The sequence below is a fragment of the Zhongshania aliphaticivorans genome, assembly GCF_902705875.1.
In the GTDB taxonomy this organism is placed as follows: domain Bacteria; phylum Pseudomonadota; class Gammaproteobacteria; order Pseudomonadales; family Spongiibacteraceae; genus Spongiibacter; species Spongiibacter aliphaticivorans_A.
In genome coordinates this window covers 346,029-403,699 of the sequence record NZ_CACSIK010000001.1, presented here as the reverse complement: position 1 = coordinate 403,699, position 57,671 = coordinate 346,029, and the positions used below count along the sequence as shown (strand labels likewise).

Sequence of the window (57,671 nt, the reverse complement as noted above, 5' to 3'; positions counted from 1 at the left end):
TAGCACTGTAAATAAAATGCCTCCCAGCCCTATGAGGGCTAATTTTTTCCCGCCCTTTCTTTTTGAAAACAGCCCCCAACCAATTGAAACAATACCAAATACCACTCCAACCATAGGAATAAAAGACATCCCCCCAAGGACAAATGGGAAACTTCCTAACCTTTCTTTTTCGTCACTCATTGAATATTTCACTCTTCTTTTCAAATATCTCGAATACCGCGCCCTTTATCGACAACTTCCTGGGCTACTTCGAGTCTAAATTCTGGGGAGTATGTGGGTCTGATTCTTTTAGACATAAATGGCACCTAGTTAATGACGGTGAGTTTATCACCTCTAATTAGGTGGCCAAATTTAGTGTGCCACTACACGCCATCTGATATACAGAAGGATGCATTTTCAGGAATTGAAAAAGGTTTACTACCAAGCTGCATACATCCCGTAAGGCTAGCAAGTATCAACAAGACCAGAGTACGTAGGCTTTTGATTTTAAACGACATCTTATTCATATCAACATCTACCTATATCGCTCCGACCTCTTCAGAAATTCTTGCTCACTTTGCAGTCTCTCCTGGAAGTATAGGGGTCATATATGTTTACCTTTTTTATTCATTTGGCTTTTTGAATATACCTCGATAAATCCAATAGGCACAAACGATAGATATAGAAACTAACAATATTCCTGCTGGCTTGTGCCACTCGCCAAAACATACCGTTCCGTTATTAGTCGAGATGCATTCTTGGAACCACAACCGGATTCCCGTGCCCCCCATAAAAACAGTAATAATAAAAGGTAGAGCTAGCTCGATCTTAGATGACTTGTTTTCCATTACCTTAACCATTCTGCCGGTTCGATTCCTGTGAATGTTCCAAAAAACCAACCGGCAGATGCTGCCCCCCCTGCGGGGACTCCGGGTAACATTCCGTCAAAGGAAGCCAACCCCAACCTCAACCTCAACCTCAACCTCAACCTCAACCTCAACCATTGTTGGATTTGCCATTACAGAGTTATAGATAACCCAGCTAGAACTAATAGCACCAACGGGGCCCAAAGCAGACAATGTTGCCTTCCCGATATTCGCGAGACTTTTATCGACAGCAAGATCATATGCAAGCCTATTCGGACTATCGGCAGGTACGCTTGCTATGTTCATAGAACATTCGCCAGTCATGCATGGGGGGCGACTTCCATCCCGGAAGTAATTCGCCGCGTTAGGCCGACTCATGTCGGAGTATCTACCGCCAAACCAAGCGCTAATTCTTTTACCTAGCCTGTAAAGCGAATCATACTCCTCCCGATCCATTTTCCTACCTCTTTCCAAATACCCCGCCCGCTGCTGATTAAACAAGTTTACGAATGCAGCAGTCACTGCCCCATTAGCGAACTTCCCACCGCTTAGTTCGCTGGCTGTACCACCGATAATTGCAGCAGCAGTCACCTGACCGATGTCTAATCCTTCGAACCCAATGCCGGTTGTCGGCAAGAACGGAGATGCGAGTTTCGAAAACCCTGCTGAAGCAAAGCCGTGTCCAAACTTGCCGCCTTGCAGTACAGACATGACGCCCCAACGGCTCCCTGAGTTGCCATGAGTGCAGCAAAACCTCCAGCATTGAGATAGGCACCTCCGCCAATACCGATACTGCCACCAGTCGTTGCCCAATCCGCTCCAGAATACCCTTGAGCTACGGCCTAGAATGCAGCCGCCGAAACACCTGCAATCACTCCAGCTTGCAGGGCATCTGCAGTTGACGCCCCATTTCCACTGGCAATTGCAGCTGTTCCAGCCCCAACACAAGCAGCGTAAGCAGCTCCACAGTAGATTGAGGCAACACCAACGACCATCTGTGCCAATTGTGGATTAACGTGGTCAAGACCGAGGAAATCGTCAAATACTTCGTTCAAAAAATCATAACCGCTGGGGTCAGTACCGACCAGTGGATTGTTCTTCCCGTAACTTCATCACAACTTCCCTATAGCGACGTGCAAGTTACATTTCCAGGCGCAAAAGTGTATACGCTAACGCCTCGCTGATTATCACGTGAATGCAAACAAATCCACGCCAATCGACTGCAAACGCCTGAAATTATTTCATTAAATCATCATAAATCAACTAACTCACGAAGCTCCTTCTTCGCCAAGTTATAAATCTTACTTCGTAAATAATTCATGTCCTTATTCAAGGCTGACTCAGAACCGCATCCGATAGTATGGCCGTTCAATTCCGAGATCATCAAATCATTGAGAGAGCCAGCCCCACCATAGAGACCAATAATTTTTTCTAGGTATTGCCTACGATTATCCAGAACGCTCTCGCTTGAGACATATTTAAATTTTTCTCCCCATTTTTTCTCGCCAACTGACTCTAATAGCGCATGCAATTCATCCAAATAAATATTTAGCATTACTTTATCCAACTTGTATCAATACCCGAGATGTAAATTTAACTTCCCCCACCCCATTAGCTCTCCAAACCCCACCCAATGCGCCACCGCAAAGCCTTCAAATATAGTAGTGCCTGATGGGATTAGTAGTTACTCAGATATTTTAGGCCTTACGCCAATTGGGCAATAGCGCAAAGCTTAAGAAGCTGAACAGCTGTGAACCAAATGCTGATAGATAGACGGTGAGTATTTCGTTCTAGCATATCTCAACTGCCGCTCCCATTTCGTCCAAGCCCGATACAATTTTCTTTAGAATAACGTCCCTATCGCCCTAAAGACCACTTAGTATAATTAAGCTATTTCTGTATAAACCGACTATTGGTGCGAATTCCACTTCGGCAACGGCCCTATTATTTCCATGAATATACTCGACGTGGAATCTATCTATAACTTGCACTATATACCCAGAGGTGTGACGCACTTTCTGAGGACTTATTTTTGTAAACACACTAAAAACTTCCGTCAGAACATTTACTATATCCGGGTTTGCTTAGAGAGCCGAAAACTCAATTGTATTAAAAATGCCTTCAAACCTTGCTCCCTCTACAAATCAAACAGCAGTCCTGAAGCCTCTTCCGCAAACCTTTGCGATAAGCGTGTCCAGATATCGGTAGCCTGATCCGTTGTCAAGGAACTGTCTGGCCCAAAAAGACTTTGCCCATCTAACCATTTCCCTCCCTGCGCCATCTCCAGCGTAGAAAGTCCGTTTAATACAGCAAACGATTCTGCTTTATCTCGATTCCCCAGCCCAGAATAGAAAACCGCCGAGCTCCTTCTCCATCCCTTGGAATTGTTGATTCCCAGTGAAGATTGCCAGCGGGTCGTTACAACAGTCTTACAAATTCAATTTTGTTTTGCTCCTTAGCCAAATTAGATTACCCTAGGCTAGACTCATATCCCCACAGATATAATCCTAGACAATCAATTTCGGCAAATTGCCCCTCTGTATAATACATAAAACACACGGAATCCCCATGCCCTTACTGCCTCTCACTCAACTAGTATGCCCCCTCGACCAGAAGGTATTACTACAAACTGGAAATACGTGGCGATGTGAGAACAACCATTGTTTTGATATTGCCAAGCAAGGCCATGTCAATCTTCTACCTGTGCAAAACAAAAAATCTAAAGACCCAGGTGATAGCAAGGAAATGATTGCAGCACGCCGGGATTTTTTAAACAGTGGTGTTTATAACCCCATTGCCGAAGCACTGGCCAACACGGTAAACGCTCTTTGTGGCGACCAAGATCAACTCGCGATTTTAGATGCCGGCTGCGGTGAGGGGTATTACCTTAATTCCGTATGCGATGCCTTACTAACAAAAGATATCCAGCTTCAAGCAACCGGCTTAGATATTTCAAAATGGGCAGTACGCAGTTGTAAAATCCGCAATCCTAAACTCAATGGCTTGGTCGCCAGCAACCGCCAAATTCCGCTACCAGACCAAAGCCAAGATATTGTGTTATGTACTTTTGGCTTTCCGGTTTACAGCGAATTTAAGCGGGTACTAAAACCTGGCGGCCATATTGTCATGGCCGATCCAGGAACTGAGCACCTGATTGAATTACGCAGTGCTATTTACGACGATGTACGCCGCAGCCCGCCAGCAGATATAAGCCCAGCACTTGACGATAACTGGCAGCTAAGCGTGAGCCAAAAAGTGCAATTTACAAGCCCAGTCATTAATGCCATGCAATGTGAGCAATTACTGGTGATGACTCCTCATTTATATCGCGCCAGCAAAGAAGGCCGTGACCGCGCCGCCCAGCTACATGACATTACTATTACGGGGGATGTACTTATTCGTGTTATCAGCCAGAGCAATTGTTAACACTACAATCCAATTGGCGCTGTTCACTTGAATACTCAAAGGACTAACCCTAGCCAATCTATAACTTACCTAGCTACTTCAAGCTTGTTATAAGTAGGCAAACTTTTGCCGATATGCCCTTGGTGTTAACCCCGTTTTTCTGAGAAACAAACGATTAAAAGAACTTGCGTCAACATAGCCAACTCGCTGCATCACTAGCTCCGCAGACAAGCCGGTGCTCTCCAATAATTTTTTTGCTGCCTCAATACGCAAACTTTGCAGGTAGCTATTTGGGGTATCTCCCACTGCCGCTTTAAATCGGCGCATTAAGGTTCTAGTGCTTACATGACATTGTTGGGCTAATGCTTCTAAAGAAAAGGGTTCCGCTAAATTTTTCTCAAGCCTATCTTGCACAGACAACACCAAAGCATCATTGTGATCAGGCTGCTGCGGCAAAATAAGGTAGGGGGTTTGTTGGGTCATATTAGTATCAACTAATAGTGTCTTGGCACAGAGCGAGGCCATCGCTTTACCCATAAAACGATCCACCAGCAATAAACCAGAAAGCACTTCGGCGCCATTAGCACCACCCGTAATTAAGCGCTCATTTTCAACAACCAGCTGACCCGCACTGAGAGAAATTGACGGATAACGCTGACTAAACTGGGTGGCTAGCCACCAACTTGTCGTGGCGCTTAACCCGTCCAACAAACCTGTTTCAGCAACCACAAAGCTACTTGTGCAATGGGCGCTGATGATACACCCGTTAGCATATTGGCGACGCAGCCAATCAATTACTCCTCGCAAAGCGAGTAATTTGGCACTAAACGCTTTGCCCCCCGGATAATTCATTGCAGGAACAATAACGATACTTCCAGGTTCCACGTCTTTTAAAGCACCATCTACCGCAACTCGTAGACCAGAGGCAGTCTTTACCGGATCACCATGCTCAGAAAGCACTTCCCATTCAAACCCTCCCTCTGAGCGCTGATACTGTTCACGCCAGTGGGAGTTGGCCACCGTAAACAAATCTTGAGGATTTGCTAGGCTGCCGGCGTAACAATTTTCATAGGCTATGGTGTATACCTTAGGCATTACAAACTCTTAGCAACTTCTGGTATTTGTCATTATCAGCACAAATAATGTCAATGTCGACACTTTAATAAGCAAGGCCAAATACTTAAAGTAATAAGCAATCAAACCCACTATAAAGAGAAGCACAGCCATGGCACTACCCGAGCTATTAGAAAATAAATTGCAATTGCCCGCCGTTGCCGCCCCCATGTTTCTAGCTTCAGGCCCTGAACTTGTCATAGAAACCTGCAAAGCTGGCATGGTAGGGACATTCCCAGCACTTAATCAGCGTACTAGCGATGGCTTTGAAGACTGGTTAAATACCATCAACAGTGCATTGAGTGAATTTGAAGCCAGTACCGGTAAAAAGGCTGCACCGTTTGCGGTTAACTTAATAGTACATAAAACCAACCCGCGTTTAGAAGCTGACTTAGCACTGTGCGTAAAGCATAAAGTTCCGATCATCATTACATCTTTAGGCGCTGTTAAATCTGTCATTGATGCTGTTCATGGTTACGGTGGCGTGGTATTTCACGACGTTATTAACGCCCGTCACGCACGTAAAGCAGCCGATGCCGGCGTTGATGGTCTGATTGCTGTATGTGCCGGCGCCGGTGGCCATGCAGGCACCACCAACCCCTTCGCTTTAGTAGCCGAAATAAGAGCCTTTTTCGACAAAACCTTGCTTCTCGCCGGCGCAATTTCAAAAGGCAGTGACATCGCTGCAGCGCAAGTTATGGGCGCTGACCTTGCCTATATGGGGACTCGCTTCATAAACACTCAAGAAAGCCTTGTTCAAGAAGATTACAAATCGATGATTGCTAGCTCCCAGTCTAGCGATATTATCTATACACCCAATATATCTGGTGTTTATGCCAACTTCCTTAAACCCAGTATTGAGCAAGCCGGGCTAGATCCCAATAATCTCGCTCCCAAAACGGATATCGATTTTGGTCAGGAGTTAGAAGTAGACGCAGATAATAAAGCGGGAGAAAAAGCCGGTGGCGCATGGAAACAAATTTGGTCTGCCGGCCAAGGTGTTGGGGCTATCGACAATATTCCCACTACGGCTGAACTGGTTTCTACATTAATTGAAGAGTACCACGCCGCTTTAGCCAAACATAAATAAGGGGTAAATAGCCTACGGCGTTAACTAGACAAAATACGCCGTGGGCCTTTTCTCACTTCCAGCAAGGACAAATAAGCACCAGACCTAACTTGGAGTAAAATAAGCCTAACCACCAACCACAACCTCTATTTCAAGGTGTTTTGTGGATAGCAGGGAGTTACTCACAAGGCAAACTTGCTCTGCCTTCTTAAGTAACTTTTCGGCCTTAGGGCGCAGACTTTCTTCTGCCACTATCAATGTCACCTTCGTCACAATATCTGTAAACAGCATATTTCTCTCAACCTTATTGAGAACGCCGTCTGTCGTGCACTCAATATGTAACCAGTCCAACTTTGCTATACCAGCAACAGTCCGAAAGGATAAGACATAACAATTAGCCACTGCGGCCAATAACAACTCTTCAGGTGACCATTTATCACCGGGACCATCAAATTGACTCGGAGGTGCCACCAATAAGGTGGGCAAATGTGGCGCAGTGGTCTCTAGTTCATTTTCTTTTTCTGCATTGACGGAGACTGAATACTGATGTGGCAGACTTTCCATAACACGACCCTCTCACACTGAAAATTTATCATTTAAATATTAGACATAACTGACAATCGCAGCCGTTACTTTCTACAGTTATCGTAACACCTCAGCTATAGCTGCTCTTTGACACAAATCAACTAATATTTGACATACCCAAGCAAACACACTGCAAATAAGGCAAGTTAATTACCAAACCCAAGATAGTTTCTATGCTGATACATTTTCTACATCAATTAGGCAAATTTATTGTTTTCCAAACAAGATTACCCAGCATATTCAGTCTATAGTTAGACCTATAGGAACAGCGCAACCTATAAGGTCGTTGTACTATTGTCTTTAATAAATAAGCAGTAATAAAAAATGCCAGTATTCTCAAAAAACATCATTGCCGTAGCCATTTTAAGCAGCTTAGCTGCCTGCAGCAGTGTGGACACAATCAGCACAGCATCTATTAATATTGCCCCACCAAAAAGCAGTCAAATTGAGGCATTGTTAAGCACCGAGCAAAACAAGAACCCTATTGACATCAGTCTTTATCCTGAAGAAAACATTCTTGAACTAAATGAGCAAATGCGTCAATTTGTGCACGAACATGTTCCTGCCGCCTTATCCCCACGGTCACGGCTAACTTATTTATTAGATAGTATGGTAAGGCCCTCTCAGCTAGGCCTAAAATACGATCCCGGTATTACCCTCAACGCTGCCGATACCTTTTTACAACGCACAGGTAACTGCCTGTCTCTTACTTCGTTATTTATTGCATTAGCTCGTGAGGCAAACCTCAACGTTTACTACAACGAAGTAACGATACCCCCTAGCTGGGACATGATCACCGACAATAGCATGGTGTTTTACAAACATATCAATGCCGTTGTTGATTTTGGCAATGACGATAAAGAAGTTGTCGATCTAAGTGTCGACAATTACGAATATCACTATCCACAGCACCTTGTTTCAGAGCAAGAAGCGGCAGCACAGTTTTATAACAATCGTGGTGCCGAATTTATGAATACAGGCAATAACGACAAAGCGCTTCTCTATTTTCAGCGGGCGCTTTATTTCGATCCGAGAGCCAGCCATATTTGGGGAAACCTTGGCACCCTTTTACGACGTAAAGAGCGTAACGTCGACGCCGAAACCGCTTATCGTCAGGCGCTAACGCTAAACCCTAGCGACCAGGTGGCAATGAGTAGTTTAAGCCGTCTATATAGAGAGCAAGGGCAAAAAGATAAAGCGCGAACACTAGAAAAAATTACCGAACGCTTCCGTAAAAAGAACCCCTTCTGGCTATATAGCCGCGCTAAGGCCGAATACGAAACTGGCGACTTTGACAAAGCACTTGATCTCATACAACAAGCAATTCGCTTAGACAAAAAGGAATACCGTTTCTATCGGTTTGCCTCTTTAATTTATTTTAGACAAGGAAAGTTAGTACGCGCACAACAGTTTTCTGACAAGGCAAGTAGATTGAAATTACAATCAAATTAAGCAATAAAAAAGGCGCCTCACGGCGCCCTATTCAGTAAATCCTTTTACTTATTACCTATAAAACTAATCCATTAATACTTCCAGCTTAAGTTAAGGCCAATACTTCTGCCCACGTCTTGCTCAAGAATTTTTACATTAGTTCCACTACTGTTCTGCTGTTCAAATTCACGACTAGAATCTAATAGATTCGAGACCTTCACTTTCAACGACAAAGTTTCAGTAGGGTAATAATTATAAATCACATCCAAAGAACCAAATGGCTGTTCAAATGCATCATCGTTACCCGACGTACCGGCAAAAAAGATACGTTCACTAGACACATTGTATAGTAGAGAAGCACTATGCTTTTCATCTGGCGAATCGTAGCCTAGAGAAGCATTAACCACGTATTTAGAATGCCCCGTCAAACGACGTTCAGTATTGGTGACTTCATTATTAGTTGTGATGGTTATTTCAGAATCACTCACCGTCACATTACCGGACAAGAACAAACCTGCTGGCAAGGTTTTTAAACCTTCAAATTCAATACCGTATATCTCACCGCTATCGCCATTTAGGTATGTTAGTACCGTGTCATCATCTGAACCTGCGCCTTCAACCTGTTCAATCGGCAACTCTAAATCTTTATAGAACAACGAAACTGTGAAGTTATCGCCGCCCTCATAATAGAATTCACCGCGCAAATCAAAGTTGCGTATCTGTGTAGATTCCAAAGCCGGATTACCAAATACACGCACACTTAACTCAGGGTCAATATAAGCGACATCTGCCAATTCACGAAGATCAGGACGCACAACAGTTTCACTCACACTAAAGCGAACTTGAAACTCTTCAGATGCTAAAAAGTTATAGCCTGAATAAGTAAGCGCAAAGCTTGAGTAAATATCGTCATTCTGAATAGCAAATGTTTGATCAGGGTCTTGCAATTGCTGAGCCAGCTGCTGATTAAATACACCTGTAAAATCAAGCAAGTTAACCGGCAGTACCGCTTGTTGATATTCTTCCCAGCGTGCACCTACCGTGACTCGCCATTCTTCAGTCATCCGGAAATCAAGACCACCAAAAAATGCGCCAATCTTTTGACCAGCAACGTAACTTTCGTTACCAAAACCGGTACCAAGAGTAATATCAAAGGTATTATTTAAGTCATTAATTCGGTCATCTGAGAATACAGACTGCGGCGTTCCCACAGTTGCATTCGTACCAACATTGACTGTGTAGCCTAAGTATTCACGGGACTTTTCTGAGTTCCACCAACCACCAGAGACGACAAGCTCACGACCATCAATATCAATGGGAAGCTCCGCTCGCCCACCCCAGCTTTCTACGTTATCTTCTAAAGACAAAAAGGCAAACTGTCCTGAAGACGCAGATTGAGAAATAAAGGGGGTTTCTGGGTCAGTCGTACGATCAATTGTACCAACAAAACTAGCACCACTTGGTACTTCCGTCGTTGCTTGTGCATCCGAGTAAAACCAATCTAGACTCAGCATCTCTAACGCAGAAAGAGGCGAGAACTCACCAAGACGATGACTACCTGATATCTGCGTCAATTCAAGCTCACGCTCTTCCTTGCGAGTTACATAATCAACATCAGGGCGATCATCAGACACCTGGTTGTTATTACTATAACCTTCTGTATAACGCGCTTCGTCTTGATGATTTTTAATAAGGTAATGACTTAGCTGAACAGAGTTATCATCGGCATATTCTGCCCCCAGCACCACAGCAATAGTCTTACGCTCTTCATAAACCGTACGCTGAGATTCTGAAAAACTCGTCTCGGGGCTACCAATACTGCGCTTAGTTTGATCCTTATTACGATACTCATCATCGTAAGCCGCACTAACTGATGCGCCCAGCACTAAAGCATCGCTTACATCCCAAGCATTGCCAAGATCGACTTTTAGATCACGGTCACGATCCAAACTATCTTGACTCATAGCCACTTTGCGGTTTAAAGACAGTATTAAGTTACGTTGGATTTGCTCGGCTTCGTCACGAGTAATGGCGTTACCTTCAGCAACTTCAATGTCATAAATATTACTTGAGGTTAAGTCACCTTTATAGCGGCCAATTGCATCTTTAATCGCCTGCGGCATTGAACCTGAATTATCTAAATGGGCTAAACCATCTTTACTCTCGGTATTCATTCCCTTACCGATACTAACCGAGGCAACAGGCCCAGAAGGTACACTACGGGTACGAATATCAATAGCACCGCCGCCAAAATTAGCAGGCAACTCTGGCCCCCATGATTTTTGAACTTTTAGCGATTCAACGATACTAGAAGGAAATAAATCAAGAGGAATAACACTACGTGCTAAGTCTGGTGAAGGCACTGCCGCCCCGTTAACAGTAACGTTACTGTAACGCTCACCTAAACCACGTATGTATATAAACTTATTATCAACCAGTGTCACACCAGTAACACGACGTAAAGCCGCGCCGATGGTGCTATCACCAGCTCTAGAAATGGCTTCAAAGCCAAGAAAATCTGCAGAGTAAGGTAATTCTAACCGCTCATCATCAAGAGAGGCTGCAACGCTTTGTAGGCGTCCAACTACTACAACCTCTTCCAACGAAGATGGCGAGAACTGCTCACTTTGCTCCGGCACTGCCTCTTGAGCTATAGCATTCGACACCATCCCAGTGGTCGCCAATGCTACAGCTAAAGAAAGCTGCTTCCGCGCAAATTGTTTAGTTAGCATAATCATGATCCTAAGTGCTCAGGAAAATGCCCTCTCGAATGGAGGGCGTTCTAGCGCTTTCTATTCTTGCGGGCCTTATCTAATTTAGTTAGGCCCGCGCCCTTTCGGGGGATAGTGAAGTTACTTAGGGAACTAGTGGAGCGCTTAGGCCTACAGTCCAACCAGACAACCAATCATCACCAGCATTCGCACCGCCAATGTAAGTAGGATTTTCAAAGTAAGCATCGATTGCTGAAACATCAGTCAACTGTGTAGCTTGGTCAAAGATCACTGTACCTGCTGCATCAGTCAGGCTTTCTTCAACTAGGTAACCACGTGTACCCACACCGCCAACAATCAAGCTTGTAGAAGGAACATCCGCACCAGTTAGAACAACGTTATTCTCATTGCCATTTACCGGAGTATCTGCATTTTCACCGCCACCTGATAACCAGCTTTCAAGATCAAAACTATCCGTTGCATTACTTGTTTTAAGTGCTTCCCCACAGGCAATTACATTACTGCTTGCTTTGCTCACTTCGGTTTTGGCCGCTTCAATTGTTTCTGGACCTTCGGTGTTATCTAGCTCAAAACACTCATTACTTTCCATGTCAACTGCGTTAGACGTTACGACAGAGTTGTACATTTGGAAAAATGCACCTTCACGGAACAATACGCCTTCAGAATCACCCTTAGAAGTAGCGTTTGTTCCATTGTTAGAGTCAACACCAGTAGTAATACATGTCATGTTTGAAATGATCATATTCGTAGTTGGTGTAATACCGTCACCACGACCTTCACCAGTGTTATCTGCTTCGATACAACGGTTAGAGCCAGAAGTATGAACAACAACAGCATACTGAATCATGCCGTTATAACCTTCAGAGTAATCGATTGAATCGTCACCCACGTTTACCGCAACTAAATGATCAGCATTTACCGCACCACCAAAGAATTCAAAACCATCATCTTTAGTTGTGTAAGCCTGTAAGTAGCTTAAAGTAGTACCGCTACCTACACCGTTAAAGGTGAAACCATTTAGCTCGCTGCCATCGACAACTTCAAATCCAGCGTATTTAACAACTACGTATTCCATAACACCTGAGCTTTCAGCGTTGTTATTGCCGCCGTAACTGCCAGGCTGACCTTCTGAAACTTGGTTACAGTTATGAACGTTATTGGCTGTTGCGTCGAAGTCGCTAACTGCGCCATTACCTGAACCCGTTGCTGTACCGTCATGACACTTGTTACTCATGCCATTACCGTTCATTTGGAAACCACCCCAAAGACCGCGATCATCTTCAGTTGCAGTGCCATCGATGTCTTCATCAGCTGTAAAGATGATTGGTGCACCAGATGTACCGTTTGCAAATATTTGTGAGCCACGCGCTATACGGATATAACTATCAGGGCGTTTAAACACCATAGTCACACCAGCTTCGATGTTCATTTTAGTGCCTTCACCTTCCTGAGGAATACGTGTACCCGCCAATGCGTCTTGGGCATCTACGTCTTCACCAATGAAAAGGCTGTCAGCAAATTCGTGCACACCTGAGATAGCGGCAAAAGTCACTTCATCTGCAGTAATTGGGTTAGTTGAACTAACAAAGCTAGCAGCGTAGAAACAATCAGCTCCAACAACTTGGCCCTGGAAAGTTGAGCCATTTTCCACGTAAGAAGCACATGGATTTGAAACACCGCCGCCACTATTGCTGTTATCTACGCTATTATCTTGGCTATTATCAACAGTAGTTGGGCTTAGGTTAATATCACCACCGCCACATGCTGCTAATAGTAACGCTGATGACATTGCTGTCAGTGCAAAAAGCTTTTTCATAAGGACTATCTCCGAAACCAACTCTAAGGATTTTCTAGGATTGAATTTATGAAGGGTATGGTAGGGTGACTTGGTGACAGCTATATGAACGCTATGTTTCAGAATTGTTACAGTTGCAACAGATAAACCAACTTGGATTTACTGGAAATACCCGACGATATTCCACACAAAATGCAGACTTCAGCCATTGCGCTTGAATTAGCAACGCCTCAACAAATCCGCAGGCAAAAAAATACCGCTAACGAGAGCGGTATTTAATTTCAACGACACGCTATCCAGAATAACTAGCCAAACGGATGTCGCAACACAATGGTTTCAACGCGATCTGGGCCGGTAGAGATGATATCAATTGGCACGCCGACTATTTCTTCAATCCGACGGATATAAGCGCGTGCATTTTCAGGCAGCTCATCTAGGGATTTAGCACCGAAGGTTGATTCCGACCAGCCAGCCATATCTTCATAGATTGGCGTGATGGTGTCGTAATCTTCACAGTCGAAGGGAGCCGCAATAGATTCGCCTGCAGCATTTTTGTAATCAACACAAATACGCACCGTGTCCAAACCATCTAACACGTCTAACTTGGTTAAGCACAAGCCCGTCACACTATTAATACGAACAGCTTGGCGTAAACCAATACCGTCGAACCAACCGCAGCGACGAGGACGACCCGTAGTCGCGCCAAATTCATGGCCTTTTTTGGCCAAGTAGGCACCGGTGTCATCAAACAACTCAGTTGGAAACGGGCCGCTGCCAACACGAGTTGTATACGCCTTGGTAATACCTAGCACGTAATCAAGATATAGCGGACCAAAACCACTGCCCGTAGCTGTGCCGCCAGCAGTAGTATTTGATGACGTTACAAAGGGATAGGTGCCATGATCAATATCCAGCAAAGAGCCCTGCGCCCCTTCAAACAGAATATTCGCGCCCTCTTCACGGTACTTATGCAGGGCGCTGGTCACATCCGTTACCATAGAGCGCATTTCTTCTGCCATTCGCAGTGCGTCATCCAGTGTCTTTTGGTAATCAACCGCGTCAACTTTATAATAAGAGGTCAGCATAAAGTTGTGATACTCCATCACTTCTTTAAGCTTTGTCGCAAAACGCTCGGCGTTGTACAAGTCACCCAAACGCAAACCGCGACGCGCAACTTTATCTTCGTAAGCAGGACCAATACCACGCCCCGTGGTACCAATCTTTGCCTCTCCACGCGCCAATTCACGCGCTTGATCCAAGGCTATATGGTAGGGAAGGATTAAAGGACAAGCAGGGCTCAAGCGTAAACGCTCGCGCACTGGAACCCCTTTTTCTTCTAGCTGACCCATTTCTTTTAGTAAGGCATCTGGTGCTAGCACCACGCCATTACCAATTAAGCAGGTCACGCCTTCGCGCAATATGCCCGATGGAATAAGGTGTAATACGGTTTTTTCACCACCGATAACTAAAGTATGGCCCGCATTGTGTCCGCCTTGAAAGCGAGCAACCGCATTTGCCTGATCGGTAAGTAAATCGACGATCTTGCCTTTGCCTTCGTCGCCCCACTGAGTGCCTAGCACCACTACATTCTTGCTCATATCCGCTTCTCTGGATAAAGGTTAATACACTGACTCACAACCACCGAGCCGAATTAATTCAGCGATACTACACACCACTGTTCTTTCTCTTTACGAATTACCCGGTCACATGCCGCATCGGCGTCTTGCCCCGGTAAGCCGCAAATCACCTTCTCACCAGACTCACGCAATGACTGAACAAACTGCCACTGCGCTGAACCTGGGTCATAAGGCGCAAATATCGCCGCCGCTTCTGTCACTGGCGGTAGCAAACCCAATAGGGCTTTTAAATCTATACTGAAACCCGTAGCCGGACGCGCTCGGCCAAAAACCTCGCCAATATCATCGTAGCGACCACCGGATGCCAGCGCCTGACCGTGTTCACGTACCAGCGCCGAAAACACCACACCTGTGTGGTAGTGGTAGCCTCGCAATTCAGCAAGGTCAAAATAAAACTGTAAATCAGGAATACGCTGCGCCAATGCGTCAGTTAATTGTTCCAGACTGGCAATGGCGTTAATAGCCTCGGGAATGTCAGCAAAAGCCTCCCGTCCCTTTACCAGCACATCTGCATCACCGTGTAGCTCATTAAGCGCTAAAAGATGCACAGCGACTTTGTCTTCCACAGATAATGCCGCAACAAATTCTAAGAGCTCGGTTTTGGCTTTACGCTGCAGAATATCGAAATACGTTGATTCTTGCTCGGCATTTAACCCTGCCGCCTTTATAACCGCGCGGTAAACTCCCACGTGGCCGGTATCGAGTGTGATGCCATTAAGACCCGCCACACGTAGGGTTTCTAGCATCAAACAAATAATTTCTAAGTCACTGGCTGGACTATTATCACCGTAGAGTTCCGCACCCAATTGAATAGGTGAGCGCGACGCCAAAGGCTTTTTCGGCTTGCTGTGTAAAACACTACCGGCATAACATAAGCGGACAGGGCCTTCACGACCCAGACTATGGGCATCTATTCGTGCAGCCTGAGGGGTAATATCCGCCCGCAGCCCCATCATTCGACCCGTTAACTGATCAGTCACCCTAAAGGTTAACAAATCAATATCACTACCCAAGCCCACCAGTAACGATTCGGTGTATTCCAACATAGGCGGAATCACCAGCTCATAGCCCCAGCGCTTATAAAGGTCTAAAAGTTGCCGACGCAATGCTTCCACTTGAGCCGCTTGCGCGGGCAAAAGCTCTTCAACACCGTCCGGAAGTAACCAACGATCTACCGAAGTCATACGTGATTTTTGCTCTCTTGATCAGCTATCAGACTTTATCGCAGCAAACTCAACAAAATGAGGCCCGATAACATACTTATTAAACCGGCAATACGAACGTGTCGACTGTTCATATCTGCCATCCGGTATGCCAACACCCGCCAGCGATCTGGGCTCAGAAATGGCAATAAACCTTCTATAATAAGTACCAGACTGAGAGCCACTGACAGTTCCTGCCACATGCACTTTGCCTGCCACAAACATAAAAAATCCGCGCTGCCCAAAGACGTTTCGGTCTCGGATCAGCCCGGATGTGTGAATGATATCATACTCCCCGCATAGCGAGGAGTATGAGGACAACTTATCGCTTATCCGCACCCTGTTTTAAGTAGCGGAAAAACTCCCCCTCACTGTCAACCACCAGCAAGTCACCTTTGTTGTTAAATGACGTACGGTATGCCTCTAAGCTGCGAACAAAGGAATAAAACTCAGGATCAGCACTGTATGCAGATGCATAGGTTCGCGCAGCGAGCGCATCCCCCTCACCGCGCAAGACCTCTGCGTCACGGTAAGCATTTGCACCAATAACCGTACGCTGACGATCTGCCGTTGCACGAATTTTTTCTGCCAACTCACGACCTGTCGAACGGTGCTCACGGGCTTCGCGCTCACGCTCAGACTTCATACGATCAAACACAGACTGACTTACCTGCGACGGTAAATCGATACGCTTAACCCGCACATCAACCAACTGAATACCAAATTCGCTGGTCGTAATGCTGTTGAGGTCGCGTGTTAAATCGGTCATTAATAAATCGCGCTCACCCGACACAACTTCGTGGAAGGTGCGTTCACCAAATTTATTACGTAAACCGGTATTAATACGCTGCGCCAACAAGCCTTCGGCACGCACTTCTTCACCATTGGTTGCGGTGTAGAACTTCTGGGTATCAATAACTCGCCACTTTGCGTAAAAATCCACATCCAGAGGCTTTTTCTCAATGGTTAAAAAACGCTGTGTTGGTGCATCCAAGGTCAAAATACGACGCTCAAATTTACGCACCATATGCACAAATGGCGTTTTAACATGTAGCCCAACGCTAATATCAGGATCGACAATCTCACCAAATTTCAGCAGGACAGCGCGCTCTGTTTCTTTCACGATATAAAGGGAGTTAAACGCAAGTACAAGTGCACCCAATAATACAATGACTAAGGTAAATGAACGATTTCCCATCTTAACGGCCCTCCCTACGGGTGGTCTGCGTATCGCGACGCAATTGCTCAACCACTTTGTCGGTTAAGGTGCGAATATCTATTTCTTCCTGAGAACCTGAACGAGTCGCAGTCGATTTATCAATCAACTTATCCAACGGCAGGTACATCATATTATTACCGCCGTCGACATCGACCATCACCTTGGTTGCATCGGAATACACAGTTTCCAAAGTATCAATATAAAGACGCTCGCGGGTAACGGCTGGTGCTTTGCGATACTCAGCATAAAGGTTAGCAAAACGTTGCGCTTCACCTTCTGCTCGTGCAACCACCTGCTCTTTGTATGCTTGCGCTTCTTCTAATTGACGCTGAGCAGCACCGCGCGCTTCAGGAATAATACCGTTGGCGTAGGCTTCGGCTTCATTCTTTAAACGCTCGCGATCTTCTTTTGCTCGGGTTACGTCATCAAACGCATCCTGAACTTGAGACGGCGCTTGCGCATCTTCTATATTCACCTTAGCAACCAAGATACCGCTTTGATAAGTATCCAGATATGCCTGCAAACGCTGCTGGGTATCAACGGCGATTTGCTCCCGACCTTCGGTAATAACTTGATCCATCTTTGAGCTACCAACAACATGGCGCAACGCACTTTCTAAGGCATGCTCCAAGCTCAACTCAGGGCTTTTAACTTTAAGTAAAAAGTTAGCAGGATCAGCAACGGTGTATTGCACCGACAAGGCGATATCAACAATGTTTTCGTCTTCAGTTAACATCTGGCCGCGGCTAGCTACGCCACGCACCTTAGTAACGTTGATTTTGTTAACTTCATCCATCAGTGGCGGGCTCCAGCGCAAACCCGGCATCACTGTTTCATGGTAAACACCCAGCCGCAATACCACTGCGCGCTCTTGCTGATCAACCTGATAGAATCCAAACAGACCCCACACTGCAATCGCGAGAACACCAATAATAACCAGCGTACTTGCACCAATTTTTATATCACCACCATTATTTCCGCCTGGCTTTTTACCCCCACCGAAAATACTGTTGAGCTTTTCTTGAAGCTTTTTAAGTGCTTCATCCAAATCTGGCGGCCCCTGGTTTTTACCACCCCAAGGATCATTGTCTTTGCCGCCACCCGGCTCATTCCAGGCCATAGCCCTCTCCTATATTATCGTATTGTTTCGCTTTTAAATTATCACGACCATCTTTAGCCATCGCATAGAAGCAGCGATCCAACGACGTATTGTCCGGCGGGCAGTCTAGCAGAATTCTTCCTGCGTGCTAACCGGACGCGTTGAGTGTAATGATGCTTCGCTCACCGATTCATTTGACAAAAAACGCTGCCAATCTGATTCTAGTAAACGCAGCTGTAAACATTGTGAACCATCATCGTTTAACTCTTCCTTCAATACCGCCCCAAGGCCGTATAACAAAGCGCGTAATCGGCCCTGTCCTGCACTTAGGGTAATTGAAGTTTCGCAAACCTCACTGCCCAAAATCTCACTTAAGGCTTGGTAAAACAGCGCCAAGCCACTGGCATCTCGAGCAGACAACCAGACTCTAGTCGGCACGCCCTGCTCATTGCGCTCAATACGCGGCTCAACATCAATTAAATCCGTTTTGTTGTACACCTCAAGCAAAGGTATATCTGCAGCGCCAATTTCAGCCAGCACACCTAGTACTTGTTTGATATTGTCATGCCGTTCAGGATCGGCACAGTCCACCACGTGCACCAACAAATCGGCCATCACGGCCTCTTCAAGCGTTGCCCGAAAGGCCTCTACCAGTTTATGGGGGAGGTGACGGATAAAACCAACCGTATCAGCCAAAATAACGGGACCAACATCCCCAACTTGAATTCGTCTAACCGTGGGATCTAATGTTGCAAACAGCTGATCCGCGGCATACACCTCAGAGGTAGTCAGTACATTAAACAGCGTAGACTTACCGGCATTGGTATAACCCACCAAGGACAAAGCCGGTATCTCTGCGCGTCGCCGCGCCCGTCGCGCCTGCTCACGCTGCTTGCGCACTTTTTGAAGTCGCGCCTGAATAGAGGTGATACGCGCACGCAGTAAACGTCGGTCAGTCTCTAGCTGGCTTTCACCCGGCCCACGCAAGCCAATCCCACCTTTTTGACGCTCAAGGTGGGTCCAGCCTCGTACAAGGCGGGTAGACATATGCTGGAGCTGAGCGAGTTCAACCTGCAACTTACCCTCATGGGTATTTGCACGCTGAGCAAAGATATCTAGAATTAAGCCCGTGCGATCGAGCACGCGACATTGAAGCTCGCGCTCAATATTACGTTCTTGACTCGGGGAAAGGGCGTGATTAAACAGCACTAGCTCGCCTTCATTAGCGAGCAATGCTTGACGAATCTCTTCGAGTTTACCCGTACCAACAAATAAGCGAGCGTCAGGACGCTGCCGCGAACCCGTGATGAAGGCAACAGGGTCACCCCCTGCGGAGGTCACCAATTGCACAAATTCGTTGGAATCTTCGCGCTCGTCCTCACTGTGAAAATCCAGATGGACGAGAATTGCACGCTCACCGGAATTAGGTCTTTCAAATAGCAAGGACGAACCTCAATTCAAAGAAGTGCGTTATTATTCGTCTTCTTGATCTTCGTCGTCTTCAGGCGGATGCGCCATCGGTAAACGAACAACACGAGACGGAACAACGGTAGAAATAGCGTGCTTGTACACCATTTGGCTAACCGTATTTTTCAACAAAACAACAAACTGGTCGAATGACTCAATTTGTCCCTGTAATTTAATCCCGTTAACCAAGTAAATGGATACTGGAATACGCTCCTTACGAAGAATATTCAAGTAAGGGTCTTGTAAGCTATGCCCTTTTGACATGGTGTAGCCTCCTGTTATGTGCCCAAATCGGGCGTTGATAAAGCCTATCAATAAAAGTAGCAATATGGATCACGAACCTGCGAATAAGTTCACAATCAGACTGGGTAAATAAGAGTATACCGTAAGTTATTGATTTACGGCAGCGCCGAAGTGCTCCAAGACCTTATTTAGCTGAAATTCTGTTGTTTCGCCAGAATTTAACCAAATTAAATCCTCCCACCCCCGCAACCAAGTGAGTTGACGCTTGGCTAATTGGCGGGTAGCAATCAACGCACGCTCAAAAGCGGCAGCTTCATCGTACTCACCCTCTAAATATTCCCATACCTGACGATAGCCCACAGCACGGATAGACGGCAAGTCAGCATGAAGATCAGCCCGCGCTTTTAAACCGGCAACTTCATCAATAAAACCGGCTGCAAACATCTGCCTCAACCGCTGTTCTATTCGTGCATGTAATATCGAGCGATCAGGCGGTGCAATCGCAAATTGGTAAACTTTATACGGCAGCACCTGAGTTGATTGCCGCGCCTGCCACTCTGTCATTGTGACGCCGCTTAGGCGATAGACCTCAAGAGCACGGGATACACGCTGAGAGTGATTGGGATGAATACGCTCTGCAGATTGCGGATCGACCGCCGCCAAGGCAGCGTGCACTGCAGGCCATCCCTGCTCTGCCGCCAAGGCGCTGATCTCAGCGCGAGTCTTAGCATCGGCTGCCGGCATTTCTGCCAAGCCTTCCATCAGCGCTTTAAAATACAACATCGTGCCCCCGACCAGCAGAGGGATACGACCTGCCGCCGCGCTCTTGGCCATCGCCGCCAGCGCGTCTCGTCTAAATTGCGCTGCAGAATAAGGCTCTGCAGGGTCACAAATATCAATTAATTGATGAGGGTAACGCGCCAAGGTTTGAGCGTCCGGCTTGGCGCTGCCGATATCCAAACCGCGATAAACCAAGGCAGAATCCACGCTAATTAAATCACAGGGTAAGCGTTCACTTAAGGCCAGCGCCAGATCAGTCTTGCCCGCTGCTGTTGGCCCCATCAAAAAAATAGCTGGGGGAAATACAGAATCGAGATTATCGGCCACGTAAAAACCACTTATCCAGCTCAGCCATACCGACTTGCACCCAAGTTGGCCGCCCGTGGTTACACTGGCCACTGCGCTCAGTTGCCTCCATGTCCCGCAGCAAGCTGTTCATTTCGGGCAGGGTAAGGCGTCGGTTAGCACGCACAGAGCCGTGGCAGGCCATTGTCGATAGAATTTCATTAATATGAGCGCGAATCCGGTCACTGCTGCCAAACTCAAGCAAATCTGACAGCACATCTCTCACCAATTGATCCACCGAGGTTTCAGCCAAAATAGTGGGTAATTCACGAACAATAATCGACTCTGCCGCCGCCCGCTCAATACCCATACCCAACTCAGAGAACACCTCAGTATGCTGCTCGGCGCAATCCGCCTCGCGCTCGCTAACCGCCAAGTTCATGGGTACCAATAAGGGCTGACTGCGAATGCCTTCACCATCGCGGGCATTTTTCATTCGCTCATAGGTGATGCGCTCATGCGCTGCGTGCATATCTACCAACACCAATCCCTGCTGATTTTCGGCAAGAATATACACCCCTTTTAACTGCGCTAAGGCATAACCCAAGGGCGGGGCATCACGCTCACCACCCTCACCTCCAGCAACATCGGAAGCCGTCTGCAAACGCTGATATCCCGCCTGCTGATCAGCCACATTGGAAAAAGACGGCTGTGGCGCTCGATATTGGGATTGAAACCCCTCCACACCATTTGAGCTAGGCGCATAATCCAGTGGTGCGCTATTGCCCTGACTCGAACCCGCACCGCTACCTGCCAGCGCCATTGCCGACTGCGCTTCTGGCATTGCTATCATTGGCTCATTACTGCGCTGCGGCATCGACGCATTCTGCGGCACAGTGTCTGGCCTGACGTCAGCCAACACCTTGTGCAAGGTACGAAAAATAAAATCATGCACGGTGCGCCCATCGCGGAAACGCACCTCGTGTTTAGTGGGGTGTACATTGACATCTACCGACGAGGGCGCCAATTCAAGATACAACACAAAAGCAGGGTGGCGCCCGTGAAACAACACATCGCGGTAGGCTTGACGTACGGCATGAACAACTAGGCGGTCGCGCACATAACGACCATTCACGTAAAAATGTTGCAAATCTGCCTGACTGCGAGAAAAGCTTGGCAGCGCCACCCAACCCCACAAGCGCAAACCCATCGCCTCGCGATCAATAAATAATGCCTGCTCCATAAAGGCGGGGCCACACACAGCGGCCAAACGACGCTCTTGCTCTAACTGATTATCTGCCGGTTTGAGACTGTGAATAGCGCGGCCATTGTGGCGCAAAGAAAATCCAACATCGTAACGACTCAAAGCCTGACGCTTAACCACATCATCTAAATGATTAAACTCAGTTTTTTCAGTGCGTAAAAATTTTCGCCTAGCGGGGGTATTAAAAAATAAATCACGCACCTCCACCGTTGTTCCCCGAGGGTGAGCAATTGGCGCCAGCACCGCCTCCATATCTCGCCCCTCGCTGCGCGCCGACCAGCCCGAATCACTGCCCTCACGCGCGGTACTCAAACTCAAACGAGACACCGAACTGATACTTGCTAGCGCTTCGCCGCGAAACCCCAAGCTCGCCACCGACTCTAAATCTTCCAAGGCGTTAATTTTACTCGTGGCATGACGGCTTAAAGCAAGCGGTAAATCTTCGCGATCAATACCCTCACCGTCGTCACGAACACGAATTAATTTAACCCCGCCGTCTTCAATCTCTAACTCAATCCGGCGCGCACCGGCATCAAGGCTATTTTCAAGCAGTTCTTTAACAACGGAGGCTGGGCGCTCAACAACTTCACCCGCCGCAATTTGGTTAGCCAAACGCGGATCTAGTAAACGAATTTTTGTCATTAGGATGCGGGAATCTTTATTTTCTGACCGACGCGGATATTACTACCCGACAATTGATTGTGACGCTGCAAATCACTCAGCGGTACGTTGTAGCGGTGAGCAATGCCTGACAGGGTATCACCGCGAGCAATAACATACTCACGCGCGCCCACGGGTGCACGACCACCTGCAGGTGATATATCGCCTCGTTTTACCGCTGCAAAATACGTATCTGGCGGCGGACTTTCTCTAAAGTAGCGATCAATTCCCTCGTAAATAGCCTGCGCCATTTGACTCTGGTAATTCGAGCTTTTTAACTTACTCGCCTCATGGGGATTAGAAATAAACCCTGTTTCCACCAACAAGGAAGGGATATCTGGTGACTTGAGCACAGCAAACCCTGCCTGCTCAACCCGCTTACTATGCAGCCGAGAAATCTTACCCATCTCGCCAAGCAACTGCCCGCCAACGCTCAAGCTAGCATCCAGGGTCGCGGTCATGGATAAATCGGTTAACACGCCGGCAAGCACCTGATCCTTATCAGACAAACTAACGCCGCCCACCAAATCTGCCTTGTTCTCACGTTGCGCTAAAATCCGCGCCGAGGCACTGGTTGCGCCTCGCTTAGACAAGGCGTACACCGAACTGCCATTGGCACTGGGATTGGTAAAGGCATCAGCGTGAATTGAAACAAAGAAATCTGCCTGCGCTTTTCTGGCCAAATCGCGGCGCTTGGCAAGGCCCACGTAATAATCGCCATCGCGAATCATAACAACCTGGTAGCCTTTTTTGCGCTCAAAGCGTTCTTGTAAACGCTGGGCAATTTTATACACCACATCTTTTTCTTTAATACGCCCCGGTCCAATTGCGCCAGGGTCTTCGCCACCATGTCCGGCATCAATGGCAATAACCACATTGCGATGGGAGCTATTCTCTACACTCTTTACTACCTTTGGCGCACTGGGTTTAGCGCTGGCGCTGGCACCAGCACCCTGACCACTATCTAAAAAATCCACCACCAAGCGATCTTGCAAATCACCGCTAGCCGCCAGTAAAAAACTGCGCACCTGCACCGCATTGTTTAAATCAAACACAATACGCAGGGTGCCATTGGGCTTTTCTGCGTGGCGTAAACGGGAGATGGGGCTATTGGCAAATTCAAGTTTGCTAGTGTCAGAACTAAGTTTGGTATTCTGTATATCAATAACCAGACGATCAGGCTTATCAAGCGTGATCAGCTCATGCTCGACTGAACCACTTAGATCAAACACCACACGGCTATGGTCGGGCGCCCGCCAAAATCTGACATCGCGAATCTCAGCCGCCTGCAAAGCCGCCGACCAAAATACCAAACTGCACAATAATGCACTGCTAATTCGCTTCATATTCGCTCAACTGCGCTAGTATTTGTTGCCCACGCAACGTCACACCACGCGCGGCAAGAAGACGACCCGTCCCCTGCGGCTCAATGCTAACCATTATGTCAGCAGATGGCAAAAATCCGCTACCGCGCTGCGGCCATTCAATCAAACAAATCGCACCATGATCAAAATAGTCACGAATACCCATATACTCCAATTCTTCAGGATCACCAAGGCGATAAAGGTCAAAGTGATACACACTGACCGCTGTGGCCTGTTCCGGTTCCCCCTCGCGTCTTAAGTTCTCATAGGGTTCAACCAAGGTATACGTCGGGCTTTTTACCGGACCGTTGTAGCCAAAAGCGCGCAGCACACCGCGACAAAATGTGGTTTTACCCGCACCTAGCTGGCCCTCCAAATAGACCACGGCGCCACCCCGCATTGCCTTAGCAATAAGCTCGCCAGCCGCCACTGTCTTGGCCTCATCATCCAGATACCGCTGCATACCGATTGATCACACCCCGCAAATTATCAATAACATCACTAGCAAGCATACCGCGCTCGCCGCTGCTCGCCGCCTCATCACCTGCTGCGGCATGAACCGCCGCTGCCAAACAGGTAGCGTGTGCAGGAAAATGACCCTGCGCGACAAACGCCGCCACCACCCCCGACAGCACGTCACCCATTCCTCCGCTTGCCATGCCCGGGTTGCCCCCACTATTTAAATACAAGGCCGCCGTCGTGTCTGCATCGGCAATAAGCGTACCCGCACCTTTTAACAACACCGTTGCCTGATATTTATCCCGCAGCGCCAATACCGCCGCAAACCGATCACGCTGTATTTGCACGGTGTCGCACTCTAGGAGCCTAGCCGCCTCACCGGGGTGGGGCGTGAGTATACGCGGAGCCGTATGCGAGCGCAGAATTTCCGGTGTTTCCGCCAATAAATTCAAAGCATCCGCATCAATAAGCAACGGTTTATTACTGCTCACCACCGACCTTAGCAACACCCGCGCCCACTCGCTTTGGCCAAGCCCCGGGCCAATGACTATCACGCTGGCCTTGTCTAATAAACCAGCAAGTATGCCGCCTTTGGCCAATTGCCCCCCCGCCAAACCGTGCACCATCAACTCTGGTCGCGCGGCAAGAAAGTGGGCACTGTGCTCGGGTCTAGTCACGCAAGACACCAAACCCGCACCGGATCGGGCCGCCGCCGTTGCCGCCAGTAAATTCGCACCCGCCATACCAATATCACCACCAACCACCAAAACATGGCCAAACAGTCCTTTATGACCATTTCGTGGGCGAGCACCCCACTCTGCCAGCATCGTGTTTAGGTTAAGTAATTTGGTTTTTTCAGCCGTATCATCACTTAGCTGTAAGTAAACAGCACTTGGCACCGCAAGGGTGTCAAAAACCTTGTCACCGGCGCAATCAATGCCATCCAAGGTAAACAAACCGCGCTTTTTGCCTATAAAGCTGATGGTGACGGATGCGCGAACCGCCGCACCCAATTGCCGACCCGTGTCGCTGCATAAGCCCGACGGTAAATCCACCGCCAATACCGGTGCCTCACTGGTATTCACAGCCGCGATTGCCTGCGCATAGTTTTCACGGACCAAACCTGTCAGGCCTGTGCCCAGCATGGCGTCCACCACAAGCGCTTGGGAACGAGGTCGTTCACCCTCCCACCTTTTAATTACCACACCGGCATCACTCGCGCTCTGCCTTGCCAAAGCGGCATCACCGCGCAATGACAAAGGATCTGACAATGCCCATACGCGCACAGCCATTCCCGCATTTTCTGCCAAAGCCGCAATCAAATAGCCATCACCACCATTATTGCCACCGCCGCAGAACACATCGATAAGGGATTTATCTGGCCACCGCCGTGGTATTTCGGCAAAAGCAGCACGTGCTGCCCTGCTCATCAATTCAAAACCTGCAATGCCACTGGCAATCGCAAGCCGGTCTAGCTCCCGCACTTGGGCTGCGGTATACAAGTAATCATGTGCAATACTTTCTGAGGATGACATACACTGCAATCTCGACTGTGTAAAATAGGGTTGCGCTACAGCGGCAAAACAGAGCCCTGCTTAGCCTGCGCCTTGTTTGTAATTGCCAACTAATAGCTGTGGTCAATTATAGACGCCCTTTTGCCGTGATTTTATGTTTGGCCAATAATCGGACACACTATCTTTCTAAAACTTTATTTGTAGTAAAGGCTGAGCACACCAGATTACTCTCCACCATGCGCGGGCAAACTCAGACATCACATGACACAAAACAGCAATTACGCAACGCTAGCGGAGCAAATAAAAACATGGGGGCAGGAGCTAGGCTTTGCCCACATTGGCATAAGCCCCGCAACCAACGCCAGCCACGCTCAACACCTGCACAACTGGCTAGCCAAAGACTACCACGGCGACATGAGTTACATGGCTGAGCGCGAAGAATTGCGCGCCACCCCAGACCAACTATTACCCGGCACCATCCGCGTTATCAGTGCTCGCCTAGACTACCTGCCCGACAGTGAAGACTGCGACACCATCTTAAACGCCCCCCAAAAAGCCTATATTTCTCGCTACGCCCTTGGCCGCGATTATCATAAATTAATTCGCAAACGCCTTAGCCGTCTAGCCGAAAAAATAAGCGGCATTGCCGGAGGCAGCCACCGCGCTTTTGTCGATAGCGCCCCGGTGCTAGAGCGCGGCTTTGCCGAGCAAGCCGGTCTTGGCTGGATTGGCAAAAACACCATGCTGATTAACAGCAAAGCGGGATCGTGGTTTTTCTTGGGAGAAATATACACCGACATACCGCTGCCAATTGACCCACCGCAGGAAACCGGACATTGCGGCAGCTGCCGTGCCTGCTTGGACGACTGCCCAACTGGAGCGATTGTTGCGCCTTACCAAGTCGACGCCCGACGCTGCATTTCGTATTTAACCATTGAGCTCAAAAGTAGTATTCCAGAAGAGTTGCGTCCCTTAATGGGTAACCGAGTCTTTGGCTGCGACGACTGCCAACTGGTTTGCCCTTGGAATAAATTTGCCCAAACCACCCAAGAAACTGATTTTTCGCCACGCCATCAGCTCGACAATAGCGATTTAATCACCTTATTTTTATGGACAGAAAACGAATTCTTAGACAATACCGCCGGCTCCCCCATCCGCCGCATTGGCTATCAGCGCTGGTTACGCAATTTAGCGGTTGGTATTGGCAACGGGCCAGCCAGCAAAAACGCCATAGACGCCCTAAGCACTCAATACGCCAAGGCAGATGATATAGCCCGCGAACATATTGATTGGGCGCTGACCAAGCTCAAAAACACCAACACTGAAAACTTAGCCTAGCGCTTAACTGCCAGCGGCTATGAAATCGCATTCACCCCACAAGCATTAAGGCTTGGCCTGACACAGCTAAAAATACAGCGCCTTGAGGGCAAGCTAGTGCTCAAACCTAAAACGGCAGGGCGTAATTTAGCATGACGCTTTCTCGCCCTTCACCTTCGTCGCTGTAATTGATATTCAAGGCTAGGCGAGAGTTGGCTATGGCCACCGATGCACCCACGCTAACGTCTACAAAGCTGTCATCATCTGCGCTGTAACTCGGCATTTGGTAGCTGGTATAGCCTAGATTGGTATTGGTGACTTCGATGGTTTCATCGCCATCTTCAAGCTCTGACACTGAAAACAATTCGGCGTACAGGCTCACTCCCTCACTCACTGCCATATTGGCCAAGACACCCGCTCGCAATTGGCGACTCTGCCGGCTTTGTTCGCCCCAGCTATAATTAGACACGGCACCGCCTGATTCGGTGTAAGCGTCTACTTTTGTGCTTAATAAGCGAGCGCCAATAGCCGGCGCAATGCTAAGCGCGTTTGACGACGAGAGGTTATAAGCGAGCTGTCCATCAAAATGCCAGCCGTACCCTTCTGTATCACCGCTGGCTACCAATGCTCTGTCACCCAGCGCAAAGTGGCGGTCAACATCGCCATAATCCACAATGCTTAACCCCACACTGCCCTCTGCCAGCCAGTGTCCATCGCGGTAATTAGCCAAAGCGCTTAAACCAACACTGCTTGCAGAAAAATCAGCGCCACCACCGTCAGTTTCATGGTTTGCCATGCTCAGCGCGGCCCCTAAGCTCATCACTGATGATACCGCTTTGTTATAACCCAGGGTGAGGTGGTTAGTGGTTTGATCGCCGCCATTTTGGGTATCTTCATTCGCTCCGCTGGCATTAATAAACATGCGGTCGGTATTTTCTAGCCAGCGATTTTCTCTCAGGGTGTGGCTCAGGCTGTCGTGCTGAGTACGCGCAATACCCAGACCAATGCCAGCCAACTGGCCAACTAATTGCGGCGCAACTACAACATCAATTAAATAGTCACCGGTAATTTCTCCCACTTTGCCGGTGGGGTGAACACCGTCATTGAATAAGAGTTTATCTGGGTCTGGACTGATGCCATCAATGCCGTAAATTGGATGCTCTATACAATCGCCATTGCTGTCATCAAAACACATATATCGCTGATCAAAGGTGGCCAAGGGGCCGAGCGCAACATTGGCACCACTGGCAAAGCCATAGGTCTCTGCGTTGTCTGATACGTAGTTAATCACCCCCGCCAAATCGACAGGAATAATATTGGCTGAGCTAAAATTTGCGTAGGTCATTAAGGCTTGGTTATAGCCCGCCGCGCCAGCGGATACCGTAGCCGCGTAGCCTGGCACAGCAAGATTCTGTGCTTGGGCGGCAGGTGTATTGCCCAAATCTGGCAGATTGCTCAACATGATGTATCGGCCACCGGCATCACTTAGCGCCGACACCCCCGCCATTAAGGTTTGTGCAGAAGTAATAATGCTTGCTTGATCTGTGGCAGTGCCGTTTAAAAAGTCATTACCACCACCGTCAATTAAGATAAGCGCATTTGAGCTTATGGTGTTGTTCTCTGTTAAGTAGGCGGGTCTGGCCACGGGGCCGCCGGCTGGCAGCGCTAGGCCAGTCCCGTTAATTGAATTTAAAATATCTGCTGTTTCGTAACCGCCAACGGCATAATTGCTGCCGCCGCTCGCAGCGGGGTCTGTTGCCAAACCCAGCTCTAAACCCAAGTACTGAGGCGCAATATTGGCGTATGGGTCGGTAGTGTAGTCACCGGTTCTGTTGGTAAAGCGTCGACCAAGGTTGCCGCTGTCTAACAAGCTGTCGCCAAAGATAAGCAGTTCACTAAAATAGCTTTGTGCTGACAGGGGGGAGCAAAGCAGGGAAGCCACACACAGTGCGGTCAGTTTTTTCATTTTGTCACCTTCTTATTGTTAACTAGTGTGTTGTCGCTTAAGCCAACAAACCGCTCATGGCGCATTCAAAACACCGATGTCACGACAAGTTTTCATCGACAACATAAGTGGCTACGAGACCCGTTTTACGCCCAAACAACAATACGGGTTAATACAGATAGCCCTTGAACAATAGAAGACGATTGCGTCTTTGGCAAAGGTGAAAAGGTAAAATAAAAGACCCGCTAAGCGCGTCTGCGGTCATCCCGACAGATGACCGCGACAAGCAGAGAGATGACTAAGAGAGGCGTAAAAAATGTTCGCGGTAATAGCTAAGTTCGGCAATGGAATCATAAATATCATCCAACGCTAAGTGCGAAGCCGACTTATTCAAGCCGCCGCTTAAATCTGGCCGCCAGCGCCGTGCTAGTTCTTTTAGGCTACTCACGTCTAAATTGCGGTAATGGAAAAAAGCTTCAAGCGTTGGCATTTCTCGGGCCATAAACCGACGATCTTGGCAAATACTATTGCCACACATGGGTGATGCGCCTTTTTCAACATGCTTGTCTAAAAATGCCAAGGTGAGACGCTCGGCTTCGTCTGCGGTAATACAGGTGTCCTGTACCCGCTTGGTCAAACCTGATTTGCCGTGCTGACGGGTATTCCATTCATCCATTGCCGCTAATACGTCTTCGGACTGATGAATTGCCAACACCGGCCCCTCTGCAAGCACGTTTAAATGTGCATCAGTCACCACAGTCGCAATTTCTATAATATGGTCGTTAAGAGTGTCTAGACCGGTCATCTCTAGATCAATCCAAATTAAATTTTGTGACTTTTCCATAGGGTTACCTCCGCTGTGAATGTTGATAAATATTGCCCGCTTTAGCCCAGCGCGGTAGTGGTTAGCATTTGACTCTGATCAGTTGCACGTACACAAAGTGTCGATTGTAACAGCACATGGGGTAAGATGACGCATCTAAACGGCCTGCTACAGCTTGTAGCGCCTTGTGTGCCCGCCAATCAATCGCACGCCCAATACCCTAAGGGAGTATAATTTGCTTTTTTGCCACGAGCTGCAAACAACAAATCGACTTTTTTCAATAGCAAGTAACTCAGTGCTCAGTCTTGCTGCGCCCTCAGTTATTTACTGCCTGTAAACGCGTATTATGGGCCGCTCTTGCAATAACCAACTCAAGTCGAATCAGCCTTAATGACAAAACGTAAACTCAGCCGACAACAGCGCTGGCGCATAGAAAAAGTGCAAGCCGAACGTAACGAGCGAGCAAACAAGCGTAATTCACAGCTGAACCAAGCTTTAAGCGAGGGCGAGTTAGGCCCTGAACAAAACGGCTTGATAGTGAGCCATTTTGGCCAGCAGGTTGAGGTTGAAAGCGATGTAGGACTTCGCCAGCGCTGTCATGTTCGCGCCCACATTGAAAATTTAGTGACTGGCGATAGCGTGACTTGGCGAGAAGGCAAGCCCACCGGGGTGGTTGTTGCCCGTAATGATCGCCATTCGCTACTTTCTCGGCCGGACAATCACGGCAAGTTAAAGCCGGTGGCCGCCAATATTGACCATATTGTGATTGTCATTGCCCCCGAGCCTCGCGCTCACGCCAATCTGATTGATCGCTATTTGGTGGCTTCAGAAGCGATTGGCATTAGCCCTATATTGCTGCTCAATAAATCTGACTTGATTAACGCTGACAACCAAGCCTACTTAGACAGTATGCTGGCTCGCTACCAAGAAATTGGCTATTCGGTGACTCGCGCCTCAACCGCCGCTGAGCATGGCTTGGACCAATTAAAGCAAACTTTAAGCGGGCAGATCAGTGTGTTTGTGGGCCAATCTGGGGTGGGCAAGTCATCGCTGGTAAACAGCCTGCTACCCGGCACCGATACCCGCATTGGCGCTTTGTCTGAAAGTACCGCCAAGGGCAAGCACACCACCACCACGGCCCGCCTTTATCACTTTCCCGACGGCGGCAGTTTGATTGACTCACCGGGAATCCGCGAGTTTGCGCTTTGGAATATGGACCGAGAAAAGGTGTTGGCCGGCTTTATTGAATTTAGACCTTTTTTGGGTTTGTGCCGATTTCGAGACTGCAAGCATGAGCATGAGCCACAGTGCGCGCTGCTTGATGCCGAAGCGGAAAATAAAATCAGCCCTGAACGCATGGCAAGTTATCGCCAAATCATTCAAAGCCTTAATACCGATTAACACAAACCGTCATACCTGCGATCTACAATAAAATCACTTCTCAATTATTTAATAATTGAATTTATAGTGAGTAATCAAAGCTATTTAAGGTCTTATGTATTAACACGCGCAGAAAAGTACGTCCTTTCGGCATCGCCGAATTGGCGTTGCTACTGCTACAATCCACCTTCACGTTAAACGTAAGTTATTTATCATGAAAGACTGGCCACTATTAATTGAAACATCGCAGCTCGCCGATGCGCTGCACGACCCAAATTTATTAATTTTGGATACCTGCAGCGCTGCCAATTATGCGGATCATCACATCCCCGGCGCGGTCCATATTGCGCCATCTGAATTGCAAAGTGGTGTTAAACCAGCGGTGGGTAAACTTCCCAGTATTGAGGCGCTGAACGCCCTTTTTACCAAAGTAGGGCTCACCCCTGACAAGCATGTTGTTGTCTATGATGATGAAGGCGGCGGCTGGGCTGGACGTTTAATTTGGACATTAGATGTTATCGGTCATCAAAACTATTCTTATATTGATGGCGGCTTACACGCTTGGCTGCACGATGGCTACGCAACTGAAAAAGTGGCGAACCTTCCCGCGCCAATAGAGCAAAACATCAGCATTGATAGCCTGCCGATTGCAGAAATTGAAGACTTTATTCACTTATTAGACAACAGTCAGCTTGCAATCTGGGACGCCCGTTCGCCAGAAGAGTACCGAGGCGAAAAAGTATTCGCTCAACGCGGCGGCCATATTCCTGGGGCCATTAATCTTGACTGGCTGGAGTTGATAAACCGCGACAAGCAAATGCGCCTTAAAGACACCAGTAAACTGCAGTCGCGGCTTAATGAGCTAGGCCTTACCGCAGATAAAACTATTATCACCCACTGCCAAACCCATCATCGCTCTGGGCTGAGCTATCTGTTGATGAAAATCCTCGGCTACCCTCACATAAAGGCGTATCACGGCTCATGGGGTGAATGGGGAAATAGTGAGACCACCCCGATAGAAACCGGTGATCATCCACAGCCAAGCGCCCAAAAGCCTTAATAAATCGCTTAGTCGATACATAACTTTTGTCGAGTCAATCAAAGGATACCTTGTGAAAATAGCGTTTATTATTCTGCAATTTCTACTCCCCCAACACGCCCTTTCTCGTCTTGTTGGAAAACTAGCAGAAACTGATATTCCGTGGCTTAAAGACGTGCTAATTAGTCGTTTTATTAAGCAATACAACGTTGATATGGATGAGGCGGCTGATTCGGACCCCCGCAATTACCGCAACTTTAATGCCTTTTTTACCCGCGCATTAAAAGAAGGCGCGAGACCCATCTGCGAGGAGAGCAATGCCATCGCTTGCCCTGCCGACGGCGCCATCAGTCAAATAGGCAATATCACCGATGGCCGAATTTTTCAGGCAAAAGGGCAAGACTACAGCTTACTGAGCTTACTGGGGGGTGATCGCGAGGCTGCCGCCTTATTTAACGAGGGCAGCTTTGCAACCATTTACCTCTCGCCCAGAGATTACCACCGCGTACACATGCCACTGGCCGGCACCCTGCGCACCATGAGCTACATTCCTGGCGCGCTATTCTCCGTTAATACCGCCACAGCCGAAAATGTACAGGGCCTATTTGCCAGAAATGAACGCGCAGTGTGTCTTTTTGATACCGAAGCCGGCCCCATGGCAGTTATTCTTGTGGGGGCAATGATTGTGGCTGGTATAGAAACGGTGTGGGATGGCCAAATTGCACCACCGCCCAAAGGCATTAAAACCACGGATTATCGTCAAGAGCCAAGAGACATTCAGCTAGAAAAAGGCGCAGAAATGGGCCGATTCAAACTGGGCTCAACCGCGATTGTGTTATTTGCGAAGGATCGCAGTGAATGGCTAAGCACTTTTGAAGCGACGACGCCAACACGTCTTGGCGACACCCTAGGCCATATTCAAACTATCGCTGATTCACCCCCAATCTGACCGAGCTGCGCGCCAAGACAAGCGCGCTAGGCCCGCTCAAGCGGAAATGCGATCACCTCATCAATGCGCTCAGCCTTACAAGCCAGCATTGCCAATCGGTCAAAGCCCATTGCCACCCCCACACACTCTGGCAACGATGACATAGCTTTCAATAAATTGCGGTCGATGGGCGGTAATTCTTGATCATTGGCTGCACGGCGGCTGTGGTCATCACGGATTCTTCTGACCAGCTCAGCGCCATCACACAATTCATCGTAGCCATTTGCCAATTCCATGCCGGCGTAAAATCCTTCAAACCGCGCCGCTAGCGCCACCCCATTTGCATCGATTCGGGTTTTCGCCAAGGCGGCCTGCGAGGCCGGAAAGTCGTATACAAAACTGAGCGACTCGCGGTCTAACTGCGGCTCAACCACCGACGACATTAATAGCTGTAACCAAGTATCACGGTCATCGGTATCAAAGTTGACCTCTAAATGTGCAGCGGCACACTGCTTCAACTCTGCCAGCGAGGCTTGATGGGGATTCAGACCACAATGCTGCTCAAATACCTGCTGATAGCTATAAAATTTGCTATCAACTGCGCCTACCACTAAGGCCACAATCGTTGCAACCTCTTCCATTAGCGCTTGCAGCGATAGGCCTGGGCGATACCACTCTAGCATCGTAAATTCGGGGTTATGACGTCGCCCACGCTCACCGCGCCGGAACGCCTTACAAATTTGGTAAATCGGGCCACTCCCCGCCGCCAATAAGCGTTTCATGGCAAATTCAGGCGAGGTCTGCAGGTACATTTGCCCCTCTCCCTCGGGCGAGTTGGTGCAAATAGCTTCAATATTGGGGTCGGTTACTGGCGCTGAGGCCAGCAACGGTGTGTCTACCTCGACGACACCGCGCTCGGCAAAGACCGCACGAACCGCCGCGAGTAACTGAGCGCGGCGACGTAAAGCCGAAAATTCAGCCGTAGGTCGCCACTCAGACATTTAGGATTTAACTCGGTTTTGGTATTCACCAGTCCGAGTATCAACCTTGATGACCTCACCCTCGGTAATAAACAATGGCACCTTCACAACGGCACCCGTGCTCAGGTAAGCGGGTTTAGTACCACCTTGGGCAGTATCCCCTTTTACACCGGGATCTGTTTCAACAATTTCTAACTCAACAAAATTAGGGGGCGTGACTGACAGCGGGTTGCCGTTGTAAAGCGTTACGACACACACATCTTGCTCTTTCAACCAGTTGGAAGCATCACCAACCGCCTTGAGGTCCGCTTGAAATTGCTCAAACGTTTCAGGGTCCATAAAGTGGTAAAACTCACCGTCATTGTATAAATACTCCATACTTTGATCGATGACATCAGCCCCTTCGAGGGACTCGCCCGACTTAAATGTACGCTCCCAAACCCGACCTGAGTTAAGATTACGTAAACGAACGCGATTAAAGGCTTGGCCTTTACCCGGTTTTACAAATTCATTATCCAATATAGAACAAGGCTCGCCGTCGAGCATAACCTTCAGTCCGTTACGAAACTCATTGGTAGAATAATTGGCCATGATTTTCCTCAGCGACAGTGTACATACGTAGTTTAAAAAGGCAGCAATGATACCCTTAAAAGACACATTTTGGCAGAGCGAAAGCTGGCAACAGCAAATGAGCGGCATGATCCGTGACCCAATTCAGCTCTTACATCGCCTTGACCTCAATCCAATTGACCACCCGTTTTCTTCAGATGCAATTCAACAATTTCCGTTGCGGGTAACAGAGGCCTTTGTGGCAAAAATGGCCAAGGGAGACTGGAATGACCCTCTTCTATTACAAGTCATGCCACTACACGCAGAATCTAATGAACATCTTGGCTATGTTAACGACCCCTTAGAGGAGTCGCTCGCCAACCCCGTGCCAGGATTAATCCATAAATATCACGGTCGAGTGTTGCTCATCACCAGTCCCGCCTGCGCCATACACTGCCGCTACTGCTTTCGCCGCAATTTCCCCTACGACGCCAACAACCCAAGTCAGCGCGACTGGAAAAATGCCATAGATTATATTAGTGAGCGCCCAGACATTAGCGAGGTAATACTGAGTGGTGGCGATCCCTTGTCGGCGCCAGATGAGTACCTACAAAAATTGCTGACGCAAATTGCCGCTATTCCCCACGTTACCACGCTGCGCCTTCATACCCGCTTACCGCTGGTATTACCCGCAAGAGTAACCCCAGCGCTTATTGATGTATTGAAAAACAATAGGCTGCGCATAGTCATTGTGATTCATTGCAACCACGCTAACGAAATAGATGAACACACCACGACCGCCTTGGCAGCGCTACACAGTGCAGGCTTCACGCTGTTAAATCAAAGTGTTTTACTTAAAGGAATCAACGACAATGTCGATACATTGGTTGTATTAAGCCTGCGTTTATTTGAGGTGAATGTGATGCCCTATTACTTGCATTTACTTGATAAAGTGCGAGGAGCCGCACATTTTGAGATTGACGAGGAACAGGCAAAATTTCTTATGAACGGTATACTAAGTAGATTACCTGGTTATTTGGTTCCGCGCCTAGTCATCGAAGAGCCTGGCGCGACAAGCAAACGACCGCTTGCACTATCTTGAATTAACGCGTAAAAACATAGACTTAAATCACAAAGCAAATGCAACTCAACATCAAAACTGTGAAGTTCAGGATATTATGAGCAATCACTCAAGCCTTGCCATTGCAACGCCTGACATTACTCGCGACAAGCACAGCCTGTTCGCGCTAAACACCAATGCGGTCAAAGCTTGGCTGGGGAGCTTGCCGCTTGCAAATCTTGGCGAAGCAACCCGCCTTTTATTTCAAGCCTTATCTGAATTAAGCCACACTCAATGCAAGCCCAAGGATCGCTATGAAATTCTTGAGCTCATTCGCCCGCATGTTCATCACATTGTAAAAGGTTTATCGCAGCACTATTTAAATAAGCCAGTTGTGTTACCCGAGAAGACCCAGAAAATCGTCCTTCTCGCAAACACCCTTAACACTCAGCTGGCAACCGGTTACTGTCAGGCATTTCAAAACCTAGAGAATGAAAACCGACTGCTTCGCTCCAAAGATGCCATGGCAAGCTGCCTGCATCGTGCGTTAACCGAACACAGTAGAATTCTGCTTCGCACTTACCAACTCTACCGCTCATCTCATTCTGGGTTTTGGATAACGGCTCATAAAATTTATCAAGCCGCTCTTGCACACAAGACACGCAAGTCAAAGGTGTCAGATAGCGTTTATGGAGATGGCACCGTCCAGCAGGCCTATTTACGACTACTCATGCTTGGCTGCAGTAAAACCCATCAACTACCGCAGCGACAGATAGAAGAAGTCTACGGTGAACTTAATAATTGGGCGGCCTATATCGAGCTCCGAGTCGATAAATTTGAAAGCTGTGTATTTCTATTTAACCCAACGGAAGATGCTTCACCAAGCTACCGCGAACTAATGCAGCGCGCACCCGCTGTAGGCTGGCTTGGCATCAACACCAAGCCGCTACTGTCACAAAGCGGTGGGCTAGCCCGTAGTGTGACACCACGCAAATCCAGCCACACCATCACGCTTAACAAAACAATTATTGACCACCTGAGTATTGCCTGGGACTCGGCAACCTCCCGCACAGCTGAACGCACTCCCTGTAATGACCCCGTACTCGTTACCGTTGGCATGAACACAACCCACTTCTACGTAGCTAATCAGCTTGATTTTCAAAACTTTCAATTTGAACATGATCATAACGAAGACAGTGCTGAGCGTTTTCAGGAGCGTAGAATCAAACAAGCGGGCTCTTGGAACCGAGCTGATGGTAAAGACACCAGAGACAAAGAGACCTCTGTGCCCGTTAATTACATGTCCGATAGCGCAATGGAATCGATTAGCTACAGCCTTCCACAAAGTAGCTCTACCACGGTTAGTCCTGACAGTAAGTATGAATACCTGCGCACACGTATTTTAGACAGCAGTAGCACGGGTTGCCGAGTTGAATGGCCCGAAAGCACCAAACTCCGCATTCGCACCGGCGAATTGGTTGGCCTCAAAACCGACGATTATGACAGCTGGCGTGTTGGCGTGGTTCGCTGGCTACGCAGTGACAATAGCCATCAAATAGGTATTGAAGCCCTCGCATCTGCAGCCACCCCTTACAGCGCGCGTTTAATACAGGCAGGGTTGCCGGTGAATGAATATCAACGAGCCATGCTATTACCCGGCGGTACAATTGCTAAAGGTCCGCTGCTGCTATTATCAGGTGTGGTTGGTATCTCAGAAGGCCATACCGTTGAGCTGTTGCGACCGGGACATGCTATGCGTATTAAATTAGGTGAAATGGTGGAGCAATCAAACGCTTTCAAACTTTTCCGCTTTGAAGATATCGCCAGAAACCCAATTAAAATGGATGTACCCGATGCTGACGAAGTGAATAATGACGACTTCAATCAGCTTTGGGATGCACTGTAGACACCTTAGAGTCATTCAATATTAAACCGATTAACAAGCTACCATGAGCAGCCCAAACACGGCCATTAACATTCTCCTGTTCTGCCTTGCAGACAGTGATGCCGAACAGCTGACTTCTCACTGCCGACGCGGTGGGCGAATTGCTCACACCCTTGGGATTGATACCGGTGAAAAACTCAGTGCGGCCATTGCCAAAAGCGACTGGGATGTTTTGGTATTTGATGCCGAACAAGCCCAGCTTGAAATCCAACGCTGTGGCCACATCTTACGAAAGTACCACAAAGATATTCCCGTTATTTATCTTGGCGAAGGCGACAGCCTAGTGCCGCCAGACCCTTGTGTGGTCGACATAGTCAACAAATATAATATGGCTGAAGTAGCCGGTGTTGCATTCAAAGCCCAATTGGCTCGGCAACTACGTCTTGAACTAGCCACCACCAAAATGGCCTTGGCAGAGGCCGAAGAGCGCAACCAATTACTCTTACACGACCATCAAGATCCCGTTGCCTACATTACCGACGGCATGCTCATTTATGCCAACAAACCATTTTGTGAACAGATGGGTTACGACGACCTTGATGGCTTTCCAGTTGTTGACTTAATTGCCAACAAGGATCAAGACCGATTCAAAAATGTGCTCAAAAAACAACTTAAGAGCAACGAGCATCAACAATTAGAAATCAGTTTTTCACTTGCTAATGACACTGAACTGAAAACACAAATCCATTTTGACAGCGCCCATTATGACGGCGAAGAATGCACCCAAATCACCGTGCATAAGCCCAGTGACAACAACGTTATAAATGGTATCGACAATACAACGCGAATGAGCAGCAAGCATCACTTTATTGCTCAGTTACAAGAGTTTGTAGACAACGAGCGAAACAGCAATTCGTCCTTAATATTAATATCCGTCGACCACTTTCATAAATTACGTAAAGACACCAGTCTCTTAAATGTTGAACTGCTCATTGAGGCCGTCGCCAATTTAGTACGCAGCCATTTACCAGCGCAATTCTACGGACGCGTGGCGGACGACATGATCACCGCTATCGCCCATCATGTTGCCAGTGACACAGCCCTTGAAATGACACTGGAACTAGTTAAAGCAATAGAGGCAGAAATATTCGAACTACACAAGCAATCCCTCCAATGCACCGTTAGCATTGCGGTTTTGCCGATTAACCACCTAACTCCGCCCAAGGCTTCCTTTCTGTTAGACACGGTGTTTCACGGCGTAGACAAGACGAGCGAAGAAGGCGGTAATAATGCGGAGATCTGCCGTCGCGATCGCCAGCAACTCGATCGCAATAATTCAGCCGGCAATATTTTGACTGAATCAATGGCAAACAATCGCTTAAGTTTATTGTTTCAGCCCTTGGTCAACCTTGGCGCTGCAAATGGCGACCACTACGAGGCAACACTGCATATCAAAAACTGGGAAGAAGGCGAGATTAGCGCGGGAGAAATATTACGGGCAGTAGAGCGCACCCCAGAAAACACACAACTTGATCACTGGATTGTGGTAGAAGCTACCAAACAATTAGCCAAGGAGCGCCTTGCTGGTCAAGACATCAAGCTCATCATAAATCTCAGTGGCAACGTGTTTCACGACCCCGAGTTTTGCGCATGGTTAAGTGTCGCCTTTAAAGCCGCAGGCTTACCGCCATCCTCGGTTATTTTGCAGTTCAGTGAAGAAAGCATCGCTGACGCCTTAAAGCCGGCGTTAAATTTTTCAGCACAACTGCAAAAACTGGGGTCATCTCTTGCCGTTAGAAACTTCGGTCGCGCCAAAAAGGGCAATAAATTCTTAAGTCACATACAGCCTGCTGTCGTCAAACCGGGTTATAGAGCCAGTGACGCTCCCACAGACCAGCATATAAAGGACATGGTTCAGCAAGCTCGACAACTCAATAGCCAGATCATCATTCCCAATGTGGGAAGCGCAGCAACGCTAGCCATGTTATGGCAGCTAAACCCTGACTTCATTCAAGGCAGCTACGTTAATGAGCCCATGCCAACGATGAATTATGAATTTGCCGCCTTTGGCTAAGACGGTTATTTCCCCGTTAAACGATCACTAATTCCCAATAAATACAGAATGCCGTCTAAGCCTAAGGTAGAGATTGACTGCTTGGCATTTTCACGAACAATGGGCTTAGCCCTAAAAGCAATGCCTAGCCCTGCTATACTGAGCATAGGTAAATCGTTAGCACCATCGCCAACCGCAATAACCTGCTCCATATCCAGACCTTCTCTTTGGGCAATCTCACGCAGTAACTCCGCCTTGCGCTTACCGTCAACGACAATACCTTCCACTTCACCGGTCACCTGGCCATTGCGAATAACCAATTCATTTGCATGAACATAATCAATGCCAAGCTTTCGCTGTAGATACTGGCCAAAGTAGGTGAAACCGCCTGACAATATGGCCGTTTTATAGCCAAGCTGCTTTAAGGTTGACACCAAGTTTTCTGCGCCCTCGGTGATCCGCAAGCTTTGCGCAATGCCTTCTAATACCGACTCATCCAAGCCTTTTAACAATGCCACCCTAGCCTTAAAACTCTCGGTAAAGTCGATCTCGCCGCGCATTGCCCGCTCAGTGATTTCTACGACTTGCTCGCCCACGCCTGCGGCAATCGCAAGTTCATCAATCACCTCAGCTTCTATCAGGGTTGAGTCCATATCAAACGCCACCAGACGACGGGTGCGGCGAAACATATTGTCCTCTTGGTAAGCGATATCTATGTCCATCTCACTGGCCAAGTGCAAAAGCTCACGGCGAAAGTCCGTTGCATCCGGCAAATTACCGCGCACTGACAACTCTACAGAGGCTTTTGATTGTTGCGCCACACCCTCTAGTGGCACGCGCCCTGATAAACGATCTATGCGATCGATATTGAGTGAATAACGCGACACAATATCAGTGACACCGGCAATATGCCGCGCAGTAATTTTACGCGCTAACAGCGTCACGATATGGCGCTGCTTACCCTGCCCCGACACCCACTGATTATAACTTTCAGGACTCACAGGTAAAAAACGCACCTGCATACCCATTTCATGGGTTCGAAACAAAATATCCTTTAGAATACTGGCCGCCTCTGCACCCGCAGGCACTTCCACTAGCAAACCTAAGGTCAGATTATCGTGTATCACCGCTTGGCCAATATCCAAGATATTCACCTGATGATCCGCCAGTATACTGGTGATTGTACTTGTCACACCGGGCCGATCATCGCCCGCAATATTGATCAATATAATATCGTTCACACCACCCCCCTACTGCAATCTGCATATTGTAGCGGCAGACGTGACTCCACCCAAGCACCACAACCTTGATATACTCCCGAAATAAAGAAGCCCCGCCTTCCAAATGGAAAGTACATAATGCTCAAGCAGCTCCTTAAATTACCTTTATCAGCGAAGTTCGGCCTGATTACCGCCCTAATATGCGCGGTCGCCGGCATGACTCTACTATTAACTAGCATGACGGCTAGTAAGCAAATTCTCTTAGAAACGACGCATTTAATTGGCCAGCAATGGACCAACCAACTTGCCTCTCAAAGCCAACAGGCTCTTTTACGCAATGATAAAGTCAGTTTGCAGGCTATTTTACAGGACTATATCAATAGTCCCCTCATTGTTTATGGCAGTATCGCCAATGCCCGTGATGAGACCGTGGCTGAAACCGGACACTGGCGTGTAGAAAACCTTAACTATGAAGCACCGGTTGCTGCCGATGGCCGCCTAGGCTTGGTAAAACTATCGCTGAGCCGTGAGCTTATTGGTGATGAGATACGCGATCTTGGTAAAACCCTACTGATTCTCACCTGTTTGTTAGCCTGCTTTAGCTACGCCATTATTGCTGTACCCATGCGGCGCATTGAAGGCTTACTGGAACTCGCCCGTCGACGTCTTGCGCAGCCGCTGCGTAACGATCAAAGTCTGTATCCTGGAGAAGATAGCTTAGGGCAGTTGCTGGAAGAAATTCATAATCCGCAAATTCGCCTGAGTAAACTCGGTAAAAACCGTTTTAAAGATTATTATATTTTGCATTGCCATTGGCAGGCATACGACGCGCTGCGAGCGCAAATGGCTCCGGATAGTTTTCGAGAACACTTGCGAACCAGCTACGCGCGAGGTGAAGCCATTGCCAAGCTGTATCATGCCGATATTGTGGTACACCGACACAACGCGATTAGCTTGCGCTTTTTTGATGTTAACGGCACCGACCACCCCTTGTTTCGTGCCTTGTGTTGCGCTGAATTATTCCAACGCCTAGACAAAGTACTACGAGCCAGAGCCGGTATCGCGCATATTCACGGTGAAGGTGATCACTGGGAGTGTGCCGCAAAAGAATGCGCTGCTGTCGATCAATTACACACCGCCACCATTGAAGGCAAAGGAACATGGCTAGATAACAGCAGCCGCAACAATGAGCGGATAGATGCTTGGGTTGATATTAGGGGAAATCATATCAGTGCCATGAAATCACCCTATAGTGACCTTTTGGAAAGGCAGCAAACCCAACTCAAAAAATTAACCCTAGAATCCTTTAAACAAGAAGCCGCCAAACAACAAACTGAATAATGATCACCGAGTTATGAAAAGAGTGCAGCCTGTCTTGGCGACACTCTTTCAGCCCTAGCGTTATGCACTATTTACAGTTATTTACCTGCAGCAATAGTCTGCAGGGCATCGACTTTTTGAAAACCACGCGGCAATTTATGCCCTCGTCGTCCACGCTCGCCCAAATAGTGTTCTAACTCAGAAAATTTCAGCGATAAGTGCCGCTTACCTGATATCACCTTCAGCGTATCGCGCTCAGAGAATATGGCCACCGCGGTTACATACTCTTCTCTATTAGCTACTCTCGCTGATGGAATTCCTATCATTTTATTGCCTTTACCACGGGGCATTAACGGTAAGTCACCAACTGGGAAGATTAACATCCGCCCTTCAGTGGTCACCGCCACAACATGACTCGAAGCCATATCAGCGATAGCGACAGGAGGCAGCACCAACGCTCCTTTTGGTAAAGTTAACGCTGCTTTACCGGCCTTATTCTTACTTTGCAAGTCTGACAGTTTAGCGATAAATCCGTAACCAGCATCAGATGCCAGCAAATAATGGCCCTCATCGCTTCCCATCATCATTCCCATAAAGCCCACGCCTGACGGAGGGTTAATCCGCCCCGTTAAGGGCTCACCTTGCCCCCGCGCAGAAGGTAGGGTATGTGCCGCTACCGTGTAGGTACGGCCGGTACTATCGAGAATAATAACGGGCTGGTTACTTTTACCTCGGGCCGATAATTTGTAGCGATCGCCGGCTTTATAACTCAAACTAAGCGGGTCTATTTCGTGGCCTTTACCTGAGCGAATCCAGCCCATTTCCGACAAAATAACGGTTACCGGCTCTGCCGCCACAATATCTTCTTCAGAAAATGCCCGTGCCTCTTCTCTTGCCACCAAGGGCGAGCGGCGATCATCACCAAACTCTTCTGCAGCGGCCAATAACTCTTTGCGCACCAATGTTTTCATTCGACGCGTTGACCCCAAGGTCAACTCTAAATTATCACGCTCTGCAGCAAGCTCATCTTGCTCACCGCGAATCTTCATTTCTTCAAGCTTAGCAAGATGGCGGAGCTTTAACTCCAACACCGCCTCAGCTTGGGTGTCGGTAATACCAAAACGCGACATCAATACAGGCTTAGGCTGATCTTCTTCACGAATAATGGCTATTACTTCATCAATGTTCAAAAAAGCGATTAATAAAGCATCTAAAATATGCAGACGCTTAAGCACCTTGTCTAATCGAAATTCTAAACGGCGGCGAGTGGTGGCTGTACGAATTTCCAACCATTCCGTTAGAATTTTATCCAAGCCTTTAACTTGTGGGCGGCCATCCAGTCCGATCACATTCATATTGACCCGATAACTACGCTCTAGGTCTGTGGTCGCAAACAGGTGGTTCATTACCGCCTGCTTATCTACCCTGTTAGAGCGTGGAATAACGACGAGCCGCGTTGGATTCTCGTGATCAGACTCATCACGTAAATCCACCACCATGGGTAGTTTTTTGGCCTGCATTTGCTGCGCAATTTGCTCCAAAACCTTAGAGCCAGAAGCTTGATGCGGCAAGGAGGTAATCACAATATCCTCGCCCTCATCTTGCCATAGCGCGCGCATTCGCAAAGAACCACGGCCACTTTCATACATTTTTCGCAAATCTTCTGCCGGGGTAATAATTTCCGCATCAGTTGGGAAATCCGGCCCCTTTACGTGCTCACATAATGCGGCAATACTGGCATTTGGTTCATCAAGTAAATGGATACAAGCGCTCACCACCTCTCTCAAGTTGTGAGGAGGTATATCTGTGGCCATACCCACCGCAATGCCAGTTGTACCATTTAAAAGAATATTAGGCACTCTAGCCGGCAAAGTTGCCGGCTCATCCATTTGGCCATCAAAATTAGGGACCCAATCAACAGTGCCCTGCCCAAGCTCACTCAGCAATACTTCTGCGTACTTAGTCAGTTTAGATTCGGTATAACGCATTGCAGCGAAGGATTTTGGGTCATCCGGTGAACCCCAGTTGCCCTGACCGTCAATCAGCGGATAACGGTAGGAGAAGCTCTGTGACATTAACACCATTGCTTCATAAACGGCGCTATCACCATGGGGGTGGAATTTACCAATAACATCTCCCACCGTGCGTGCAGACTTTTTATGCTTGGCATTTGATTTAAGCCCGAGCTCACTCATGGCGTATACAATCCGGCGCTGTACCGGTTTAAGTCCATCGGCAATATTCGGCAAGGCACGGTCTAAAATGACGTACATGGAATAATCCAAATACGCTTTTTCAGTGTAGCTCTTTAGTGGTATTTGCTCGACACCATCGGCGCCAATCACAATAGTTTCTGACATATTTTAGTATTCAATCCTTTTCAATAATCACTTAACCACAGCACTTCATCATTTACTACGGAACACCTAGCGCTCTAAGGGTAATTACGAAGACCCACTTCCCCTAACCCTCCGTATACTTATTTCACGTTAAGAGGAGAGCCGACATGACTGCGCAAAAAATAGTAAGCCTATCAGAATATCGCCAAGATACGCAGCAAATGCACATTGACGACATTAGCGCACAAGCCTTTTTGTTTCTACAAGAACAAGCTCAAGAACTCGACCTTCCTATGCGCAAATTGTTAAAAGAGCACTTACTAGGAATTGCCTGCGTGGTAAAAGCGGTTGAAGGGCTAGACGAAGCCCAAAACTGGCTCGCTGTCATTAGCGATGAAATCACTAGTACCGGCGAACATCACTAACCGTCACTACTGTGCGGTGATTTTCTTTTCACCGCAACGTTCACATACAAACACGGTCACCAACTTCCCCTGCTTTACATCAAATTGTTTTGCCTTATCAACCCGCCACTTATGAAAGCCTTCTCGACATAAGGTAGTACTTGCCTTTGGCTTGACTGACTTTCGCTTGAAGGGCAGTACATCACCCATAGCCACTCTCCTATCATATTCACCGCGACACGCTACCCCTGTACGGCAATCCCGATTACTATACGCGCCTTAACAATACTGTGCGATAACTGGGTGCAAAGAGAGGGGTTTATGGAAATCAGCCGTAATAAAGTCGTTTCATTCCATTATGAATTACGAAATAAGGAGGGCACCATACTGGAAGACAATTTCAACGATACCCCATCTTTGTATATGCATGGCGCCGACAACATTATAAGCGGACTAGAAAACGCGATGACGGGCCATTCTGTAGGTGATGAATTTGAAGTTACACTTGCGGCCAAAGATGCCTACGGTGAAATAGAACCAAACAAAACCGAGCGTATTCCTGCTAAATATCTCAAACACGAAGGAAAATTAAAACTTGGCCAAGCAGTGCGTTTCAATACCGACAAAGGTATGCGCAACGCAACAGTTATAAAAGTGGGTAAATTTTCTGTCGGCGTAGACCTGAATCACCCTTTAGCGGGACAATCCCTCAGTTTTAAAATATTGATCAAGNATATCCGCGACGCCACTGATGAAGAAATTCGTCATCGTCATGCCCACGGTGAAGGTGGTCATCAACACTAAACGCTTCTATCGTTTAACTGTGACCCCCATACACTCTGGCAAGACTGTAAATATAATTTTTCAATCAGTAAGGAGTCATTTCATTAGGCGAAAAAAAACCCCGCATAACGGGGTTTTAAAACCAGAGATCAAGCCGCTTATTCAGCGCTTGGCTCACTAGCTTCTTCCACAACAGCTTCGGCACTATCTGCAACAGCTTCTTTAATAGACAACTTGATACGACCACGCGCATCTACATCCAGTACTTTCACTTGCACGTCTTGACCTTCGGTCAAGTAATCACTGACCTTCTCAACACGCTCATCAGAAATCTGAGAGATGTGAACAAGACCATCTTTACCTGGCAGTATGGTTACAAACGCACCGAAATCAACAATACGAGCCACTTTACCCGTGTAGAGCGCACCCACTTCGGCTTCTGCAGTGATTGCTAAAATGCGATTTACAGCGTCATCACGAGATGCCGCATCAGAACCGTAAACACGTACCGTACCGTCATCTTCGATGTCGATCTGTGCACCTGTTTCTTCGGTCATACTGCGGATAGTTGCGCCACCCTTACCAATGATGTCACGGATTTTATCAGCATCGATTTTCATTACATGCATGCTTGGCGCATTATCAGACACACCGCTACGCGATGTTGCTAATACTTGGTTCATCTGACCAAGAATATGCAAACGCGCTTGCTGAGCTTGCTCAAGTGCAACTTCCATGATTTTCTGGGTGATGCCTTCGATTTTAATATCCATCTGCAAGGCAGTTACACCATCAGCAGTACCGGCAACTTTAAAGTCCATATCACCCAAGTGATCTTCATCACCAAGGATGTCAGTTAAAACAGCGAAGCGTTCGCCTTCTTTAACTAGACCCATAGCGATACCAGCAACTGGAGCTTTTAGCGGCACACCGGCATCCATCAAAGACAGGCTGCCAACACATACCGATGCCATTGAGCTAGAACCGTTTGATTCAGTAATCTCTGAAACAACACGAATCGTATACGGAAACTCTTCTGGGGTTGGTAAAACCGCTTCCAAACTGCGGCGCGCTAAACGGCCATGACCTATTTCGCGACGGCCTGTGCTGCCCATACGACCACACTCACCTACCGAGTAAGGAGGGAAGTTATAGTGCAGCATAAAGTTATCTTTAAACTCGCCTTCTAATGCATCAATAAACTGTGCATCACGGGTTGTTCCTAACGTAGCAACACCAATAGCCTGCGTTTCACCACGGGTAAATAAAGATGAACCATGCGCTTTACCAAGCACACCAACTTCAACGTTAATTGGGCGAACAGTACGACCATCACGTCCATCGATACGTGGCTCACCATTCAAAATACGCTGACGAACAATTTGCTTTTCTAACTTTGCAAATACACCGCGAACATCATCGGCGCTGTATAAAGCATCATCGCCAGTCGTCAATTCTGCAATGGCCTGATTGCGTATCTCGCCTACTTTCGCGTAGCGTTCCATTTTATCTGTAATGCGGTACGCATCACCTAAACCGGCTTTATAACCGTCGGCTACGGCACCTAATAATGCGGTATTTTCTTCAGCTGGCTGCCAGTCCCAAGACGGCTTACCAACTTCTGATGCCAATTCTTTAATCGCCTGAACAGCGGCTTGCATTTCTTGGTGAGCATAAAGCACCGCACCCAGCATTTGATCTTCAGTCAGCTGTTGTGCTTCTGACTCAACCATCAAAACTGCGTCTTGGGTGCCAGCAACGACCATGTCCAGCAAACTTGCGTTTAGCTGCTCATAGCTTGGATTTAAAATGTAGCCGTCTTCTGCGGTAAAACCAACGCGAGCTGCACCCACTGGACCAGCAAAAGGAACGCCAGACACTGCCAAAGCAGCAGACGTACCAATTAAGGCCGCAATATCTGGATCATTTTTCTTATCGGCAGACATTACAGTACAAATTACCTGTACTTCATTCTGAAAGCCTTTTGGAAATAATGGTCGAATAGGACGGTCAATTAAGCGAGACGTTAATGTCTCTTTTTCTGACGGACGCGCTTCGCGCTTAAAGAAACCACCAGGAATTTTGCCCACTGCATAAGTGCGCTCTTGGTAGTGAACAGATAGCGGAAAAAAGTCCTGGCCGGGCTTGGCAGATTTTGCCGCCACAACGGTACACAGCACTTGAGTTTCATCGATAGTAACCAATACCGCACCAGTTGCTTGTCTCGCAATACGGCCGGTTTCCAAAGTGACGGTTTGGCCGCCCCACTGGAATGTTTTAGTAACGGGATTCACGGAGTAATTCCTCCCAAATAAGGGTTATATAAAGTAATAAAGGGGCCGCTAAGGCCCCCTCACTTATTCTTGTTTTAACGACGCAGACCTAAACTCTTAATCAATTTGATGTAACGCTCTTGGTCTTTGCGCTTCAAGTAATCCAGTAATTTACGACGCTGGTTTACCATACGAATCAAACCACGACGTGAGTGGTGATCCTTTTTGTGGCCTTCAAAGTGGCCCTGTAGCTTATTGATGTTTACCGTTAGCAAAGCAACTTGCACTTCTGGAGAACCAGTATCGCCTTCAGCAGTTTGATACTCTTTAACAACATCAGCTTTCTCAACAGCAGATAATGCCATTTTCTTCTTCCTCATTACGAATATGCGTTTATAAATCGAGCCTGACCGTGCATATTTACAGTTAGGTTCGGAAGGAATAGCCCAGTGCTACTACCTTCTTTCCTTACCACCAGTATTTTGGCAGTAAATTAGCCGCGTATTATCCCATAGTTGAGAGCAAACGACGAGGAGTAACGCGACCATCGTCTAAAATTTCACCAATTCCTAAAAATTTCTGGTCTTCAGCCAGTAATACAGCCAGACCCGATGTTGGTGCGCCGGATACTTGCACCGGCTGACCTTGCAGCAGATAGTAAGCTGCGGTATCACCCAAGATAACCTGAGGCATATGTCCAAGCGCATCGGTTATTGGCAATAACAGGGCATCAAGACCATCAAAATCCTCTGCATCACGCAAGGTTTGTAACTGTGCGGTCTCAACAGCTTGCGCCTCTACAAATGGACCGGCCTGCAAACGTCTTAAGCTTGAGACATGCGCCCCGCATCCAAGCGCCGCACCTAAATCCTCAGCCAAGGAACGAATATAAGTCCCCTTGCTGCAGCGTACACGCACCACAGCAACGGCTAAGACGCCGGGCGTGAAAGACTCTAACTCAAACTCATGAATAGTCACCGGGCGAGCAGGCCGCTCCACCGTAATCCCCTGCCTAGCCAGCTCGTATAACGGTTTACCGTCACGTTTCAGCGCAGAGTACATCGGAGGTACCTGTAAAATATCACCACGTAATTTTGCTACTTCAGCCTCAAGCGCTTCCGAAGCTAAATGCGATGCATCGACTGTTGTTAATACCGCGCCTTCCGCATCACCCGTTTCCGTTTGCTGCCCAAAGACAAAGTGGCTACGATATTCTTTGTCTGCATCTAACAGAAATTGCGAGAATTTAGTCGCCTCGCCAAAACAGATAGGCAACACACCCGTAGCTAGCGGGTCTAGCGCACCAGTATGCCCAGCCTTACTTGCATTATAGATTGCTCGAGTAGTAACCATTGCGCCGCTAGAAGAACGGCCAGGAGGCTTATCTAATACTAAAATACCGTTAACTGACCGGCCTTTACGACGTCTTGCCAAAGCAATTATTCTCCGTCGTCATCTACGTGACGACTTCGGTCAGCCTCAACGGCATCCTGAATAAGCTTGCTGATATGCTGACCACGATTTACGCTCGTATCGTAATAAAAACGCAATTGCGGAGTGGTTCGTGCATTGTTAATTCTAGCAACTTGGCTGCGTAAAAAGCCTGCCGCCTTATTCAAAACCGCCAATGATTCTTGTGCTTCTTCGGCACTATCTTTACCCATGACTGTCACGTAAATCTTAGCGTGACTCAAGTCACGACTGACCTGCGCATCGATAACAGAAACCATGCCAAGACGCGGATCCCTAAGCTCCTTTTGAATGAAACCACCCAACTCTCGCTTTAAGAAATCCGCAATTCGTGCTGTCCGACTAAACTCTTTCAATTGGCTTACTACTCCGCTACGTCAGCCATTAAAGGCTGCGCGCAATTTCCTTCACTTCATACACTTCGATTTTGTCACCAGGGCGTACGTCTTTGTAATTTTTGACGCCGATACCACATTCCATGCCATTTTTAACTTCGTTGGCGTCATCTTTAAAGCGGCGCAAAGACTCTAGCTCGCCCTCATAGATAACTACATCTTCACGAAGAACACGGATACGTTTACTGCGATAAACCGTACCCTCAATGACCATACAACCGGCAATATCACCAAACTTAGGCGAGCGGAAGACATCTCGAACCTCAGCAACACCCACGATTTCCTCACGCATCTCTGGGCTTAACATCCCCGTTAATGCTGCGGTGACATCGTCAATTACGTCATAAATAACACTGTAGTAACGAAGGTCAACGCCCTCGCTTTCAGCCACTTTACGCGCACTAGAATCAGCCCGAACGTTGAAGCCGAACATAACCGCACCAGAAGTCAGCGCAAGGTTTACGTCGGTCTCAGTAATACCGCCGACACCGGCTGAGACAATATTAACACTCACTTCTTCGTTGCCGATATCCATCAGCGAAGCCTGTAGGGCTTCCAAAGAACCTCGAACATCGGTCTTCAAAACAACATTTAGTATGCGACGTTCTGCCGACTCCATACTTTCAAACATGCGATCCAGCTTCGCAGCTTGCTGACGCTTAATACGCTGTTCACGATCTCGAACTTGGCGGAAGTCAGCCACTTCACGTGCGCGCTTATCATTTTCGACAACAACAAAGCTATCACCCGCATCAGGCGTACCATCAAGACCCAATATTTCTACCGGTATAGACGGGCCAGCCTCTTTAACTGGCTTGCCATTTTCGTCGAGCATAGCCCTAACGCGACCAGAACATTGGCCAGCCAAAACGATATCACCTTGACGCAAAGTACCGCTCTGAATCAGCAATGATGCAACTGCACCACGCCCTTTATCTAAGCGAGACTCGATAACCAAACCTTGTGCAGGTAAATCAGCCGCGGCTTTCAACTCTAATAATTCGGCCTGTAACAACACCGCATCTAGCAGTTGATCGATACCTTCACCAGTATGCGCGGAGACATGCACAAACTGAGTATCACCACCCCATTCTTCAGAAATAACATCCTTTGCAGAAAGCTCATTCTTAACGCGATCAGGGTCCGCGCCTTCTTTATCCATTTTATTCACAGCGACAACTAACGGCACACCTGCCGCCTTAGCATGGGTTACCGCTTCTTCTGTCTGTGGCATCACACCATCATCGGCCGCTACAACCAATATAACGATATCTGTACTTTTCGCTCCACGCGCACGCATTTGTGTAAATGCTGCGTGACCCGGCGTATCCAAGAAGGTAATCATGCCGTGACCAGTTTCTACATGGTAAGCACCGATATGCTGGGTAATTCCACCCGCTTCGCCACTGGCAACCTTAGTTTTACGAATATAATCAAGTAGCGAGGTCTTACCGTGGTCAACATGACCCATAACCGTCACCACAGGCGCACGGGCATCCATTGTGCCTTTACCGTGCTCGCCCAAGGTCACTTCCAGGGCTTCCTCAACGGCATCCTCAGAAACCAACTTAACGGTGTGACCCATTTCCTCGACCACAAGCTGCGCGGTTTCCTGATCAATCGGCTGATTAATGGTAACCATCAAACCCATTTTGATCATTTCTTTAATAACTTCCGCGGCCTTTACTTTCATCTGCTGCGCAAGTTCTGCCGCTGTACTCGTTTCACCAATATTAACGGCGTAAACTATCTTGTCAGTTGGCGCTTGGAATGCATGACGCTGCGCATCATCTGGCAACTTCAAGGTTTTCTTCTTACGACGACCACCAAAAGAGCCAGCACCATCTAAATCATCACGCTTATTTCCACGCGATTTACCACCCTTACGACGTGGGCGATCATCATCTGTATTCGCTGCAGGGGCTGCACGACGGTGATGGCGCGGCGCAGGTTTTTCACTAGCCTCACTACCACCTTCTTTTTTACCAGCCGGGGCTGGTGTTGCTGCAGGAGCTTTCGCCGCCTTCGCCTTCGCTTTGCGCTGCTCTTCTTCGCGCTTTTTATCCGCTAGTGCTTCAGCCCGACGCTCCTGAACACGCTTCTCTTCTTCTTTACGTCGCAAAATAGCGCGCTGACGAAGTATTTCAGGATCGACATCTAATACATCTTCAACCACTTCTCGGTATTCGTCGGTTTTATTTGCAGGGGTCGGCGCGGCAATAGGCGCTTTAACGGGCTCAGTCTCTGGTGCCACTTCTTCTGCTACTGGCTCTGGCTCTGGTTCTGGCTCAGGCGCCACTTCTTCAGCAACAGGCGCTGCTTTAGGCTCAGTCTCTTCAACCACCGGTTCTGGCTCAGGTGCAACTTCATTGACTTCAGTAGACTCTGTAACACGCTCTACTTCAGGCGTAGACTCAACCACTGCCGCAACGTCTGCCACCTCGTTATTGGGTGCATCTTCTTTAATATCTACAGCTTCTGCACGAGCCTGCTCTTCAGCCGCAGCTTCCGCAGCCATCTCGGCAGGGTCTCGTTTTATATAAGTCCGTTTTTTACGGACTTCGATATTAACGGTTTTCTTACCCGCACCCGAACCCGTTTTAAGGGTGCTGAGCGTCTTACGCTTTAAGGTAATCTTTTTCGGTGCCTCGGCTGATTCTCCGTGACTCCGCTTTAAGAAGGTCAACAGTGTTTGCTTGTCTTCATCGGACACAACTTGCCCAGCAGCGCTGTGCGATAGCCCCGCCTCTTTCATTTGTCGCAATAATCGCTCTACTGGCGCGCCAACGACTTCGGCAAGCTGGCTCACGGTAACTTCAGCCATTCATCATTCTCCTAAACTGTACGACTCGCTTACTTTGCAGATTCGTCTTCGTCTGCAAACCACGGAGCACGGGCAGTCATTATTAACTCACCAGCCCGTTCTTCAGTCATGTCTTCAATGTCGAGAAGATCTTCAACGGCCTGTTCAGCCAGATCTTCCATCGTTACAACGCCACGGCTAGCAAGAATAAAAGCAAGATGCTTCTCCATGCCTTCCATTGTTAATAGGTCTTCAGCCGGCTCGGCGCTTTCTAATTTTTCTTCACTCGCTATCGCTTGAGTCAACAAGGCATCCTTTGCACGAGCACGCAATTCTTGCGCTATCTCTTCATCAAAGCCCTCTATCGCCATCATTTCTTCAAGCGGCACATAGGCGACTTCTTCCAAGGTTGTAAAACCTTCTTCTACTAACACCTCTGCGATATCTTCACCAACATCAAGGGCATCAACAAAATAACCAATAACTTGACCGGATTCTTGTTCGTGTTTAGCGCCCATTTCTTCAATGCTCATCACATTGATAGTCCAACCGGTCAGCTGGCCAGCAAGACGAACATTTTGACCTGCGCGGCCAATTGCCTGCGCCAAATTATCATCCGCCACGCCCACATCCATAGTGTGGGTATCTTCATCTACAACAATGGATTCCACTTCAGCAGGTGCCATCGCATTGATAACTAGCTGAGCTGGATTATCATCCCATAAGATAATATCAACACGCTCATTGCCCAATTCACCAGAAACCGCTTGTACGCGTGAACCACGCATACCAACACAAGCGCCAACGGGATCAATGCGGCCATCATTAGTTTTAACTGCAATCTTTGCTCGCGAACCAGGATCACGGGCAGCAGCTCGAATCTCGATAACGTCTTCAGAGACTTCTGGCACTTCAATTTTAAATAATTCGATGAGCATTTCTGGGCATGCGCGACTTAAAAACAATTGCGGGCCACGTGCTTCTGGACGCACATCAGCAAGAATTGCACGAACACGATCGTTAATCCGAAATACTTCTCGGCCAACCAGTTCTTCACGAGGCAGCAATGCTTCAGCATTGTTACCTAGATCAACGATAATACTATCTCGCGTAACCTTTTTAACCGTGCCATTAATCAATTCACCCACGCGACTTTGATACTCATCAACAACCTGAGCACGCTCTGCCTCGCGAACTTTTTGAACGATAACTTGCTTTGCCGTTTGCGCAGCAATACGACCAAAACCGACGTTTTCAACGATTTCTTCGTGAGTATCTCCAGCCTTTAAATCAACGCTATATTCATGCGCCTCTTCAATTGTGAGCTGAGTACCCAGCAGAGCCATCTCATCATCAGGCATGACCAGCCAACTACGAAAAGTCTGATAATCCCCTGTGAGGCGATCAATCACCACTCGTATTTCAGAGTCTTCGTCATAACGTTTTTTGGCGGCTGTTGCCAATGCCTGTTCAATCGCTTCGAAAATGATGCTTTTAGAAACACCTTTCTCGTTCGACACGGCCTCAACTACCAGCAATATTTCTTTACTCATTATCCGCCTCTTTCCGCAGCCGGCTATTTGAAATCATTAACCTCGATTAAAATCGAGGTACGACATTCGCTTTATCAATCTGATCGAAGGGAAGCAAATAATCATGCTCCTCCACCATCAATACCACATCACCATCCTCGATCCCCATCAAGCGACCAAGAAACTTACGGCGCCCCTCAAAAGAGGTCCGCAAACGAACATTTACATCACTGCCAACATACTGCTCAAACTGTGCCAACGTGAATAAAGGTCTATCCATTCCCGGCGACGACACCTCTAGGTTATATTCACCGGCTATCGGATCTTCAACGTCTAAAACACCACTGATCTGATGACTGACTTTGGCGCAATCATCAACACCAATGCCTTTATCACTATCAATATACACCCGCAGCATAGTGTGGCGGCCATGTGACTGATAATCCAGACCCCACAGCTCATAACCAAGAGCTTCCACTCCCGGTTGAAGTAATTCTTCTAATTTGACGGTCTTGTTGGACAAGTTCACTACCCACCAATAAAAAATGGGCCCAAGGCCCACCATCGAAATTCTTTGACGTATCCGCCCTAGCGATACGAAAAAGCCCCTTTGCAAGGGGCTTCTAAAAACTTCTGATCTATATAAAAGCGAAGTCACCCTACGCTCAGAGGAAGCTTATACAACCGTTACTGCCACCCCATATCAGGAGGCGCATTATATTCAGACAAGCTGTAGAGGTCAAGGTAAGTCGTGACTAAGCCCCGCTAACTTTCAACTGTAACACCAATGCGCTTAGCGATAGCATCAAAATCAAACGCCAACTGATCCTCCCACAAACTAATTACTATCGGCAATTGACTGATGCCGTCACTACCCACCGGCAGGGCGTAGCGACGAAGCGCCTCATTTACAGCAACCAATTCTTCACGCTCTAGATAAACCGTTAGTTCCGGATAGCGCTTACAAATACGTATCAACCCAACCAAGCATTGCTTTTTTTTCAACGCCAAGTCCCGCTCCAAACGCTCCAAGTCAACCCTGTGTCGATCAGCACGCCCTAAAGCGCCATCAACCGCCTCTCTCCATTTACTTACCGGCATTAGCAATGTCTTTTGAACTTTCGCCTTTTTCAACATCAATCGACGCGCTTGAGGCTCATACTCCTTTATCAGCCTCTTAAATTCCAATAGCGGTAAACGTGCACCAGCCAACACACTAGGGTCCTCCCTTAAACGAAGAGAAAACACCACATCTCGCCGCTTTTCAAGTAACCGCAGATAGCTCAGCAACTTTAACTCAAGCTCTTCTACTGCATCATCGCAAGCCATAGCAAACCGAGCACCAAACTCCCTTACATCGCCCACCAGCTGTAAAAAGTAAGCGCGCAAATTAAAGAACAAATAATCGTGGTCGTCATTTGTTTTTGCAAACACCGCAAGTGCTTGCGGCAACTTAGCCAAAACATTACTGGTAAGTAGCTCTTCAAACGCCCTCACCCTACTAGCCACAACTACTCCAACTCCAGTACCATCAGCCGATATCTCACCACCCAGCAGCGGAAGCAAGGTATCAACACGTACCTTATTTGCCGAGGCCATCAACGCAGCCAATCCGGCGTTAACTTGGCGCTCAATAGTGACAATACGACCAAGTGTCCACGTCAAATGTTGAGTAATCGCCTCATCACCCAAGGAAGAATACGGGATCGCCATACCATTAAAAAACACCGAACTGCCATTTAATACTGCGTCTTCATGCAAAAACCTACGCGCAGAATAAGGGTTAAGTGAAAAATCCTTCACCGGCCCAACTAAATACAAATAACGCTCGGTCGCCACAACCTCACACTGCCGAGCACAGGCCTCTTGACTAATTTTTTTGCTAATAAAGGCATTCTCATGATTCACCAAACTCTCAGCTGGACTCACTCGAAAGCGATAGCCCAGCATCTGATGCTTTAGAAATACCTCTATTACAAAATCTCGAACCGCCCCAGGCGTTAAACCTCGGTGTGTTGCAGGCACCAACATAGGTGCAGATCTTGTCAGCATAACCAGCGCATCCAAAAAAGCCTGCCGCAGCGCTCGCCTCAATCGAATACTGAGTAAATCCTCCTCGGTCGCCTCGCCACTTATCAAGGAAACACTCGCTTCCAATAAATCAATATAGGGCCCCGCATCACGGAGCTCGCCCAAGGCAGACAATGCAGCTTCTAGCTTCGCCGCTATCGCAAGAAGCTTAGGAGAATCAAGTTTATTTTTAATATCGACAATGGTCGGCCGCCCTAAGAAGGTAAGACGCTTATTTTCAGCATCAATCCTTATTCCCTTTGGCGCTAGATAACGGCGATAAGCATATTTTCTCTCTTCACCGCTTAAAGCCTTAAAAGCAGCACTTACCGTGTTCTGCCATTTCGCATTCAAAAGAGGGTCTAAATCTAATAGCTCAGACGAAACACTTGGCGAAATCCTGGGCCGAAACTCACCACCAGTACCGTCGCCACGCAAGTTACGCTGTGTATTCTCAGCATCCATACCACACATCCTTATTAAGTGCTCTTACCCTAAATCCCTGTAGACATACTTATCGATCTATCCAAAAAAAACAATAAAAAAGGGGATCTGCTATGCAGATCCCCTTTTTTGTTTTGGTGCCGAAGGCGGGACTTGAACCCGCACGAGCAATGCCCACCACCCCCTCAAGATGGCGTGTCTACCAATTCCACCACTTCGGCTAAATTTTTTACTCTGACGCCGCCGGCATATCACCATCAACTGCAGGCATTTCATCACTATCTACAGAAGGCATATCCGACTCTTCACTACCCATTTGCACTGGCATAGTTTCATCACCTACCGGAGCAACATCTCGACTTTCCTGCAACACAGGTACGTCAATAATATCCTCACCCCCACCACTGCGCTGCTTGGCTACATAGGCCAAAGACAAACTGGTAACAAAGAACACGGTAGCCAATATCGCAGTAGCGCGAGTTAAAGCATTA

At 47.9% G+C, this 57,671-nt stretch carries 49 protein-coding genes and 1 tRNA gene (2 of these 50 cut by a window edge); 13 read left to right on the top strand and 37 right to left on the bottom strand.

The window, feature by feature from the left end:
• The 4 genes from AELLOGFF_RS01900 to AELLOGFF_RS01885 form a co-directional block, all read right to left on the bottom strand.
• A protein-coding gene (locus AELLOGFF_RS01900; RefSeq protein WP_159267080.1) for a type II secretion system protein G crosses the window boundary here: on the bottom strand, positions 1-180 show its beginning. The gene continues 384 nt to the left of window position 1, outside the view; only the first 180 of its 564 coding nucleotides appear in the window; it begins with the start codon at positions 178-180; its stop codon lies beyond the left edge, outside the window.
• A 743-nt stretch (positions 181-923) separates the two neighbouring features.
• Positions 924-1,556, bottom strand: a complete 633-nt coding sequence (locus tag AELLOGFF_RS01895; RefSeq protein ID WP_159267079.1) for a hypothetical protein — start codon at positions 1,554-1,556, stop codon at positions 924-926.
• Between the two features lie 131 nt (positions 1,557-1,687).
• Positions 1,688-1,900, bottom strand: coding sequence for a hypothetical protein (locus AELLOGFF_RS01890; protein ID WP_159267078.1), 213 nt, complete (start codon positions 1,898-1,900; stop codon positions 1,688-1,690).
• Between the two features lie 197 nt (positions 1,901-2,097).
• Complete coding sequence (locus AELLOGFF_RS01885; protein ID WP_159267077.1) at positions 2,098-2,400, bottom strand: DUF6966 domain-containing protein; 303 nt, start codon at positions 2,398-2,400, stop codon at positions 2,098-2,100.
• A gap of 1,013 nt (positions 2,401-3,413) precedes the next feature.
• On the opposite strand from AELLOGFF_RS01885, the gene AELLOGFF_RS01880 reads away from it, so the two are divergent.
• Positions 3,414-4,271 carry a putative RNA methyltransferase gene (locus tag AELLOGFF_RS01880; RefSeq protein WP_159267076.1) on the top strand — a complete coding sequence of 286 codons (858 nt, stop codon included), beginning with the start codon at positions 3,414-3,416 and terminating at the stop codon, positions 4,269-4,271.
• A gap of 87 nt (positions 4,272-4,358) precedes the next feature.
• Here the strand turns inward: AELLOGFF_RS01880 and AELLOGFF_RS01875 are convergent, their stop codons facing one another.
• Entirely contained in the window at positions 4,359-5,345 is a 987-nt protein-coding gene (locus tag AELLOGFF_RS01875; RefSeq protein WP_159267075.1) for a GlxA family transcriptional regulator, read from the bottom strand.
• A 130-nt stretch (positions 5,346-5,475) separates the two neighbouring features.
• Between AELLOGFF_RS01875 and AELLOGFF_RS01870 the strand changes: the two genes are divergently transcribed.
• Positions 5,476-6,453, top strand: a complete 978-nt coding sequence (locus AELLOGFF_RS01870) for an NAD(P)H-dependent flavin oxidoreductase (RefSeq protein ID WP_159267074.1) — start codon at positions 5,476-5,478, stop codon at positions 6,451-6,453.
• Positions 6,454-6,558: 105 nt separating this feature from the next.
• Here AELLOGFF_RS01870 and AELLOGFF_RS01865 read toward each other — a convergent pair whose 3' ends face one another.
• Positions 6,559-6,996: an OsmC family protein gene (locus AELLOGFF_RS01865; RefSeq protein ID WP_159267073.1), complete on the bottom strand. Its 438-nt coding sequence runs from the start codon at positions 6,994-6,996 to the stop codon at positions 6,559-6,561.
• 345 nt (positions 6,997-7,341) lie between these two features.
• On the opposite strand from AELLOGFF_RS01865, the gene AELLOGFF_RS01860 reads away from it, so the two are divergent.
• Entirely contained in the window at positions 7,342-8,469 is a 1,128-nt protein-coding gene (locus AELLOGFF_RS01860) for a tetratricopeptide repeat protein (RefSeq protein ID WP_159267072.1), read from the top strand.
• Positions 8,470-8,540: 71 nt separating this feature from the next.
• Here the strand turns inward: AELLOGFF_RS01860 and AELLOGFF_RS01855 are convergent, their stop codons facing one another.
• The 14 genes from AELLOGFF_RS01855 to AELLOGFF_RS01790 form a co-directional block, all read right to left on the bottom strand.
• Entirely contained in the window at positions 8,541-11,180 is a 2,640-nt protein-coding gene (locus AELLOGFF_RS01855) for a TonB-dependent receptor domain-containing protein (protein WP_159267071.1), read from the bottom strand.
• Between the two features lie 124 nt (positions 11,181-11,304).
• The gene (locus AELLOGFF_RS01850) at positions 11,305-12,996 is read right to left on the bottom strand and encodes a hypothetical protein (protein ID WP_159267070.1); all 1,692 of its coding nucleotides are present in this window, start codon (positions 12,994-12,996) and stop codon (positions 11,305-11,307) included.
• Between the two features lie 284 nt (positions 12,997-13,280).
• The gene (locus tag AELLOGFF_RS01845; RefSeq protein WP_159267069.1) at positions 13,281-14,573 is read right to left on the bottom strand and encodes an adenylosuccinate synthase; all 1,293 of its coding nucleotides are present in this window, start codon (positions 14,571-14,573) and stop codon (positions 13,281-13,283) included.
• Between the two features lie 53 nt (positions 14,574-14,626).
• Positions 14,627-15,796, bottom strand: coding sequence for an ATP phosphoribosyltransferase regulatory subunit (locus AELLOGFF_RS01840; protein WP_159267068.1), 1,170 nt, complete (start codon positions 15,794-15,796; stop codon positions 14,627-14,629).
• Between the two features lie 35 nt (positions 15,797-15,831).
• Entirely contained in the window at positions 15,832-15,999 is a 168-nt protein-coding gene (locus tag AELLOGFF_RS01835; RefSeq protein WP_327785471.1) for a DUF2065 domain-containing protein, read from the bottom strand.
• 137 nt (positions 16,000-16,136) lie between these two features.
• The gene (gene hflC, locus AELLOGFF_RS01830) at positions 16,137-17,012 is read right to left on the bottom strand and encodes a protease modulator HflC (protein WP_159267066.1); all 876 of its coding nucleotides are present in this window, start codon (positions 17,010-17,012) and stop codon (positions 16,137-16,139) included.
• A 1-nt stretch (position 17,013) separates the two neighbouring features.
• Positions 17,014-18,153, bottom strand: coding sequence for an FtsH protease activity modulator HflK (gene hflK / locus AELLOGFF_RS01825; protein WP_159267065.1), 1,140 nt, complete (start codon positions 18,151-18,153; stop codon positions 17,014-17,016).
• A 105-nt stretch (positions 18,154-18,258) separates the two neighbouring features.
• Positions 18,259-19,575 (bottom strand): ribosome rescue GTPase HflX, encoded by a 1,317-nt coding sequence (gene hflX / locus AELLOGFF_RS01820; RefSeq protein WP_159267064.1) that lies wholly within the window; start codon positions 19,573-19,575, stop codon positions 18,259-18,261.
• A gap of 30 nt (positions 19,576-19,605) precedes the next feature.
• The gene (hfq, locus tag AELLOGFF_RS01815) at positions 19,606-19,863 is read right to left on the bottom strand and encodes an RNA chaperone Hfq (protein ID WP_159267063.1); all 258 of its coding nucleotides are present in this window, start codon (positions 19,861-19,863) and stop codon (positions 19,606-19,608) included.
• Positions 19,864-19,989: 126 nt separating this feature from the next.
• Positions 19,990-20,904 carry a tRNA (adenosine(37)-N6)-dimethylallyltransferase MiaA gene (miaA, locus tag AELLOGFF_RS01810; protein WP_200842681.1) on the bottom strand — a complete coding sequence of 305 codons (915 nt, stop codon included), beginning with the start codon at positions 20,902-20,904 and terminating at the stop codon, positions 19,990-19,992.
• Between the two features lie 34 nt (positions 20,905-20,938).
• Positions 20,939-22,813, bottom strand: coding sequence for a DNA mismatch repair endonuclease MutL (gene mutL, locus AELLOGFF_RS01805; protein WP_159267061.1), 1,875 nt, complete (start codon positions 22,811-22,813; stop codon positions 20,939-20,941).
• The gene (locus AELLOGFF_RS01800) at positions 22,813-24,177 is read right to left on the bottom strand and encodes an N-acetylmuramoyl-L-alanine amidase (protein WP_159267060.1); all 1,365 of its coding nucleotides are present in this window, start codon (positions 24,175-24,177) and stop codon (positions 22,813-22,815) included. The genes mutL and AELLOGFF_RS01800 overlap by 1 nt, the downstream gene beginning before the upstream one ends.
• Entirely contained in the window at positions 24,164-24,658 is a 495-nt protein-coding gene (gene tsaE / locus AELLOGFF_RS01795; RefSeq protein ID WP_159267059.1) for a tRNA (adenosine(37)-N6)-threonylcarbamoyltransferase complex ATPase subunit type 1 TsaE, read from the bottom strand. The genes AELLOGFF_RS01800 and tsaE overlap by 14 nt, the downstream gene beginning before the upstream one ends.
• Positions 24,639-26,189 (bottom strand): NAD(P)H-hydrate dehydratase, encoded by a 1,551-nt coding sequence (locus tag AELLOGFF_RS01790; RefSeq protein ID WP_159267058.1) that lies wholly within the window; start codon positions 26,187-26,189, stop codon positions 24,639-24,641. Before AELLOGFF_RS01790 ends, tsaE begins: the two co-directional genes overlap by 20 nt.
• 240 nt (positions 26,190-26,429) lie before the next feature.
• Here AELLOGFF_RS01790 and queG point away from each other — a divergent pair, with 240 nt between their 5' ends.
• The gene (gene queG / locus AELLOGFF_RS01785; RefSeq protein WP_159267057.1) at positions 26,430-27,506 is read left to right on the top strand and encodes a tRNA epoxyqueuosine(34) reductase QueG; all 1,077 of its coding nucleotides are present in this window, start codon (positions 26,430-26,432) and stop codon (positions 27,504-27,506) included.
• A 106-nt stretch (positions 27,507-27,612) separates the two neighbouring features.
• Here the strand turns inward: queG and AELLOGFF_RS01780 are convergent, their stop codons facing one another.
• The gene (locus AELLOGFF_RS01780) at positions 27,613-29,451 is read right to left on the bottom strand and encodes an autotransporter domain-containing protein (RefSeq protein WP_159267056.1); all 1,839 of its coding nucleotides are present in this window, start codon (positions 29,449-29,451) and stop codon (positions 27,613-27,615) included.
• Between the two features lie 277 nt (positions 29,452-29,728).
• Positions 29,729-30,274, bottom strand: coding sequence for an oligoribonuclease (gene orn / locus AELLOGFF_RS01775; protein WP_159267055.1), 546 nt, complete (start codon positions 30,272-30,274; stop codon positions 29,729-29,731).
• 369 nt (positions 30,275-30,643) lie between these two features.
• On the opposite strand from orn, the gene rsgA reads away from it, so the two are divergent.
• The 3 genes from rsgA (at position 30,644) to asd (ending at position 33,621) form a co-directional block, all read left to right on the top strand.
• Positions 30,644-31,654 (top strand): small ribosomal subunit biogenesis GTPase RsgA, encoded by a 1,011-nt coding sequence (gene rsgA / locus AELLOGFF_RS01770; RefSeq protein WP_159267054.1) that lies wholly within the window; start codon positions 30,644-30,646, stop codon positions 31,652-31,654.
• Between the two features lie 193 nt (positions 31,655-31,847).
• On the top strand, positions 31,848-32,693 hold the full coding sequence (locus AELLOGFF_RS01765) for a sulfurtransferase (protein ID WP_159267053.1): 846 nt from the start codon (positions 31,848-31,850) through the stop codon (positions 32,691-32,693).
• A 52-nt stretch (positions 32,694-32,745) separates the two neighbouring features.
• Positions 32,746-33,621 carry an archaetidylserine decarboxylase gene (gene asd / locus AELLOGFF_RS01760; RefSeq protein WP_159267052.1) on the top strand — a complete coding sequence of 292 codons (876 nt, stop codon included), beginning with the start codon at positions 32,746-32,748 and terminating at the stop codon, positions 33,619-33,621.
• A gap of 26 nt (positions 33,622-33,647) precedes the next feature.
• Here asd and epmA read toward each other — a convergent pair whose 3' ends face one another.
• Together epmA and efp are read right to left on the bottom strand one after the other, a co-directional pair.
• Positions 33,648-34,601 carry an EF-P lysine aminoacylase EpmA gene (gene epmA, locus AELLOGFF_RS01755; RefSeq protein ID WP_159267051.1) on the bottom strand — a complete coding sequence of 318 codons (954 nt, stop codon included), beginning with the start codon at positions 34,599-34,601 and terminating at the stop codon, positions 33,648-33,650.
• On the bottom strand, positions 34,602-35,171 hold the full coding sequence (efp, locus tag AELLOGFF_RS01750) for an elongation factor P (protein ID WP_159267050.1): 570 nt from the start codon (positions 35,169-35,171) through the stop codon (positions 34,602-34,604). It lies immediately after the preceding gene.
• A 46-nt stretch (positions 35,172-35,217) separates the two neighbouring features.
• Here efp and epmB point away from each other — a divergent pair, with 46 nt between their 5' ends.
• The 3 genes from epmB to AELLOGFF_RS01735 all read left to right on the top strand — a co-directional run bounded on the left by epmB (position 35,218) and on the right by AELLOGFF_RS01735 (position 40,148).
• Complete coding sequence (gene epmB, locus AELLOGFF_RS01745; RefSeq protein ID WP_159267049.1) at positions 35,218-36,231, top strand: EF-P beta-lysylation protein EpmB; 1,014 nt, start codon at positions 35,218-35,220, stop codon at positions 36,229-36,231.
• A gap of 76 nt (positions 36,232-36,307) precedes the next feature.
• Entirely contained in the window at positions 36,308-38,095 is a 1,788-nt protein-coding gene (locus AELLOGFF_RS01740) for a hypothetical protein (protein ID WP_159267048.1), read from the top strand.
• A gap of 43 nt (positions 38,096-38,138) precedes the next feature.
• On the top strand, positions 38,139-40,148 hold the full coding sequence (locus AELLOGFF_RS01735) for a sensor domain-containing phosphodiesterase (RefSeq protein WP_159267047.1): 2,010 nt from the start codon (positions 38,139-38,141) through the stop codon (positions 40,146-40,148).
• 5 nt (positions 40,149-40,153) lie between these two features.
• On the opposite strand, the gene serB is transcribed toward AELLOGFF_RS01735, so the two are convergent.
• Positions 40,154-41,368, bottom strand: a complete 1,215-nt coding sequence (gene serB, locus AELLOGFF_RS01730; protein ID WP_159267046.1) for a phosphoserine phosphatase SerB — start codon at positions 41,366-41,368, stop codon at positions 40,154-40,156.
• 117 nt (positions 41,369-41,485) lie between these two features.
• Here serB and AELLOGFF_RS01725 point away from each other — a divergent pair, with 117 nt between their 5' ends.
• On the top strand, positions 41,486-42,688 hold the full coding sequence (locus AELLOGFF_RS01725) for a hypothetical protein (protein ID WP_159267045.1): 1,203 nt from the start codon (positions 41,486-41,488) through the stop codon (positions 42,686-42,688).
• 77 nt (positions 42,689-42,765) lie between these two features.
• Here the strand turns inward: AELLOGFF_RS01725 and parC are convergent, their stop codons facing one another.
• Positions 42,766-45,027 (bottom strand): DNA topoisomerase IV subunit A, encoded by a 2,262-nt coding sequence (gene parC, locus AELLOGFF_RS01720; protein WP_159267044.1) that lies wholly within the window; start codon positions 45,025-45,027, stop codon positions 42,766-42,768.
• A 146-nt stretch (positions 45,028-45,173) separates the two neighbouring features.
• Here parC and AELLOGFF_RS01715 point away from each other — a divergent pair, with 146 nt between their 5' ends.
• Positions 45,174-45,431 (top strand): hypothetical protein, encoded by a 258-nt coding sequence (locus tag AELLOGFF_RS01715; RefSeq protein ID WP_159267043.1) that lies wholly within the window; start codon positions 45,174-45,176, stop codon positions 45,429-45,431.
• A gap of 6 nt (positions 45,432-45,437) precedes the next feature.
• Here AELLOGFF_RS01715 and AELLOGFF_RS01710 read toward each other — a convergent pair whose 3' ends face one another.
• A complete protein-coding gene (locus AELLOGFF_RS01710) occupies positions 45,438-45,620 on the bottom strand; it encodes a hypothetical protein (RefSeq protein WP_159267042.1) in 183 nt (60 codons plus the stop codon).
• A 111-nt stretch (positions 45,621-45,731) separates the two neighbouring features.
• On the opposite strand from AELLOGFF_RS01710, the gene AELLOGFF_RS01705 reads away from it, so the two are divergent.
• Positions 45,732-46,214 carry an FKBP-type peptidyl-prolyl cis-trans isomerase gene (locus AELLOGFF_RS01705; protein ID WP_159267041.1) on the top strand — a complete coding sequence of 161 codons (483 nt, stop codon included), beginning with the start codon at positions 45,732-45,734 and terminating at the stop codon, positions 46,212-46,214.
• A 137-nt stretch (positions 46,215-46,351) separates the two neighbouring features.
• Here AELLOGFF_RS01705 and pnp read toward each other — a convergent pair whose 3' ends face one another.
• From pnp to secG, 10 genes are all read right to left on the bottom strand, one after another.
• The gene (pnp, locus tag AELLOGFF_RS01700) at positions 46,352-48,487 is read right to left on the bottom strand and encodes a polyribonucleotide nucleotidyltransferase (RefSeq protein WP_159267040.1); all 2,136 of its coding nucleotides are present in this window, start codon (positions 48,485-48,487) and stop codon (positions 46,352-46,354) included.
• A gap of 74 nt (positions 48,488-48,561) precedes the next feature.
• Positions 48,562-48,831, bottom strand: a complete 270-nt coding sequence (gene rpsO / locus AELLOGFF_RS01695; protein ID WP_159267039.1) for a 30S ribosomal protein S15 — start codon at positions 48,829-48,831, stop codon at positions 48,562-48,564.
• A 139-nt stretch (positions 48,832-48,970) separates the two neighbouring features.
• Positions 48,971-49,900, bottom strand: a complete 930-nt coding sequence (gene truB / locus AELLOGFF_RS01690) for a tRNA pseudouridine(55) synthase TruB (RefSeq protein WP_159267038.1) — start codon at positions 49,898-49,900, stop codon at positions 48,971-48,973.
• Between the two features lie 5 nt (positions 49,901-49,905).
• Complete coding sequence (gene rbfA / locus AELLOGFF_RS01685) at positions 49,906-50,292, bottom strand: 30S ribosome-binding factor RbfA (protein WP_159267037.1); 387 nt, start codon at positions 50,290-50,292, stop codon at positions 49,906-49,908.
• A 28-nt stretch (positions 50,293-50,320) separates the two neighbouring features.
• Positions 50,321-53,155 (bottom strand): translation initiation factor IF-2, encoded by a 2,835-nt coding sequence (infB, locus tag AELLOGFF_RS01680; protein ID WP_159267036.1) that lies wholly within the window; start codon positions 53,153-53,155, stop codon positions 50,321-50,323.
• Between the two features lie 29 nt (positions 53,156-53,184).
• On the bottom strand, positions 53,185-54,687 hold the full coding sequence (nusA, locus tag AELLOGFF_RS01675; RefSeq protein WP_159267035.1) for a transcription termination factor NusA: 1,503 nt from the start codon (positions 54,685-54,687) through the stop codon (positions 53,185-53,187).
• Between the two features lie 46 nt (positions 54,688-54,733).
• Complete coding sequence (gene rimP / locus AELLOGFF_RS01670) at positions 54,734-55,189, bottom strand: ribosome maturation factor RimP (protein ID WP_159269239.1); 456 nt, start codon at positions 55,187-55,189, stop codon at positions 54,734-54,736.
• A gap of 242 nt (positions 55,190-55,431) precedes the next feature.
• Complete coding sequence (locus tag AELLOGFF_RS01665) at positions 55,432-57,201, bottom strand: hypothetical protein (protein WP_159267034.1); 1,770 nt, start codon at positions 57,199-57,201, stop codon at positions 55,432-55,434.
• Between the two features lie 114 nt (positions 57,202-57,315).
• Positions 57,316-57,401: transfer RNA gene (locus tag AELLOGFF_RS01660), tRNA-Leu, on the bottom strand.
• An 8-nt stretch (positions 57,402-57,409) separates the two neighbouring features.
• On the bottom strand, positions 57,410-57,671 hold the 3' portion of the coding sequence (gene secG, locus AELLOGFF_RS01655) for a preprotein translocase subunit SecG (protein WP_159267033.1). The gene runs 146 nt beyond the window's last position; 262 of the gene's 408 nt are visible here — the last part of the coding sequence; the start codon falls outside the window, past its right edge; the stop codon is at positions 57,410-57,412.

Excerpts from the sequence above, each read along its gene's own strand:
- AELLOGFF_RS01895 (WP_159267079.1), bottom strand. The coding sequence starts at position 1,556 with ATGTCTGTACTGCAAGGCGGCAAGTTTGGACACGGCTTTGCTTCAGCA.
- AELLOGFF_RS01885 (WP_159267077.1), bottom strand. The coding sequence starts at position 2,400 with ATGCTAAATATTTATTTGGATGAATTGCATGCGCTATTAGAGTCAGTT.
- AELLOGFF_RS01880 (WP_159267076.1), top strand. The coding sequence starts at position 3,414 with ATGCCCTTACTGCCTCTCACTCAACTAGTATGCCCCCTCGACCAGAAG.
- AELLOGFF_RS01875 (WP_159267075.1), bottom strand. The coding sequence starts at position 5,345 with ATGCCTAAGGTATACACCATAGCCTATGAAAATTGTTACGCCGGCAGC.
- AELLOGFF_RS01870 (WP_159267074.1), top strand. The coding sequence starts at position 5,476 with ATGGCACTACCCGAGCTATTAGAAAATAAATTGCAATTGCCCGCCGTT.
- AELLOGFF_RS01865 (WP_159267073.1), bottom strand. The coding sequence starts at position 6,996 with ATGGAAAGTCTGCCACATCAGTATTCAGTCTCCGTCAATGCAGAAAAA.
- AELLOGFF_RS01860 (WP_159267072.1), top strand. The coding sequence starts at position 7,342 with ATGCCAGTATTCTCAAAAAACATCATTGCCGTAGCCATTTTAAGCAGC.
- AELLOGFF_RS01855 (WP_159267071.1), bottom strand. The coding sequence starts at position 11,180 with ATGCTAACTAAACAATTTGCGCGGAAGCAGCTTTCTTTAGCTGTAGCA.
- AELLOGFF_RS01850 (WP_159267070.1), bottom strand. The coding sequence starts at position 12,996 with ATGAAAAAGCTTTTTGCACTGACAGCAATGTCATCAGCGTTACTATTA.
- AELLOGFF_RS01845 (WP_159267069.1), bottom strand. The coding sequence starts at position 14,573 with ATGAGCAAGAATGTAGTGGTGCTAGGCACTCAGTGGGGCGACGAAGGC.
- AELLOGFF_RS01840 (WP_159267068.1), bottom strand. The coding sequence starts at position 15,796 with ATGACTTCGGTAGATCGTTGGTTACTTCCGGACGGTGTTGAAGAGCTT.
- hflC (WP_159267066.1), bottom strand. The coding sequence starts at position 17,012 with ATGGGAAATCGTTCATTTACCTTAGTCATTGTATTATTGGGTGCACTT.
- hflK (WP_159267065.1), bottom strand. The coding sequence starts at position 18,153 with ATGGCCTGGAATGAGCCGGGTGGCGGCAAAGACAATGATCCTTGGGGT.
- hfq (WP_159267063.1), bottom strand. The coding sequence starts at position 19,863 with ATGTCAAAAGGGCATAGCTTACAAGACCCTTACTTGAATATTCTTCGT.
- miaA (WP_200842681.1), bottom strand. The coding sequence starts at position 20,904 with ATGGGGCCAACAGCAGCGGGCAAGACTGATCTGGCGCTGGCCTTAAGT.
- mutL (WP_159267061.1), bottom strand. The coding sequence starts at position 22,813 with ATGACAAAAATTCGTTTACTAGATCCGCGTTTGGCTAACCAAATTGCG.
- AELLOGFF_RS01800 (WP_159267060.1), bottom strand. The coding sequence starts at position 24,177 with ATGAAGCGAATTAGCAGTGCATTATTGTGCAGTTTGGTATTTTGGTCG.
- tsaE (WP_159267059.1), bottom strand. The coding sequence starts at position 24,658 with ATGCAGCGGTATCTGGATGATGAGGCCAAGACAGTGGCGGCTGGCGAG.
- AELLOGFF_RS01790 (WP_159267058.1), bottom strand. The coding sequence starts at position 26,189 with ATGTCATCCTCAGAAAGTATTGCACATGATTACTTGTATACCGCAGCC.
- queG (WP_159267057.1), top strand. The coding sequence starts at position 26,430 with ATGACACAAAACAGCAATTACGCAACGCTAGCGGAGCAAATAAAAACA.
- AELLOGFF_RS01780 (WP_159267056.1), bottom strand. The coding sequence starts at position 29,451 with ATGAAAAAACTGACCGCACTGTGTGTGGCTTCCCTGCTTTGCTCCCCC.
- orn (WP_159267055.1), bottom strand. The coding sequence starts at position 30,274 with ATGGAAAAGTCACAAAATTTAATTTGGATTGATCTAGAGATGACCGGT.
- rsgA (WP_159267054.1), top strand. The coding sequence starts at position 30,644 with ATGACAAAACGTAAACTCAGCCGACAACAGCGCTGGCGCATAGAAAAA.
- AELLOGFF_RS01765 (WP_159267053.1), top strand. The coding sequence starts at position 31,848 with ATGAAAGACTGGCCACTATTAATTGAAACATCGCAGCTCGCCGATGCG.
- epmA (WP_159267051.1), bottom strand. The coding sequence starts at position 34,601 with ATGTCTGAGTGGCGACCTACGGCTGAATTTTCGGCTTTACGTCGCCGC.
- efp (WP_159267050.1), bottom strand. The coding sequence starts at position 35,171 with ATGGCCAATTATTCTACCAATGAGTTTCGTAACGGACTGAAGGTTATG.
- epmB (WP_159267049.1), top strand. The coding sequence starts at position 35,218 with ATGATACCCTTAAAAGACACATTTTGGCAGAGCGAAAGCTGGCAACAG.
- AELLOGFF_RS01740 (WP_159267048.1), top strand. The coding sequence starts at position 36,308 with ATGAGCAATCACTCAAGCCTTGCCATTGCAACGCCTGACATTACTCGC.
- AELLOGFF_RS01735 (WP_159267047.1), top strand. The coding sequence starts at position 38,139 with ATGAGCAGCCCAAACACGGCCATTAACATTCTCCTGTTCTGCCTTGCA.
- AELLOGFF_RS01725 (WP_159267045.1), top strand. The coding sequence starts at position 41,486 with ATGCTCAAGCAGCTCCTTAAATTACCTTTATCAGCGAAGTTCGGCCTG.
- parC (WP_159267044.1), bottom strand. The coding sequence starts at position 45,027 with ATGTCAGAAACTATTGTGATTGGCGCCGATGGTGTCGAGCAAATACCA.
- AELLOGFF_RS01715 (WP_159267043.1), top strand. The coding sequence starts at position 45,174 with ATGACTGCGCAAAAAATAGTAAGCCTATCAGAATATCGCCAAGATACG.
- AELLOGFF_RS01710 (WP_159267042.1), bottom strand. The coding sequence starts at position 45,620 with ATGGGTGATGTACTGCCCTTCAAGCGAAAGTCAGTCAAGCCAAAGGCA.
- rpsO (WP_159267039.1), bottom strand. The coding sequence starts at position 48,831 with ATGGCATTATCTGCTGTTGAGAAAGCTGATGTTGTTAAAGAGTATCAA.
- infB (WP_159267036.1), bottom strand. The coding sequence starts at position 53,155 with ATGGCTGAAGTTACCGTGAGCCAGCTTGCCGAAGTCGTTGGCGCGCCA.
- nusA (WP_159267035.1), bottom strand. The coding sequence starts at position 54,687 with ATGAGTAAAGAAATATTGCTGGTAGTTGAGGCCGTGTCGAACGAGAAA.
- AELLOGFF_RS01665 (WP_159267034.1), bottom strand. The coding sequence starts at position 57,201 with ATGGATGCTGAGAATACACAGCGTAACTTGCGTGGCGACGGTACTGGT.